Annotated in this window: 49 protein-coding genes and 1 pseudogene (2 of these 50 running past the window's edge); 15 read left to right on the top strand and 35 right to left on the bottom strand. The window is 53.8% G+C overall.

What is annotated here, in order from left to right; translation table 11 throughout:
• Window positions 1-6,646 (bottom strand): annotated as a pseudogene (locus tag ACXAET_RS01735) (SDR family oxidoreductase) (its annotated part extends 638 nt beyond the left edge of the window); the annotation flags it as partial.
• Between the two features lie 938 nt (window positions 6,647-7,584).
• Here ACXAET_RS01735 and ACXAET_RS01730 point away from each other — a divergent pair.
• Window positions 7,585-8,172, top strand: coding sequence for a 4'-phosphopantetheinyl transferase family protein (locus ACXAET_RS01730; protein WP_475180208.1), 588 nt, complete (start codon window positions 7,585-7,587; stop codon window positions 8,170-8,172).
• Window positions 8,173-8,492: 320 nt separating this feature from the next.
• Window positions 8,493-10,064 carry an SGNH/GDSL hydrolase family protein gene (locus tag ACXAET_RS01725; RefSeq protein WP_475180204.1) on the top strand — a complete coding sequence of 524 codons (1,572 nt, stop codon included), beginning with the start codon at window positions 8,493-8,495 and terminating at the stop codon, window positions 10,062-10,064.
• Window positions 10,065-10,534: 470 nt separating this feature from the next.
• On the opposite strand, the gene ACXAET_RS01720 is transcribed toward ACXAET_RS01725, so the two are convergent.
• The 6 genes from ACXAET_RS01720 to ACXAET_RS01695 form a co-directional block, all read right to left on the bottom strand.
• The gene (locus ACXAET_RS01720; RefSeq protein ID WP_475180198.1) at window positions 10,535-11,803 is read right to left on the bottom strand and encodes a DUF2254 domain-containing protein; all 1,269 of its coding nucleotides are present in this window, start codon (window positions 11,801-11,803) and stop codon (window positions 10,535-10,537) included.
• Between the two features lie 93 nt (window positions 11,804-11,896).
• On the bottom strand, window positions 11,897-12,256 hold the full coding sequence (locus ACXAET_RS01715) for a YidH family protein (protein WP_475180194.1): 360 nt from the start codon (window positions 12,254-12,256) through the stop codon (window positions 11,897-11,899).
• Between the two features lie 127 nt (window positions 12,257-12,383).
• Window positions 12,384-12,884 carry a Dps family protein gene (locus tag ACXAET_RS01710; RefSeq protein WP_475180190.1) on the bottom strand — a complete coding sequence of 167 codons (501 nt, stop codon included), beginning with the start codon at window positions 12,882-12,884 and terminating at the stop codon, window positions 12,384-12,386.
• A gap of 69 nt (window positions 12,885-12,953) precedes the next feature.
• The gene (locus ACXAET_RS01705; protein WP_475180185.1) at window positions 12,954-14,579 is read right to left on the bottom strand and encodes an acetolactate synthase large subunit; all 1,626 of its coding nucleotides are present in this window, start codon (window positions 14,577-14,579) and stop codon (window positions 12,954-12,956) included.
• 65 nt (window positions 14,580-14,644) lie between these two features.
• Entirely contained in the window at window positions 14,645-14,806 is a 162-nt protein-coding gene (locus ACXAET_RS01700) for a DUF1328 domain-containing protein (protein ID WP_475180182.1), read from the bottom strand.
• A gap of 233 nt (window positions 14,807-15,039) precedes the next feature.
• Window positions 15,040-15,891: a formate/nitrite transporter family protein gene (locus tag ACXAET_RS01695; RefSeq protein WP_475180177.1), complete on the bottom strand. Its 852-nt coding sequence runs from the start codon at window positions 15,889-15,891 to the stop codon at window positions 15,040-15,042.
• A 187-nt stretch (window positions 15,892-16,078) separates the two neighbouring features.
• On the opposite strand from ACXAET_RS01695, the gene ACXAET_RS01690 reads away from it, so the two are divergent.
• Window positions 16,079-16,270, top strand: a complete 192-nt coding sequence (locus tag ACXAET_RS01690; protein ID WP_475180170.1) for a PLD nuclease N-terminal domain-containing protein — start codon at window positions 16,079-16,081, stop codon at window positions 16,268-16,270.
• A gap of 105 nt (window positions 16,271-16,375) precedes the next feature.
• Here ACXAET_RS01690 and ACXAET_RS01685 read toward each other — a convergent pair whose 3' ends face one another.
• Entirely contained in the window at window positions 16,376-16,774 is a 399-nt protein-coding gene (locus ACXAET_RS01685) for a hypothetical protein (protein WP_475180167.1), read from the bottom strand.
• 63 nt (window positions 16,775-16,837) lie between these two features.
• Here ACXAET_RS01685 and ACXAET_RS01680 point away from each other — a divergent pair, with 63 nt between their 5' ends.
• Window positions 16,838-17,587, top strand: a complete 750-nt coding sequence (locus tag ACXAET_RS01680) for a Crp/Fnr family transcriptional regulator (protein WP_475180161.1) — start codon at window positions 16,838-16,840, stop codon at window positions 17,585-17,587.
• A 92-nt stretch (window positions 17,588-17,679) separates the two neighbouring features.
• Here the strand turns inward: ACXAET_RS01680 and ACXAET_RS01675 are convergent, their stop codons facing one another.
• From ACXAET_RS01675 to ACXAET_RS01665, 3 genes are all read right to left on the bottom strand, one after another.
• On the bottom strand, window positions 17,680-18,249 hold the full coding sequence (locus tag ACXAET_RS01675) for a PRC-barrel domain-containing protein (RefSeq protein WP_475180159.1): 570 nt from the start codon (window positions 18,247-18,249) through the stop codon (window positions 17,680-17,682).
• Between the two features lie 154 nt (window positions 18,250-18,403).
• Window positions 18,404-19,024 (bottom strand): hypothetical protein, encoded by a 621-nt coding sequence (locus ACXAET_RS01670; RefSeq protein WP_475180156.1) that lies wholly within the window; start codon window positions 19,022-19,024, stop codon window positions 18,404-18,406.
• A gap of 100 nt (window positions 19,025-19,124) precedes the next feature.
• Window positions 19,125-19,322 (bottom strand): CsbD family protein, encoded by a 198-nt coding sequence (locus tag ACXAET_RS01665; RefSeq protein ID WP_475180155.1) that lies wholly within the window; start codon window positions 19,320-19,322, stop codon window positions 19,125-19,127.
• Window positions 19,323-19,738: 416 nt separating this feature from the next.
• Between ACXAET_RS01665 and ACXAET_RS01660 the strand changes: the two genes are divergently transcribed.
• Window positions 19,739-20,740, top strand: coding sequence for an AI-2E family transporter (locus ACXAET_RS01660; RefSeq protein WP_475180150.1), 1,002 nt, complete (start codon window positions 19,739-19,741; stop codon window positions 20,738-20,740).
• On the opposite strand, the gene ACXAET_RS01655 is transcribed toward ACXAET_RS01660, so the two are convergent.
• Genes ACXAET_RS01655 through ACXAET_RS01640 form a run of 4 tightly spaced genes read right to left on the bottom strand, consistent with a single transcriptional unit; the run spans window position 20,737 to window position 24,703 of the window.
• On the bottom strand, window positions 20,737-22,233 hold the full coding sequence (locus tag ACXAET_RS01655) for a phospholipase D family protein (RefSeq protein ID WP_475180148.1): 1,497 nt from the start codon (window positions 22,231-22,233) through the stop codon (window positions 20,737-20,739). The genes ACXAET_RS01660 and ACXAET_RS01655 overlap by 4 nt on opposite strands.
• Window positions 22,211-23,971 (bottom strand): sensor histidine kinase, encoded by a 1,761-nt coding sequence (locus tag ACXAET_RS01650; RefSeq protein ID WP_475180143.1) that lies wholly within the window; start codon window positions 23,969-23,971, stop codon window positions 22,211-22,213. Before ACXAET_RS01650 ends, ACXAET_RS01655 begins: the two co-directional genes overlap by 23 nt.
• 5 nt (window positions 23,972-23,976) lie before the next feature.
• Window positions 23,977-24,522, bottom strand: coding sequence for an RNA polymerase sigma factor (locus ACXAET_RS01645; RefSeq protein WP_475180138.1), 546 nt, complete (start codon window positions 24,520-24,522; stop codon window positions 23,977-23,979).
• Window positions 24,515-24,703: a NepR family anti-sigma factor gene (locus tag ACXAET_RS01640; RefSeq protein ID WP_475180133.1), complete on the bottom strand. Its 189-nt coding sequence runs from the start codon at window positions 24,701-24,703 to the stop codon at window positions 24,515-24,517. Before ACXAET_RS01640 ends, ACXAET_RS01645 begins: the two co-directional genes overlap by 8 nt.
• Window positions 24,704-24,795: 92 nt before the next feature.
• Here ACXAET_RS01640 and ACXAET_RS01635 point away from each other — a divergent pair, with 92 nt between their 5' ends.
• The 3 genes from ACXAET_RS01635 to ACXAET_RS01625 all read left to right on the top strand — a co-directional run bounded on the left by ACXAET_RS01635 (window position 24,796) and on the right by ACXAET_RS01625 (window position 27,644).
• On the top strand, window positions 24,796-25,611 hold the full coding sequence (locus tag ACXAET_RS01635; RefSeq protein WP_475180130.1) for a response regulator: 816 nt from the start codon (window positions 24,796-24,798) through the stop codon (window positions 25,609-25,611).
• A 58-nt stretch (window positions 25,612-25,669) separates the two neighbouring features.
• Complete coding sequence (locus ACXAET_RS01630) at window positions 25,670-26,605, top strand: mechanosensitive ion channel family protein (protein ID WP_475180127.1); 936 nt, start codon at window positions 25,670-25,672, stop codon at window positions 26,603-26,605.
• Window positions 26,606-27,044: 439 nt separating this feature from the next.
• Window positions 27,045-27,644 carry a hypothetical protein gene (locus ACXAET_RS01625; protein ID WP_475180124.1) on the top strand — a complete coding sequence of 200 codons (600 nt, stop codon included), beginning with the start codon at window positions 27,045-27,047 and terminating at the stop codon, window positions 27,642-27,644.
• A 132-nt stretch (window positions 27,645-27,776) separates the two neighbouring features.
• On the opposite strand, the gene ACXAET_RS01620 is transcribed toward ACXAET_RS01625, so the two are convergent.
• The 3 genes from ACXAET_RS01620 to ACXAET_RS01610 form a co-directional block, all read right to left on the bottom strand.
• Window positions 27,777-28,172 carry a VOC family protein gene (locus tag ACXAET_RS01620; protein WP_475180120.1) on the bottom strand — a complete coding sequence of 132 codons (396 nt, stop codon included), beginning with the start codon at window positions 28,170-28,172 and terminating at the stop codon, window positions 27,777-27,779.
• Between the two features lie 489 nt (window positions 28,173-28,661).
• Window positions 28,662-30,302: an ABC transporter substrate-binding protein gene (locus ACXAET_RS01615; RefSeq protein ID WP_475180115.1), complete on the bottom strand. Its 1,641-nt coding sequence runs from the start codon at window positions 30,300-30,302 to the stop codon at window positions 28,662-28,664.
• An 881-nt stretch (window positions 30,303-31,183) separates the two neighbouring features.
• On the bottom strand, window positions 31,184-32,296 hold the full coding sequence (locus ACXAET_RS01610; RefSeq protein WP_475180110.1) for a glycosyltransferase: 1,113 nt from the start codon (window positions 32,294-32,296) through the stop codon (window positions 31,184-31,186).
• A 99-nt stretch (window positions 32,297-32,395) separates the two neighbouring features.
• Between ACXAET_RS01610 and ACXAET_RS01605 the strand changes: the two genes are divergently transcribed.
• Together ACXAET_RS01605 and ACXAET_RS01600 are read left to right on the top strand one after the other, a co-directional pair.
• Window positions 32,396-33,568, top strand: a complete 1,173-nt coding sequence (locus ACXAET_RS01605; RefSeq protein ID WP_475180106.1) for a Wzz/FepE/Etk N-terminal domain-containing protein — start codon at window positions 32,396-32,398, stop codon at window positions 33,566-33,568.
• Between the two features lie 11 nt (window positions 33,569-33,579).
• Entirely contained in the window at window positions 33,580-34,353 is a 774-nt protein-coding gene (locus ACXAET_RS01600; RefSeq protein WP_475180102.1) for a polysaccharide deacetylase family protein, read from the top strand.
• A 66-nt stretch (window positions 34,354-34,419) separates the two neighbouring features.
• On the opposite strand, the gene ACXAET_RS01595 is transcribed toward ACXAET_RS01600, so the two are convergent.
• The 9 genes from ACXAET_RS01595 to ACXAET_RS01555 all read right to left on the bottom strand — a co-directional run bounded on the left by ACXAET_RS01595 (window position 34,420) and on the right by ACXAET_RS01555 (window position 45,497).
• The gene (locus ACXAET_RS01595) at window positions 34,420-35,448 is read right to left on the bottom strand and encodes a glycosyltransferase family 2 protein (protein WP_475180097.1); all 1,029 of its coding nucleotides are present in this window, start codon (window positions 35,446-35,448) and stop codon (window positions 34,420-34,422) included.
• A gap of 6 nt (window positions 35,449-35,454) precedes the next feature.
• Window positions 35,455-36,627: a glycosyltransferase gene (locus tag ACXAET_RS01590; protein WP_475180094.1), complete on the bottom strand. Its 1,173-nt coding sequence runs from the start codon at window positions 36,625-36,627 to the stop codon at window positions 35,455-35,457.
• Window positions 36,627-37,892 carry an O-antigen ligase family protein gene (locus tag ACXAET_RS01585; protein WP_475180089.1) on the bottom strand — a complete coding sequence of 422 codons (1,266 nt, stop codon included), beginning with the start codon at window positions 37,890-37,892 and terminating at the stop codon, window positions 36,627-36,629. Before ACXAET_RS01585 ends, ACXAET_RS01590 begins: the two co-directional genes overlap by 1 nt.
• Window positions 37,885-38,535 (bottom strand): sugar transferase, encoded by a 651-nt coding sequence (locus tag ACXAET_RS01580; RefSeq protein WP_475180085.1) that lies wholly within the window; start codon window positions 38,533-38,535, stop codon window positions 37,885-37,887. Before ACXAET_RS01580 ends, ACXAET_RS01585 begins: the two co-directional genes overlap by 8 nt.
• The gene (locus tag ACXAET_RS01575) at window positions 38,535-39,716 is read right to left on the bottom strand and encodes a DegT/DnrJ/EryC1/StrS family aminotransferase (RefSeq protein ID WP_475180080.1); all 1,182 of its coding nucleotides are present in this window, start codon (window positions 39,714-39,716) and stop codon (window positions 38,535-38,537) included. Before ACXAET_RS01575 ends, ACXAET_RS01580 begins: the two co-directional genes overlap by 1 nt.
• Window positions 39,713-41,716, bottom strand: a complete 2,004-nt coding sequence (locus tag ACXAET_RS01570; RefSeq protein WP_475180077.1) for a polysaccharide biosynthesis protein — start codon at window positions 41,714-41,716, stop codon at window positions 39,713-39,715. Before ACXAET_RS01570 ends, ACXAET_RS01575 begins: the two co-directional genes overlap by 4 nt.
• Before the next feature lie 304 nt (window positions 41,717-42,020).
• Complete coding sequence (locus tag ACXAET_RS01565) at window positions 42,021-43,514, bottom strand: right-handed parallel beta-helix repeat-containing protein (protein ID WP_475180073.1); 1,494 nt, start codon at window positions 43,512-43,514, stop codon at window positions 42,021-42,023.
• Between the two features lie 648 nt (window positions 43,515-44,162).
• Complete coding sequence (locus tag ACXAET_RS01560) at window positions 44,163-45,176, bottom strand: right-handed parallel beta-helix repeat-containing protein (RefSeq protein WP_475180068.1); 1,014 nt, start codon at window positions 45,174-45,176, stop codon at window positions 44,163-44,165.
• Between the two features lie 42 nt (window positions 45,177-45,218).
• Window positions 45,219-45,497, bottom strand: a complete 279-nt coding sequence (locus tag ACXAET_RS01555; RefSeq protein ID WP_475180063.1) for a hypothetical protein — start codon at window positions 45,495-45,497, stop codon at window positions 45,219-45,221.
• A 619-nt stretch (window positions 45,498-46,116) separates the two neighbouring features.
• Between ACXAET_RS01555 and ACXAET_RS01550 the strand changes: the two genes are divergently transcribed.
• A complete protein-coding gene (locus tag ACXAET_RS01550) occupies window positions 46,117-47,598 on the top strand; it encodes a lipopolysaccharide biosynthesis protein (RefSeq protein ID WP_475180058.1) in 1,482 nt (493 codons plus the stop codon).
• Here the strand turns inward: ACXAET_RS01550 and ACXAET_RS01545 are convergent.
• The gene (locus ACXAET_RS01545) at window positions 47,595-48,710 is read right to left on the bottom strand and encodes a glycosyltransferase (RefSeq protein ID WP_475180055.1); all 1,116 of its coding nucleotides are present in this window, start codon (window positions 48,708-48,710) and stop codon (window positions 47,595-47,597) included. The two genes, ACXAET_RS01550 and ACXAET_RS01545, sit on opposite strands and share 4 nt — an antisense overlap.
• A 538-nt stretch (window positions 48,711-49,248) precedes the next feature.
• On the opposite strand from ACXAET_RS01545, the gene ACXAET_RS01540 reads away from it, so the two are divergent.
• From ACXAET_RS01540 to ACXAET_RS01525, 4 genes are all read left to right on the top strand, one after another.
• Window positions 49,249-49,953, top strand: a complete 705-nt coding sequence (locus tag ACXAET_RS01540; protein ID WP_475180050.1) for a hypothetical protein — start codon at window positions 49,249-49,251, stop codon at window positions 49,951-49,953.
• Between the two features lie 278 nt (window positions 49,954-50,231).
• Window positions 50,232-51,509: a glycosyltransferase family 4 protein gene (locus ACXAET_RS01535; protein ID WP_475180046.1), complete on the top strand. Its 1,278-nt coding sequence runs from the start codon at window positions 50,232-50,234 to the stop codon at window positions 51,507-51,509.
• A gap of 1,196 nt (window positions 51,510-52,705) precedes the next feature.
• Entirely contained in the window at window positions 52,706-53,662 is a 957-nt protein-coding gene (locus tag ACXAET_RS01530; protein ID WP_475180043.1) for a hypothetical protein, read from the top strand.
• Window positions 53,655-53,987 (top strand): STAS-like domain-containing protein, encoded by a 333-nt coding sequence (locus ACXAET_RS01525; RefSeq protein ID WP_475180040.1) that lies wholly within the window; start codon window positions 53,655-53,657, stop codon window positions 53,985-53,987. Before ACXAET_RS01530 ends, ACXAET_RS01525 begins: the two co-directional genes overlap by 8 nt.
• A gap of 718 nt (window positions 53,988-54,705) precedes the next feature.
• Here the strand turns inward: ACXAET_RS01525 and ACXAET_RS01520 are convergent.
• The 7 genes from ACXAET_RS01520 to ACXAET_RS01490 form a co-directional block, all read right to left on the bottom strand.
• Window positions 54,706-54,984 (bottom strand): hypothetical protein, encoded by a 279-nt coding sequence (locus ACXAET_RS01520; RefSeq protein ID WP_475180036.1) that lies wholly within the window; start codon window positions 54,982-54,984, stop codon window positions 54,706-54,708.
• A 38-nt stretch (window positions 54,985-55,022) separates the two neighbouring features.
• On the bottom strand, window positions 55,023-55,250 hold the full coding sequence (locus ACXAET_RS01515; protein WP_475180034.1) for a hypothetical protein: 228 nt from the start codon (window positions 55,248-55,250) through the stop codon (window positions 55,023-55,025).
• Between the two features lie 435 nt (window positions 55,251-55,685).
• On the bottom strand, window positions 55,686-56,093 hold the full coding sequence (locus ACXAET_RS01510; protein ID WP_475180032.1) for a hypothetical protein: 408 nt from the start codon (window positions 56,091-56,093) through the stop codon (window positions 55,686-55,688).
• Between the two features lie 45 nt (window positions 56,094-56,138).
• Window positions 56,139-56,300, bottom strand: coding sequence for a hypothetical protein (locus ACXAET_RS01505; RefSeq protein ID WP_475180030.1), 162 nt, complete (start codon window positions 56,298-56,300; stop codon window positions 56,139-56,141).
• A gap of 293 nt (window positions 56,301-56,593) precedes the next feature.
• Complete coding sequence (locus ACXAET_RS01500) at window positions 56,594-56,995, bottom strand: thermonuclease family protein (protein WP_475180029.1); 402 nt, start codon at window positions 56,993-56,995, stop codon at window positions 56,594-56,596.
• A gap of 10 nt (window positions 56,996-57,005) precedes the next feature.
• Entirely contained in the window at window positions 57,006-57,212 is a 207-nt protein-coding gene (locus ACXAET_RS01495) for a hypothetical protein (RefSeq protein ID WP_475180027.1), read from the bottom strand.
• Window positions 57,213-57,225: 13 nt separating this feature from the next.
• Window positions 57,226-57,671, bottom strand: partial view of a hypothetical protein gene (locus ACXAET_RS01490; protein ID WP_475180025.1) — the 3' portion only. 136 nt of this gene lie beyond the right edge of the window; only the last 446 of its 582 coding nucleotides appear in the window; its start codon lies off the right edge, out of view; it ends in the stop codon at window positions 57,226-57,228.

The following is a 57,671-nucleotide window of genomic DNA, read 5'->3' as shown; positions in this document are numbered from 1 at the left end:
GCGCACCACCTGTCGCCAGTACAACAGAACCTTTGCCCAGAATTTTCTGGTCTTTCGCACCCTCGATCAAAGAAATCGGACGCGGTTCGGCCAAAAGTTCGACACGCTTACCATCAACCCAACCAATCTCGACCGCGTCATCCCGGCGACCGGCCTCGTCATAGATGATACCAGCGATGTCTTCAGGCCCGTAAGTCTCCGCCACGTCGACTGCACGGACATGAGCCGCGGCCCATTCCTTGTCGAGCGTCTTGAGAACACCAACCGGTCCCCCAGCCGTCGGGTCCAGTATCGTGTTGTCGTCAAACCCAAATGAGCCACCCATGCGCGTTGCCACGACAATGACCGCATCAGACCGGGTCGCCAGCGCCGGACCAACCACCGACAAGATGAGATACAAGCTTTCAGTCGACGAGCGCACCTGCGCCATGAGGCGCTTGGCTTCAAGAGGCACTTCGTCAGCAGAGACCAGTGGCGCGCAATGCAAAATACCCGCAACGCTATGACCTTCGGTCGCCGACGCCACATCTTCGGGCGTCAGACCTTCAGCTGGCAAAACAATCGGCACGCCACCCGCGCCCTCTATAAGCGCGGCCAGAGCGGTGGCTACCCCCTGCCCGTCCTCGGTAATGACATAGGTCGCCCCGGATGAAACCCATGGTTTGGGGTTCACCACTGATGTGCTTGATGGCACCATGACAAAGCGGCGCGTTTGTCCGTCCGTATAGCTTGGCGCAGATACCGCGTCCTCTACCACGGCAACACTGGCAGCTTTAGGAGCATCGCCGCTTACGGCATCCACAACCTCCATAAACCGCGTTACAATCCCATCCACGCTCCGTTCGCGTGCTACCGGGCCCATCAGCTCGTGTGCCGCTTCTCCCGCTTCGGCAAGGAAGTGCAGGCGCAGACTGGCCAGAATCTCCACTCGCTTGATGGAGTCGATGCCCAGATCGGCCTCAAGGTTCATCTCGCGGCCCAGCATTTCCGGTGGATAGCCTGTGCGTTCAGATATCAATTCCAGCAGCTTTTGGGCCACCGCTTCCGGTTCAGGATTTGACGAGACTGGGTCAGCCTTCGCCTGAGCAGGTGTGGCCGCCGCTGGCGCATCGCCGCTGACGGCATCCACAACCTCCATAAACCGCGCCACAATTCCATCCACGCTCCGTTCGCGTGCTACCGGGCCCATCAGCTCGTGTGCCGCTTCACCCGCTTCGGCGAGGAAGTGCAAACGCAGGCTGGCCAGGATCTCCACCCGCTTGATGGAGTCGATGCCCAGATCGGCCTCAAGGTTCATCTCGCGGCCCAGCATTTCCGGCGGGTAGCCTGTGCGTTCAGATATCAATTCCAGCAGTTTATGGGTCACTTGTTGCGCGTCGCACGGGGTCACATCCGGCGAAGGCGTCGGGTCAGCATTCACCGCGAAATCTTCAGCCGCGCGCGGTTCTGACGGTTTCGGCTCAACAGTTGACGGCGTTGGAACTGGTGCGATCGCGATGTCGGGCCGGTTTGAGGCGGGCGCAGCCGCACCGCCCAGCAACATCTGCATGGTCAACTGGTGGCTTTCGAGCATCTGCGCCATGAGCGCATGGTGCTTGAGCATGACGTCCACCGCGGCTTCGGAACCCTGTCCGGGGGCAGACAACATCGGCCCTGTGGCAGGCTCAGGAACCGGAGCAGGCGAAACGGAAGGAGAAGGTGGTATCATCACGGTGTCGTCTTCGATCCGGGCCGCCAGTCCGATACGCGAAACCTCTTTTCCCGCTGGCCGAACAGAGGCCAGATCGACCATCCAAAGCAATCCGTTTTCTGTTTCTTCTTCTGGCTTCCAGTTCACGACATCGACGGATGTATTCGCACGATCCTTCCACAAGGCGCCAAGGTCGAGCTTCACCCCCGCAGCACTCATCGCGCCTAAAGCCGCGAGGAACTGGTGTACGCCGCTCCGCCCCTCAACATCGGTCGCGACCGCCAGATGGCTCTTGTCGCCCAGAATGCGCTTTGTGAGGCGCGACAACACTGCATTCGGCCCCACTTCAACAAACAACCGAATGCCGCTCTCGTACATTGCTTCGATACTGCCCATGAAACGAACTGGCTGCGTCAGGTGTCGGGTAAGTGTTTCGGCCACAGCCTCGGCATCTGGCGGATACGTGGCGGCCGTCTCATTGGCGAACACTGGCAGTTTCGGTGTGGTCATTGGCGTATCGGCAATGGCCCGGGCCAACTTGTCCCGCGCAGGGGCTACGAATTCAGAGTGAAATGCACAGGCGACCGGTAAACGGCGCGCAGCAATCTCTGCCGCATGCAGCGCGCTTTCAACGCGCGTCAGGTCATCTTCCGCTCCTGCCAGCACCGTCTGTCTGGGAGTGTTATAATTGGCGAATGTTACGCCAGTCAGATCAGATACGGCTTCGCGAATCTCATTCTCAGAGGCACTCACCGCGGTCATCGTTCCAAGATCGTCGCCACCTTCGCTTATCATGGCGTCACCGCGTGCATGCGCCAAAGACCACAGTTCTCGCTCACCAAAAGCGCCCGCCGCGCTCAGCGCCGACAGTTCACCAAAACTGTGACCGGCCACTGCACCCGCATCCGCTCCGAACGACCTCAAAAGTGACAGTATACCGCTTGAGATGGCTCCAATCGCCGGCTGTGCCACATCCGTACGCATCAGGCGTTTCACCTGCGCTGATTTCTCAGCCTCCGACATTGCGGGGCGAGGGTAGATCTGATCGGCAAAGCTCACATTGAGCAAGTCGCGCAAATGTTCATGTGCCGCATCCAGCGATTTGCGCATGTCCGGAAAATACATAGTCAGACCGGCGGCCATGTTGGGATATTGTGACCCCTGCCCCGGAAACAGGAACGCAATCTGATCCGTCTTCAGCGGTTCAGCTTGCGCGAAATAGGAGCCCATCGGATCAACCTCGCGCACATCGCTCGCACCTGTTTCTATCGCGCCCGCCGCAGCAACGATGCGCGTCGCGGCATCGGCGAGCGAGCTTGCCACCATGGCAAAACGGGCACCTGCACCCGCGTCAAACCGCGCCGCAAGGCTTGCTGCTACGTCGCGCAAAGCCCACGCCTCTGTCTCGAAAGCGGTGGCCGCCTTTCGCAGGTCCGTCACCAGAGCCGCTGGGTCGTCTGCCGAAAACAACAGCAATTCATGGCTCCAGTTTTGTCGCACCGGGGCCTGATGCCGTGGCAGGTACCCACCTTCATATTCTTCAAGCACGGCGTGGAAATTCGTGCCGCCAAATCCGAAAGCGCTTACGCCCGCCCGCCTTGGGTTGGTTCCGGTTTTCATCCACGGCCGGGCGTCGACATTTGGATAAAACGGACTTTCCTGGAAGTTCGCGGTCGGGTTCGGTTCGACCACATGCATGGTCGGCGGCAAGATGCGGTGGTGCAGCGCCAACGCCATCTTGGCCATCCCGGCACAGCCAGCCGCCGCCTTTGTATGGCCGATCATCGATTTGACAGACCCGATCGCGCAGAACTGTTTGTCAGCGCGCGTGGGCCCGAACACACTGGTCAGGCTCTGAACCTCGGTACGGTCACCCACAATCGTTCCCGTCCCGTGGGCTTCAACGAGGGTAACGCTTGACGGTGAAATACCCGCCCGCTCATAGGCTCTGCGCAACGTTTCCTGCTGCCCTTCCGGTCGCGGCGCCGTCAGCGACAGATCGCGCCCGTCTGACGCACCTGCCACACCGCGGAGAACGGCATAGATCCGGTCACTGGCTGCCTCGGCGGCCTCTAACGGGCGCAACACCATTGCCACCAGCCCCTCCGAGATTGCAATCCCATCCGCACTGGCATCAAACGTCCGGCACCGGCCACGGGCGGACAACGCCCGTGTCTTGGAGAAAGCAATGAAATCGAATGGGCTCATGAACGCATCGACGCCGGCAACAATCACCATGTCGGATGTCCCGGTCTCAAGCTCGCGTACACCGGTCATCACTGCCGCGAGGGAAGATCCACAAGCTGCGTCAACGGTGAAGTTCACTCCGCCCAGGTCGAACCGGTTCGCGACGCGACCCGCGATCACATTCAGTAAAACGCCTGGAAAACTATCCTCGGTCCATTGCGGCAGCCGCTCGGTAACCGCCTCGGGCACCTGTCCCAAAAGTGCCGGCAACGTTGCGCGCACCGCATATTGTTGACCCATCGGCGCTGCACCACCGCCTACGCCAATAATGACGGACGTGCGGCGCCGAAGAGCCGCGTCCGGGATTACGCCGTCTTCGAACCCGGCGTCCTCAAGCGCCTTGCGCACGAGTTCGAGCGTCAGTAACTGCAGCGGTTCGACGCTGGTCATCGAATTTGGTGGAATACCGTAGCGGATCGGATCGAAAGGCATCTCATCCACGAACCCGCCCCAGCGGGAATAGGATTTATCCGGCGCGTCCCTGTCTTCGTCAAAATACCGCCGCCAGTCCCACCTTCGCTCGGGGACTTCGGTGATTGCATCCACCTTGTCGAGGATGTTTTCCCAGAACTGAAACTGATCCTGCGCTTTCGGCAGAATGGTCGAAATGCCGGTAATCGCGACGCGTGACCCCGGGCCTTCGACGAATGCTTCCTGACCCGGCGCCTCCGGCACGGCCTCTTTCAAATAAGAGACTGCCCCATCGCAGACGTCCGCATGTAAGTCGGCAATGGTCGACGCGCTGTCGCGCAGCGACGCCAATTGTCCGATCATGTACACCCCTTGCCGTTCCTGATCGGCTTCGGGCACTTCGATGTATTTTGCTGCCCCATCGACTTTTCCGAAGTTCGGGTTACGGTCGATGCCTTTGGAGGCGACGCGAGACCTGCCGATATTAAACCGCTCAAGCGCATCCTTGATATCTTCGGCCTCGACACCTTCAGCCAGCAGTCGGGCCTTTTCGCTTTGGAATTCGTCCGCGATCGCGCTTCGGACCACACGGGTCGCATGGCCAACACCGGATTCCAGTAGCACGGTTTCACGCGCACCCAGAACGAGGTCCTGGTACCGCTGCACCACCGCGCCTGCGGCGACGGCCTCCTTTGTCAGGATGTAGGCGCTCCCCATGAGAACACCGACTTCGGCGCCCTGCGCCACCGCGTCGGCCGCAATTGTTGCAACCATCGCCGAGGTGCGTGCGTCATGAATGCCTCCTGCGAACAAGATCTGACAGTCCATTGGATCACTGCCATAGAATGCGCGCAATGTGTCCATTGCCTGCTGCCACAACACTGCACTCGACCGAGGACCTACATGACCACCACATTCCCTTCCTTCAAAGATGAAGCGCCGCGATCCCTGCTCCAGAAAGACTTTGAGTAGCCCCGGTGATGGCACATGCAGGAACGTCGGGATTCCGGACTTTTCGAGCCTCAGTGCTTGGTCCGGCCGCCCACCCGCGATCAGGGCAAAGTCCGGCGCGTTCCGCAGAATGATCTCTAACTGCTCTTCGCGCAGAGCGTCATCTACAAAGCCCAGCACGCCTACTCCCCAAGGCTTATTGCCTAGTAATGCCTTGGTTTCAGTGACAAGTTCGTTGGCCTCTTTGCCCCGCATGAGCGCAAGCGCAATAAATGGCAACCCACCGCCATCGGCAACGCAGTCAGCAAAGGCCGCGCGGTCGCTTACCCGGGTCATCGGGCCCTGAAGTATCGGAAATTCGGTACCCAGTTTCTGGGCAAAAGCGCTGTTGCGCGCCAAAGCACGCTGCGCATGCGCCGAGGCGATCTGGTCTTTGGAACGCGCCAACAGATCATTCAAAGCAGTGCCCACTCGCCCATATTTTTCAAGCATCGGCTTGGCGAAACATGCATCCTGACCCACCAACCAGACACCACCGCCAGTAGCTGGGTCCAAGAGATCTGCTACCGCTGCAGCGAGTGCGGAGGGGTTGGCATCTGCCACTTCCTTCACTGAACGTGCCGGGGCGTGATCAGGTCTCCAGAACATCCGGTACCCGGTATTGTCGACACCCGCGACGTGAAGCGTTTCGCTGCCGTCGAAAACTTTCAGCGCCCGCTGCATTTTTGCAGGCGTCAGGGCCTCATCCAGCAGCGCCAGGGGCCAATCCAATGCAACCCCCGCCGCACCAGCCAAGCGCAGCGCAGCAACCGTATCCGGTCCGACGCCACCGTGCACGATGATCGGCAAATCGGTAACCTGACGCAGCGCCTGAAGAAGGATAAACGCCGTCTCGTCTCCGCTTCGCCCTCCGGCTTCATGTCCCTTGGCCAGCCAGCCGTCTGGGGCAAGGTCGGCCTCCAAGGCAATTTGCGAACGCGAAACAATTTCGACCAGCACACGAGTTTCAGGTGCCTCGGACCTCAGCCGAGCGATCGTCCCGCCAGTGGCCTTCGCAATCTCTCCGACAATTACGATGGTGTGCGGAGCCCCGTCGCAAAACAAATCCGCATCCAGCGCGGCGTCGAGACCCTCTGATGTGAGCTTTAGCCCCCAAAACGCTGGCGCGGCCGTACGCAGATCGGTGACTGCGGTCAAAACCTCCAATCGCGTTGGATCAGCATATTCAAGGTCAAGACAGCCAACATGTTTCGCCTTGCACGCTGCATGCGGTACTTTTGATCCGAGGTAGTTTGGGATTGAGAACCCAATGATTTCAAAACTCTTGTCCGTCAAACAATCAAGCATCGGTCGTAACTCCTGGCCCGCGCTTATTCCGAACCACCTACTAAAAAATCAGCGCAAAGCTACGCGGAGATCGCGTCGTGTCGGCTTACCGCTCCAGAGAATTACTATGAGCGGACCTTGGCTCGCGTTGATAACATCCCGGAACCCCCACGGTCCGAGCCCACTCAGAAGCCCCAAAAAAACTCAAACCAGCCACGAGATCGAAACAAAATTATCGATATCAGTTTCGCAGCAACATTTTACCAATGCTCAGGTACCTTCTAACGCAACTTAATGCGTTCTGTCTAGAAAGCTGCAGATGCGAAAAGACCTCATGAAGAATTCCAAAACTGGGAAATCCAGTCTTTTCAATTCAATACGAATATGTTCGATGCAAATCGTCGGGGCAGATGCCTCCATTGTCGCGTTAAAAAACCGTCTCGATGATAGCTCTCTGTGCGTGAATGCATAGGTTTTGAGCACCCCGTGTTTACGTAGGGTAACCAAATAACCGTTTTTCGACGAATCGATTCGCGTCTCAGACTTGTCGAACCCGCCTTGTGTGGACCATCAATCAACCGGACCGGTTTCAAAGCGCCGACAATATCGTCCCAGGTTAATGACTGAATTGAGTACGCATCCTGACCTGCGCCTGTCAGCCACCAACACCGCGATGACCAGCAAGGTCCCGAAAACGGTGTTTAACGTGCTTTGCAACTCGACGGTTAAATCACATTATCAGTGACACTAAGGCCGTCTGAAAGTTGAGTCGTTGCGCGGAGTAAAAATGTCGTCGAAACCCCAAGGTCAAAGAGAGTTAACTCAAAAGAACGACAAAGAACGACCTTCGTCGATTTTCTCGTCGCGCCTTAACCGCGATGAATGAAAACAGCAGATCGAAGGCTGTTACTGACAGGCTGGGTCTCCTCAGTCGCCTCGTATCCAACGACGTAACCGTCGTGGAACGCTTCGGCGCTACAGCTTGGGCGGACTTGGATCAACGCTATGCGTCGAACGTTCAGCGGGCAGTGCGTAAGCGTCAGCGCGATCACATGGCCGGCCGGTCCTGTGCGCATGCAGCGTTGGCCCGGATCGGCCGTGATGTCCCACATCTCGGGATCTTACCTTCTGGCGCACCTGATTGGCCAAAAGGTATACGGGGCTCAATCACGCACTGCAGCGATTACGTCGCGTGTGCCGTCAGCGAAAGATCTCAAACCGAGTGGCTAGGTATTGATGCTGAACCCGCCGAACCCATACCGGCTGAGGTTGCTCAGGTAGTTGCACATGGGCATGAGCACGAGTGGATTTCCCGCGCACCTTTGAACGGACGCATTCTTTTTTGCGCCAAAGAGGCGGTGTTCAAGGCTTGGTATCCCGTACGGCAAACCTCTCTCGATTTTTCAGATGCGTCATTGGAATTTAACGCTGAAGATCAAACGTTTATTGCGCATATACACATGGACGGAAATTTACACCTGCGCGGGCGCTGGGATGTAAGCAACGGTATTATCGCTACAATCGTCGCTCAGGCAGGACCATCATGAAGGTTTTGGAAGACGAATTCGAACACGTCTCTGTTTAGCCTGTAAGCCTGTCTTTTAATTCGTGCCGCGACCAAACCACTCGGAGAGAGTTGGGACACCAGCACCCTTCGGCGTGCTTTGGGCAACAAACAAGACCGACGACTTCGAACAAGCGAAACAGAAATTACCTCCAAACTCGCGAAGCCGCGTGCCTCACTGCAAACTGGCGGTGCTCTTGATTTCTTTCCTCGGTCCTTTAGGATTTCTACAAGAACTGTGCAGTGAAGAGTGAACAGAATCGGTTCCTGCGGTCTCGGGCTTCAATCGAAACGGAGACACCAATGAGCACAAGTTTCTCGCGCATATACTATTTCGGGGACAGTCTGACGGACGTTGGTAATGCGTTCAAACTTCTGACCTCGGTTCTCAGCTCCTTCATACTTTCCGACTTGATCGAAAGGTTCGGAGGGACCGTGCCCCTCTCTCAGTTGCGAGCCCTGAGTGAGAAGATTTCGGAGCAAGTTATATTGAATAGCTTTCCCGAGTTCGGCAGTGAGCGCGCGATTACAAATGCCTTCACACACCCCGAATACACCGCCACGCTGGGCGGGTTCGAGGTTGAAAACTACGCTTTCGCGGCCGCCAAAACCATTGGCGGGGACTTTCCGGAAAACATAATCGACCTCGAGACCCAGATCGATAACTTCGAACGGAATTCGACCGCAGGCGTTCCAAATGGCTCTGCCGGTGTTATTTTGATCGGCGGCAATGACCTCAACTCCCTTGTCGATCAGGCCGAGGCGCAAGAAGGGGCCACCGTTGAAGAATTGTTTTTACTTCTGGGTTCGGAAATCGATGACATTTTGGCGGAGATCGGCCGAGCATCCGCAAGGCTTATGCAGGCGGGCGTCGAGACTGTATATCTCGCCACCCTGCCGCCAACGGGATTGTTTCCAGACTTCGACAATTTATCAATGATCACCCAGGAATTTGCTGGGTTGCTGGTCGATACCTTTAACGAGGGGCTTGCTGCGCTGGTGCAATCCCAGGCCAATGGTGGCAACGATGTTCGCGTGCTGGACTTCTTTGCAGTGACGTCCGCCCTTCTGGAAGATCCGGAGAGCTTTGGAATTGTTGCCGACAAACTCGACCTCTTGATTGACGGAAGCAGTTTTGACAGCGATCAGGTTCTTGCCTGGGATATGCTGCACCCGGCGGAAACGGTGCATCAGCTTTGGGGGGCATATTCCGAGTTCGTCTTTCGCGGGGGCAACACGGTACTGTTGGACGATGACGCGTCGGTTTTCAATTCAGGTTCCGGACCGGACGGAGTTTTCGGGCTGGGCGGCGATGATCGGATCAATGTCGGACCGGGAAACGATGTGGTCTTCGGAGGTACCGGAAAGGACATCATCAATGGTGGCATCGGAAACGATATCATCCAGGGCGGGCGTGATGACGATACCGTCGTCGGCGGCCCCGGCGACGATATTCTGGGGGGCGGTGCCGGAAATGATGTTTTGGTCGGCGGCGATGGTCGTGATGTTATCACGGACGGCCTTGGCAGCGACATCGTCTTCGGCGGTGCGTCCGACGATATCTTTGTCTTCATTGAACCCTCTCTGATCGGTGGGGATGAATCCCCTTCGAGCGATGTTTTTGTTGGAGGCAGCGGTCAGGACACCCTTTATCTCGTTCTTGATGAAGCGGCCTATTCCGAATTCGTTGCCAGTTCCGATGATCCGTCTGAACTGCTGGCGCAATTGGGCGTCACAGTGGCTGGGGTCGAATCCATTCTTGCCATCGAAGTACGTCAGTCCATTGCAACCGAACTTTCCGCATTCGATTGGTTCTTTGAAGCCGACTATTGGGGCGTGATATCCGCGCCTTCCTCTGCGGATCTGGTCGCCTAACTGCCGCTGCTACATCGCTTGCGTTTCGCCGCCTTTTCCGAGGTTAGATCTGACAAATGGGTTGGCATACGTACAGACAGAAACACTACCCCGTATTCTGTGCAAAGACCGCGTTAGTCGGAGAGAGCGGCGAACTGTTCAGCTGGAATTAATTCTAAAAGAAAGGCTGCTCTCTGGTTGGAACAGGTCGCGGATTGAAACAAGCGCGGGTGTCAATTTCTACAGGTTTCGCATCCGCCGAAAGCTGAGCATCACCCGCCCCTGTAGGTGGAATAGTATCTGCGACTTCTCTGCCCTGCCTTTTCGCCACAAGGCTCTTCAGGACTTAACCTTGGTAGTCAACGACCCACCAAAGGTAGTGCCGTTCACCGTTGATTTTCAAGAACAATCAACCTGAACCCGTCAGGTGATGCTGCTTGCCGACCATCTTCGTGACCCAAGAACCGGTACACACTCAAGAGAGACCAAGACTAAGCCTTTTGGCCTTGGCTCTGTAAGAAATGGTGTTCGAGTTGCTGCTTTTCAAATTCCAGCAAATCCGATCGAAAAGAGTGTTTCAGTGCCTTCTCAGCAAGATCACTTGCAGCAGTCGCTGCTTTTTCGTTGCGCGATTGCGACAAAGTCGACAACGCTTTCTGTACCTGTGTAGCGACCTCCAGCATTCCTGCTCCGTCGCGCGCCAAAGACATGAAAGCGGCACTGAGTAAACACGCTTCACTTGGCATATCCACAAACACCTTTGGAGCAGCTGGGGTAATTTCGGAAACTGGGTCTTCGTTAAAGTAGAACCAAAGTAGCGATTTGATCTCTTGCAGAGTTTCAATTGCCGTCCCGGCGTCGTTCACGCCCGGTGACAATGCCTTGGCTGCGATCTCTGAAAGCACCAGCAGAGCGAATTCTGCATCTTGTTCGTGCGTTCTGATGTCACCAATCGTGAAGGCAGATTCCATTCGCTTTAGTGTGTCTTCGTCTGATGTTCCCGAAACTTCGGCTAGTGTTTCACCGGCAACGACATGAGAACCCGGCCTGACCGACACGTAAACTGATCCGTTCTCTGGCGCTGCGTCCTGAAGTTGCACAGTGTCAATCAATTGAACGTAGCCTGATTGGCGCGAAAGAAGCTTTTTCGAATGAACTGGAAGAACTGTGGCCTCCGTCAGAATGGAGGCACCCAGATTAGCGCTCTTCAGGTACGTCTCCAACGTACTCCGTGCCTTCTCTTTTGCGCATTTGAGGCTGTCGTCGACGCTGCCAATCATCGTGAGGTGATCAATCCAGCGAAGCAATGACACCACGACCAACGCCACAACGACAATTGTCACAGACATTACTATGTAGGCGGATCCGGGTGGGTACACGCCGGCCTGATACAAGACTATTGATCCTAAGGAAAAAACGAACGCTCCGATGAACGTTGCAAGGACCGATTGCGTAGTCGTGTCTTCCAACAGAATGCGATGGACGCGCGGCGTCGTCGCATCTGACGCGGCCCGGTGTGCGCTGACCATGATATTCAGGGAAAACGTGGACACCGCCAGCATTGAGGTGGCCAATATAGTCAGAACAGGTATGACAGAGTCGAATTGAATTTTTCCGCCGATATCTGATTTGGTGAAGAATGAAACCGTGGGGCTAATCAGAGCCGCCGACATAGCAAGCAGGGCATACAGAACAACGCGCAGACCCATGTTCCGATAATAGCGAAGGAAGTGGAAGCGGACCCAATCAATGTGTTTCATAGTCCAAAAATCCCACGCAGTTCACGGCTATATGTGAAAGGTCGTTCAAAATAGACGGGGCTCCTCAGAACCAAGTCTTGGACCCGTCGGCCATTATACCAGCCAGAGCACAATACCGCACACGATTGAACCAAGCGAGAGCGAAGCCACAACAAGACCGAGATGAGATTTCGACGCAGGTTCCGAGCAATGAGAATCCAATCGCGCGTAAACCCGAACCGAGTTGCGCCACGCGCCCCAGAATATGATTAGGGAAAGAATTATGAACAAGGTCGAAGCGGCCTTTGCGATCCACGTCGGTTCAACTGCTCCAAACACCGCTTTTAAACCCAGCGCGATGGCGACGCTCGCCATACCCGTGCGCATCCAGCCCGCAAAAGTTCGTTCGTTTGCAAGTATGGTGCGGTCCTCGGCCCAGTCGGTTCGTTCCGCCGCAAGGTTTTGTTTGCTCATGAGATCGGCTCATTTCGTGCGTCACCAAGTTTGCCTTTTGGCAAATTTTGGCCGGGTTGTTGGGCAGTCGCCCGAACTCGGAAGTTCGAGCGAATGCAACACTCAGTTTGGTCCAAAGAAGGCTGGCTTAGTCTGTTTTGGCGATTGCTCGCAGCATCCAGGCAGCTTGTTCGTGGAATGCCGAACGTTCAGTTGCGAGGTCTTCCGTCACGACGTCTTTTCTTTGGCCCGCCAATTCAGTCAGGGCGCGAAGGCGATGTGAAACGCGTTCGTGGTCAGCGGCAAGATCTTCTACCATCGCCGCTGCAGTCATTTCAGTTTCACAATCCTTGATGACTGAGACTTCTGTAATCTCTGACATCTGTGATGGTGCCAAACGACCCAGTGCCCGAATGCGCTCGGCAATCTCATCGGCGGCGGCGAACATGTTTTCGTACTGTTCCTCGGTCAGCTTGTGGATCGAATAGAACAACGGGCCTTCTACGTTCCAGTGATACGCGTGTGTTTTGAACGTCAAGCGATAGGTGTCTGCCAAAACACTCGCCAGCCCTCTGGCCAGCGGCGCCGTGTCGCGTACTCCTGTCGACACCGGATTTTCGTTCGGAACAACATTTAATGCGTCGGTCATGACAACTCCTTTTTTCTACTGCGAACAAAACGCACAGGATGAAGTGTTGTTCCCAATTCTGACAAAAAATCATGCCAAAGTGGGAATTCCACCATCCGCAGAATAATCAACCGACACGCGCAGCAAGGTGGGAATGGCGACATCAGCCGCCGCCTGCAGAGCCGGCCCAAGTTTCTCGAAGCTGTCAATATCGTGGTACACCCAGCCAAAAGACGCAGCCAGCGCGCCCCACTCCGGATTACCAAAAGAAAAGTTCCTTTTCCCAGGCTGCTTTTCATCAATCAGGCCATAGCCATTATCTTCCCAGATTAAGACGGTAATCGGAACGCATAGACGGGCTGCGGTTTCCATTTCCTGGACATTCATCAAAAAATCACCGTCCCCGCACACGGCGATCACGCGGCCTTCGTCCATCAGACGGGCGGCCTCGATCGCTCCGGGCAGTGCCAGGCCCATCCCGGCAAGACCGTTCGGAATGATGATTTGCCCAGCTCGCCGGGCTTCAACGTTGCGGGCGATCCACAGCTTGTGCAGCCCAACGCCAGACAACAAGACGTCGCTGTCGCGCAACGTTTCTGAAATTGTCCGACAAATATCCGTTGGCGCGATGCATGCGGCATCAGTTGCGGTTGTTCCCCCGGTCAATGACATATTGATCCTTTGCTGCAGGTCTTCATACCAAGGGTTCGCAGAGCGTTCGGCGGTGGCCTTGGACAGAACGTCAATGCAGTGCGAAAGATCGCCCGTCAGCGCCGCCTTGACTGGCCAGTCTACGTCAACGGTTGACGCAACATCCGAGACTTCAAGAACCGGTTTCTCCCCGCCCAGCGAAACTTTGGCCGGCGGGTACTCAACCGGGTCAAACCCGATGGCAATGATCAGGTCACTTAGCTCGAATGCTTCAGATGCCAGTTCTTTCTCGGGCTGACCGATCGTCTGCAGGGACAACCTATGCCCTGCCGGTAGCACGCCTTTGGCCATGAAAGTCGTCAAAACCGGGGCGGAGAGGCTTTCCGCCAGAGCGCGCACATCCTCTGAAATCCCCGCCCGGATCACCCCGTGGCCAACCAGTATCACAGGCCTTTTCGCTTCGGCCAGCAAACGGACGGACCGGATAACCGCATCGGGTGCGGGCCGGACTTCGGCCGCTGGTGGGGCAACGAAAGGCTCGGCCGCGGTTGGCACCTTGGCCAGATCTTCCGGCAAAGACAGATGTACGGCTCCGGGCTTGTCTATCTTGCTGTGTCTGACGGCCTCGGCGGCGATCTGAGGGATCTCGTCTACCACCATCAATGTGCGGCTTACTTTGGTGACGGGCGCAAAGAGCGCTTCAAGATCAATAATCTGGTGACTTTCGCGGCCCAGTCTGGTGCGGCTGCCTTGCCCCGTAATGGCAATCATCGGCACATGATCAAGGGTTGCGTCGGCTACGCCTGTGACAAGGTTGGTTGCTCCGGGGCCAAGCGTCGCGATGCACAGGGCCGGGTTTCCCGTCAGACGCCCATGGACGGATGCCATGAATGCCGCAGATTGCTCATGCCGGCACAGAACAAAATCGATGCTGGACGCGTCTATCGCGGCAATCAGGTCGGTCGTTTCTTCACCCGGCACGCCGAACGCGCAGGTCACGCCGTTTGCTTCTAGACAGGCGACCAGCAATTCGGCGGCCGATTGAGTAACGGGACTATCTTTCATAGAGTTTTAAACCTTGTTCCATTAAAGCGAGTTAAGCGGATCGTCGAAGCGTACAAACAGAGTGCTCAGCTTCGCATCACCCGCATGATCAGCGAGCCGATGAACAAGACCAGAAAGATGACAAACAGGATTTGTGCGATGCCAGCCGAGGCTGAGGCAATGCCACCAAACCCAAAGATACCGGCAACAATTGCAAGCACGAAAAAGATAACTGCCCAAGACAACATGGGATTTCCTTCCATTTCTGTGAATATTGCTCTTCCAACGCATTTGGCCTGCAAAAAGTTCCCGATCTTTTTGGCGCAACTATCGTCACTCTCCAGCGTTCGACATGTGAAAGAAGTCCTGAAATGGCACGGAATACTGCAGAAAACACAAAGGAAAACGCGCGAAACGACGAAGAAGGAACCTCCTTCAGTAACGGTCTGACAGCACGGTGAGAACACCGGCACAAAACGCCTTAGCCGCGTTTTGGGCTTTCTATTTCCGGTTTGATCTGCGCGTAGGCCAACATCGTGAACACGGCCGTTCCCCCGATGATGTTCCCAGCGAGGACGGGCAAGAAAAATCCAAAAATGGCCTTACCCAAGGGTAGTTGCCCTTGCAATATAAGAATTGCCATCTCTACGGACCCGGCGACAACATGGGTAAAATCGCCAGCCGCAATCAACCAAGTGAAGATCACAATCACAAGCACTTCGTTGTTTTGCGCCGAAGGTAGCATCCAAACGATCGCCGCAATCAGGATACCTGCTGGAACCGCTCGGAGGAAGCCAATCCAGGCCCCCATGCCGGTCGCGTGGTGGCTGAGGTCATTGATGATTGCGACAAGTTCGGGTGAAAGCACCGGCGTATAGATCAAAAAAGCCGATATTGCAAAAGCCCCCAACACGTTCGCGAGCAAAACGATAACCCACAAACGGGCGGTTTTTGAGATGCATGAGAGGGTTGGGTTTATCATAGCTGGGACCACTGTCGTGATCGTGTTCTCGGTGAACAACTGCATTCGTCCCAGAATTACCAAAACAAACCCAAGCGAATAGCCTAAGTTCTCAATCAGAAATCGTCCGTTGGTATCGGGCAGATGCGCCCGCAGGATTGCCTCGCCCAATACAGAAAAGCTGATCAGTATTCCGGCGGCAATGCCAGACCAGAACAAAGCCCGGATCGGTCGGTCCAGTTCTTCCTCGCCATTTTGACGTATGGTTTCGAAGATAAGACGTGGGGATAAACCAGATGCCTCTTCGACCGCTTCGCGCTCACTCTCTTTTTCAACAAGATCCTTTTGCGTGAACTTGCTTGTCTTCGACATCCTAAACCCTCATATCAACCCCGTTACTATACGCGCACGCAAGGCCTTTTGTTCCCAGTCTTTCGGCGTTTCTAAATGCGTCAGGGGCTATTTTTCGGGTGGCTGCGGTTTCTGCGGGAACAATCTTGCGCCAGTGGCGTTTACCCAACGTAGACGCAGAGACAACCATCACGAAAGGTATATCGATATGGTAGAAGTGTATGGCATTGGCGGACTGATCGTTCTGGTATTGTCGATTTGGGCGATCGTTTCGATTATCGGCTCATCTGCGACAACCGGCGCAAAAATCCTGTGGATTCTGTTCGTCATCGTTCTGCCTCTGATTGGGTTCATCTGTTGGCTGATCTTCGGACCAAAGGCCGCGCGCAGTGCGATCTGACCATATGAAACGTGAAACACACTTTGAAAAGCAGTGCGGCCAAGACCGTGCTGCTTTTTGGGCTGGAAGGCGTGTTATTTCTCAGCTCATCTCGTTTTTTACAAGTCACGCAGGGTTAGGAGCGTCGGTTAACCTGTTGTTTCCAAAATCAATAGCCCCAATCGTACGGGCCAAGTCCGCCGCGGTAAACGGGCGCGACAGCGCGAGGCAATCAAATTTGCTCTGAACCTCGGACGTTGGGTCGAGCAATAAAAGTACGCTGCCTCGATCGATCAAAAGTTTCGCCAAAGTATCAAGATTTGCCTCGCCTCTGCGATAACTCATGACACTCAGGATAGGGGCAAAGCTTGTGTCCTGCCAAAGATGCAGACCTGCTTGCACCTCGCGGATATGGACGACGCGATTTGGGGCAACGAAGGGTATGGCGTCACCGATATCTGCCGCTTCGATAAAGTTTTCCGTAACAATCAAGACATCTGCTACGCTGCGGGAAGGAGTTTCCATCAAGTCAATCCAAATTTTTGCTTGATCCAACCGTATGTCAGTTTGGGCTTACCGCAATAAACTATGACACAGCAGCGAACTATTTCCGTAATTAAATGTACAGACTGCCCACTTCGGCGCATGGGCGTCTTTAAACCATTTTCAGACGAAGAGCTGCTGTTCATGCAGGACTTCAAGACAGGGGAGATGCAAGCTGAACCGGGGACCCAATTGTTCATCGAGGGCGCGAAATCCGCGCATTTGTTTACAGTGCTGTCCGGTATGGCGATCCGATACAAGACATTGGAAAACGGCCGCAGGCAAGTTGTTGGCTTCGTACTGCCCGGCGACCTTGTCGGGCTTCAATCCGGCGTTATGGGGGAAATGCAACATTCCGTCGAAGCGACGACAGAAATGCGGCTATGCGTTTTTAATCGATCACGTATCTACGAACTATTCCAAAATCAGCCCGACCGTGCATTTGACCTGACGTTTCTGGCCGCAGTCGAAGAGCATTTTTTGGGCGATGCCCTGACAACGGTCGGTCAGCGTGGCGCAGTAGAGAAAATTGCCTGGAGCTTGCATCGGTTCTACACACGATCCCGAGCGGTTGGCCTAGGCGAACACCTAAAGTGCCCATTGCCATTCCGGCAACAGGATCTGGCAGATGCGCTGGGGTTGTCTTTGGTACACACAAACAAAACGCTGCGCAGGCTGAAGCAGCTTGAGATGGCAGAGTGGTCAAAAGGGGAATTGCGGATTTTTGACCTAGATGGGTTGGCTAAGGTTGGTTTGGTTGACTCCACGAGAGCCGAACAAAGGCCGTTGATCTGATCCCTTTTAGACTTTTCAAAATCTATCAAAGTAACCCGCCGGCCAGGAATGCCGGCCGACGGATCAGTATGGTGCAAATACATGAAAGCTGATTATGACCCTTGGTGGGTTGGCATTTCTTTCAGCGTTTCTTTGTCTGCGTGTACAAAGGCGTACGTGGTGTTTCCGTCAACCTCACGCATCAGGGATACACGCGAGAAATCGATCAGAACATCCTTCTCGCCCACGCCGAGAAAACCGCCAACTCCAATGACCGCACCGTCAACAAATCCATCCATGTCCACGACGACTTCTTCAATCTCTCCTACCCACTCTTTTGACGCGTCATAGACGCGCATTCCGTTCAATTCTTCGGCCGGAACGGAATCATTTGCTATGGGGACATAGCCTTCGATGTCGATCGTCATCGGATCAACGGCGTCTGCCGCTTGCCCTGCCGCTCCGCTGATGTAGTCACCAGTCGTTTCGGCTGCTTGGTCGATGTCCTGCGCGGTGTTCTGGGCGGCATTCTTGATATCTTTTGCGGTGTTGGACAGCGCGTCACCCGCCGCCTCAGCCGCTTCTTCCAGGTTTTTACCGACTTTGTCGACATTCGAGCTTTCTGCAAAAGCCGGCGCCGATACCATCAGAACAATCGAAGTTGTGGTCAGAATATGTTTCATAGCTCACTCCTTTGGTCTGTTCTGACCGCTTTGTCTGCGGTCTTATCCAGTAAACGAATGACGGTAGGACTAGTTCCCAGAAAAATTGAAAATAGTTGTTTTAAAAAGAAAAAACCGCGTTTCGAGCGGGGATTGCCAGAGCTATCTCCCGCCATCAGGCCGAACGGGTCGGATCAGAATTTTCGGAGAGAACCAGGTAGTTTTCCTCATCGGGGATGTTTCGCAAATCTTCAAAGCGAAATCTTGCCACATCATTGTGGCGATCGATCAGAATAAACTGCAACGTTTTGCTGGACGGGTCGAACTCAATGTCCGCCACAGCGCCCAGCTCTCCTTTCGCGTCAAAGGCAGGGCTGCCCTTTAAAGCTCCGAACCAGCGGTACTCACTGGCAGGCGGCTCGGGCGAGTGCCGCTTTTGCAGGGCATCGTTCAATACTGCCCCCATGACCACTGGGGCAATCGCTTCGCCAAACGGTCCGACAACCAGCGGTGGAAGCCCCTCGATGTTTACAGGTAGGTTGGCTTCGGTCGGTATGCGCGGACGAAGACGATTAATTTCCTCTTGCGTATAGACGCAGCTTACTTTGTCAGGGCTGAACTGCAGTGTCTCAGCAGAGAAAGCAACCGGGTCAAACCCTCCGACACCGCTGAGGTTGATCAAAACGTATTCCAGTACCAGTTGCCCTGGCCGTACTGCTACATCGACAATTTGTCCGATGGGGTTTGTGCTGCCGCTTGCGATAAACGGCGTATCGATGACTGCAGAAATTTTCATGGTATTGAGCCTCGACGGCTAAGTGTGAAGGGGAAAGTCTCACGGGGCGGGTGGCAAAACACGTCCGCCCCGTATCGGGGTTTTGACATAGATACCGGCGCTACATATCCCTGATGATACGGTCTACGGTGTCGCGGACGTCCTCCTTCGAATCCCCATATTTCTTCTGAATAATACCCTCCAGCTTTTCACGGTCGCTTCGCGCCTGCTCGATTTCATCATCGGTTAATTCGCCGAACTTTTCGCGCAGCTTGCCTTTGAACTCGGTCCATCGCCCAAGAATTTGATCCCAATTCATCGTCTTCTCCTTTCAGTTTTTTTTCCGCACACATTCTAAACGCGCAGGATGCAAACCGGTTCCAAACAGGTCGGAAGTTTCGTCGTTCGACTATTCGGCTTCCGGCTTCATGCGGGTCTTTTCCGGGCTGGAAGGCGGATTGGAGACATGCTCGGGAACCATCCCGCCGATCAAACGTTAGGTTTGCGTGCATGTGGTCAGTCCGATGCACGTAAAAATTCGGAAATGACTGCGCCTTCGACCGCGTTCGCAAACAGATCGCTTACGTCGACTGACAATTGAATGAGGAGACGACCGGAATGGCAAACCAATTTACATCTGCCTGCCAATTTGCTCCTGCGCTTGACCTCGAGCCTGACAAGTTGCAATCCAACAATTGTGCAAACGATACGTTGCGCAGGCAGTGATCTGCACCAATGCCCGCAGCCATTCACACCTCCACAGCAATACGCGTGATGTTGGCGATCCTGACAGGGATAGCCCTGATCGCAGCCTTATATCTTGCTCGACCTATCGTGGCGCCAATCGCATTTGCTTTGGTTCTTGGCGTTGTGGTTTCACCATTTGCAGACAAACTTGAAAGGCTGGGATGCCCGCGCGTGATCTCTGCGTCGGCGTTGCTCTTTGCGACAAGCACTGTTGTTTTCGCCGCTTTCCTGTTGCTGGAGCCGCTGCTTTCAACATTGGTCGAGCAGCTGCCCGCCATCAAGCGCGAATTGCGTTCGTGGGTTGCTGCAATGTCCGAGTTCATTCGCGGGATCGAAACAATCGGACGCGAGATCGAAGAAACAGTAGGGGCCGATGGGGGAGCGGAAAAAGAGTCTGCGCTGCCCTCAGTCATGGATGCATTGTGGCTGGCGCCGAACTTCGGGTCGAAGATTCTGATCTTTATCGGCACCCTGTTCTTTTTTGTTCTTACAAAACCTGATGTCTACGCTGCAGCCGGCCGCTTTACGGAACGACTCTATCTGGCTGACCGAGCGGTCTATCGCTACTTCGCTGCAGTGACGCTGGTCAACATCGCGCTGGGAACCGTTACGGCTGCTGCCTTGGCTCTGATCGGAATCAATGATGCTGTGGTCTGGGGGCTGGCCGCCGGGCTTCTGAATTTTATCTTGTATCTGGGCCCGCTGATGATCGTATCCGGCCTTCTGATTGCGGGTCTGACGCAATTCGGCGGGGCGGCCGCGCTTGTGCCTCCGCTAATTTTTCTGGCAATCAACCTGTCAGAGGCGCAATTCGTCACACCTGCATTCGTCGGGCAAAGGCTTCAGGTGAACCCTCTGGTCGTGTTCATTGCAATCATCTTTGGACTTTGGCTATGGGGGCCTGTCGGGGCGATCATTGCGTTGCCGATCTTGCTGTGGCTCGGAGTGCTGCTGAACCCCGAAGTCATAACCCCAGCTGAAAACAGCTAAACAATGTCCTCGGTCACCCCCGGGAGTGCTTGTCGCAATTCGTGCGCAGCTTCTGGATCGTGCGGTACCAGGAAACCAGTTCGCGCTTCGGGCCTCCGCACACCGTTTGCCTCAACCTCGCGGTGCCACCAAGAAAACATCCGCTCCGGTTCAACCGCGTTGCGTGCGCCTTCTGAAAACCACCAATGATCTACCAAGGCCCGTCGCAACGTGGCCACACGCTCGCGATCTGTCACCCGCAAGGCGGCCTCAGTATCCCAGCGCAGCGATCGCCCGTTGAGGTTGGCAGAGCCGACCAGCGCATGAGAGTCATCCACCACCAGAACCTTGTTGTGAACGTGAATGATCGGAGAGCCGCTCAGAAGCCCGGCACGGTCATTTGTGCCACTTGCCACAGCCGGCTGAACCGGAGTGGCAACCGAAAGTCGGTCTTGAAACCCCTGCTGGATGACACTGAGGCACTTGGCCTGCAGATCCAGCCCATATTGAATATCCAATCCATCATGTCCGCCAAAGGCCATCTCTTCCGGCAAGGCGGGTAAAACAAGCACCAGTTTCAAGTCCTGCTTGACGCGGCCCGCCTCTGCCAAAGCCTCCGCCAGTCGGGTCGACCTGAAATACTGGGTCTCGATATGCAAAAGATGCCGCGCGGCCTGAAACGCGGCGATATGTTCGTCCTCAATCTCGTGCGCAATGGTTTTCGGAGACAATCGCCAAAACGCAAACCGGCGGGGGCTGGACAGGGTACGGCGTAGGTATGTCGCCTTCGGGTCAGGTTCTCCGGTCGCGATTTCCTGCTCAAACCGATCTATGTGGCGCGCGACCTCAATAGCTTCGGGGCCACGTACCATCACTTGCACGTCTGACCATGTATTCTTGGCAAGGCGATCATGATCCAGAGTGTCAAAGCGCCTTTCATTCATGTCCAGACCGCCCAAGTAACAGACCTCATTATCGATCACGGCGATTTTCTGATGATGCGATACCGTGTGCAGCTTGGGCAGCGCATCCGATCCAAGGCGCACTGCCTGCCGTTCCACACGCTCACGCGTCAGGTCTCGCATCTTCTGCGCCTTTTTCCGAAGAACCGCCGGCAACAACGCGGCCCAAGGCAAGGTACCCGCCTGTGCCGGATGCATCGAAACGCGAACACTTAACCGTGGCGCTAGATCAGAACCCAGGATCTCGGCCAACGCGACAGCCTGCCTTTTCGTACGCCAGCTCAGCTCGTGCAACTCGGTCGCAAAGATCGGATCAAAATCGCTGAGCACCAAATGGAACGAAACGCCTTTTCGTATGACGTGCTCGATAAGATCAAACCAGGTTTCGCCATATTGGCGCGCCTCATCGCTGCGCAGGCGCGTCATAAAATCAAAGATTCGAAAACTTGCCTTGATCTGTTGCCGGGCCTGAAGAACTGCCCGTTCAAAGGCTGGCCATGCTTGTTCTGCGGTGATCAGAACCTCAAAATCATTCTGCTGCGGCTCGGGCATCGCCGCCTCCATTATCCGCAAGCATTCTGGGCTCGCTGGAGCTTTCGACCTCGGCAACTTCGAATGTTACTTCGTATATGTACTGCGACGATGTCTCGGTCACGCTTTCGGTTCCGTCCAGTTGACTGAGGAAGGCCTGCATCAACCGCTGACCAATTCCGCCGCTGTGGAACGCATCCGCCTCGTCGTCTGAACGACCGCAGCTATTGGCTATCCGCAGATGCAAGCAGTCTCCTTCGGATCGGGTCAATAACACTGAAATTTTCGGCGGGCCTTCGTGCGGAATGCCCACGTATTTGACTGCGTTTGTCAAGGCTTCGGCCACGAGCATAGACAGCGTGACGGCCTGGTCCTGGCCCAACTCAACCGGGTCGACCTGGCACTCGACTTCGACCACCTGACCCTGGATCGGGGGGCGGTGCGCCAACTCAGCCACCAAATGTCCGATCAGCGCCTCGGTGTTAATTGTCGTCATCTGCGAGTTCTGGTTCAGGGTTTGGTGCACCATGGCCAGACCTCGAACGCGGCGCTGCAACTGGGCCAACAGACGTTGGGACTCGGGTGCTTTTGCGGTGCGCATATGCATGTTCATGATCGAAGCGATCAGTTGCAGGTTGTTTTTGACGCGATGGTGCACCTCGCGTAACAAGAGTGTTTTTTCGACAATATCGCGATCGTGCTGCGCCTCAGCTTCGCGGATCAACACGACCATGCGGTTGAACGCGGTCTGAAGCTGCTGAAACTCTTGCGGTGCGTTTTCCAAGCTTGCAATCGCGTCTCGTTCACCCAAGGCAAAGCGCCGCACAGCCGAACGCAGGCTGTCAAGATGACGGATCACCAGCCGGTGCAGACCCCAAAGCGCAACGCCCAATCCAGTCACCCACATCAGGATCGGAAAGGCAATCGTAAGGGCGGAACTTCCAGCCCCGACCGAGGCCAGTGCCACCTCTCTTGGCCAACTGCCAATCACTGCTACCTGACCGGGGATTATGACCGCTACCGCGAAGACACGCTCTTCCCCGAGTGGCGTATGCCCCAGAAAAGTTTTGCCCGAGTTGGACAGCACCAACCGGTTTTCTTCAGGGGGCGGCAGATACTGGTGCACCTGGTCAAGCCCTACATTCGACGACAGAGCCTGACCCTGAGCATCAAACAAAGCGATCACAACGTCACTGTTGTAGCTTTGTGCATCCAAAGGAATACTGGCCAGCGCGTGGGGGATTGAGATGGACAAGAACCCCAGCAGTCGTGTCCGCTCCATGACGGGCTGCGTAACAATGATCACCGATTGACCGGTTACGGCACCAGCTCGGCTGACCGAGAACGTGAGTTGGGGGTTTTCGAGAATTTCCGAGAACCCCGGCGCGGTGGACATGTCCATGATTTCGCCCGCCGTCGAACAGGCCATAATGCCATCGGGACGGATGAAACCAGCAAACACAAAATCCGGCTCACTTGTTACAAACCGCTTCATAAGATCAGAACAGGCGGAGGCATCCTCGACACGTGTCACTAACGCAGCCGTCAGCCCCGCCCCGGCCCCCACAGCCTTTTGTAGCAGCTCGCGCTCGCGGCTAGCGGCCTCGAACGTGCGGGCCAGAACCGATGAGCGCGAGTTTTCATCTGCTTCTGCGATGACCGCGCGCGTTTGAAGCACGGCAATCAGCCCCAAAGGCAGCAGTGCCAGCGTCACAAGCGCCGCAAGATAGACCGTCAGGCTGCGGGGCTTCAAGTCCATCAATGTCAGGCCGCTGGTTGCGTTTGCACGATCGCTGTCGTGACTGCATCAGTCATGTCTATGGTGTCGTCATCCTCAAGATCCATCAGCTCAGCCAGCTGGGCCCGGGCGCGATTGACGCGGCTTTTGATCGTGCCAAGGGCCACGCCGCACATTTCCGCGGCCTCTTCATAGGAAAACCCCTGCGCGCCGACCAGAACAAGCGCTTCGCGTTGTTCGTCGTTTAACTGGTCGAATGCAACTGCAAAGTCTTTCAGTGCCAGACGCCCGTCATGATCGGGCTTTTGGGACAGCTTTTCCGCCATGACGCCATCAACATCCTCGACCTCGCGCTTCCGTTTCCGGTGTAGCGAAAAATAGGTGTTTCGCACGATGGTAAACAACCACGCCCGCATGTTGGTACCCTGCTCGAACGAGTCAATATTGCTCCAGGCCTTTATTAGAGCATCCTGTACGATATCGTCCGCCGTCGCCCCATTGCGACACAGGCTCATAGCAAATGCACGCATCGGCCCGATATGATCGACAAGCTCTTCCCTCGGGTCAGTCATTCGTGCCTCCCGTGTCACCGGCCTTTGAAATACTGGTCTGACTCCGAAGTTTTTCAAGCAGGTCGACGAACCGGTCCGGGACGGGTTCACTGGCGACTTGATCGAAAGCCCGCTTAAGGTTTTCGTCGATCCTTTGTTCAATTTCTCGCCGGTCGCGGCGCGTTTGCTGTGGTTTTGTCATGGCTTCATCAAAAAGTTTATTTTTCCTGGAACCATAACGCATCACTGCGCGTTTGGTTCCCGACTGTACAAAAAAAGATGAGGATAACAAAGATGACCGAGCCGACCGGAGTTTCCGTCGCAGATCAGATTGGTCCCATTCTGCCTTTTCTGCGCCGTTACGCCCGCGCCCTGACCGGTTCGCAACAAAGTGGTGACGCTTATGCTGCCGCAACGCTGGAGGCGATCCTTGCAGACCCCGGTCAGTTCGAGCCCAACCTGTCTCCGCGGGTGGCTCTGTTCCGTGTCTTTCACGGCATATGGTCCTCCTCCGGGATGACCGTCGAAACCCATGGCGATGGTGCGAACATCCAAGCCCGGGCCCACGCCCAGCTGTCTCGACTGACGCCCAACACGCGTGAGGCGCTTTTGCTGCGCACGGTCGAAGAATTTTCTGTCAGTAACATCGCGGCGATCATGCAGATCGAGCTTGCCGAGGCCCAAAAGCTTATTGATATCGCGTATGACGAAATGGCGCGCCATACATCAGGTCGGGTTCTGATCATCGAGGACGAAGCGATCATTGCAATGGACTTGGAGTCGATGGTGACCGAGCTGGGCCACCGCGTCACCGGCGTTGCCCGCACCGAGGCTGCAGCCCTGAACCTGGCCGCGCGCGAGCCGTTCGATCTTATCCTGTCTGACATTCAACTGGCCGACAAGTCCAGCGGCATTGATGCGGTGAATGGCATTCTTGCTCAGCATGGTGGATGCCCGGTTATTTTCATCACCGCCTTCCCCGAGCGTCTTTTGACAGGCAAAGGCCCTGAACCGGCCTTCCTCATCTCGAAACCCTACACCGAGGATAAGGTCAAATCGGCAGTAAGCCAGGCCATGTTCTTTGCCTCAAGCGCGGTGATCGAGGTCTAAATCTAAACCACCGGGTCGCGGGACACGTCAACGCGAATGAAGGGATACGAGGAGCAAGATGGAAAACGAGATCGCACAGACCGCGGAAACGTTGAAAGACAGCGTGGGAGGACAACTGTCACAGGTTTTGAATACGGAACTTTATGACGGGAAGTCCCTCAGCGATCTGCTGACCCTGGAAGCCATTCTTGGCTTGGTGGCAAACACGATCGCCGCTCTTATCCTGTTGATCATTGGTCTTGTCATTTCACGCTTTGTCAGCAGAAGACTCCGAGGCATTGGAGAAAAATCCGAGCGGTTGGACGATACGCTGTTCAATTTCCTTGGCAATCTGGTGCGCTACACGATCCTCGCGTTCACCGGGTTGTTCATTTTGAATACGTTTGGGGTGCAGACAACTTCGATCATCGCCCTGATTGGTGCTGCAGGTCTGGCAATTGGTCTGGCCCTTCAGGGTACTTTATCAAACGTTGCTGCCGGGGTGATGATTATCCTGTTCCGGCCGCTCAAGATCGGCGATTTTGTCAACGTGAACGGCGTACTTGGCACAGTCAAAGACATCACACTGAACTACACTGAGATTGCGGATATGGGGAACGTCATGGTTATCGTCCCCAATTCCGAAGTCTGGGGTAACACGATCAAGAACTACTCGGTCTATGACAAGCGCCGGGCAGAATGGACCTTTGGTGTTGGTTATGGCGTCAACCTCGCGGATGCAGAACGCGTTATTCGCGACACGATCATGTCCGACAGGCGCTCGCTTACCGATCCCGAGCCATTTATCCAAGTAAACAATCTTGGCGGCAGCAGCGTCGATTTTCTTGTGCGCGTCTGGTGTGAGTCGTCCGACTACTTCCAGTATCAGGCCGATATGACACGCAAGGTGAAAGAGGCATTGGACGAGGCGAATATAAACATCCCGTTCCCAACGCGCACTCTAGTGGTGGAAAACACCACGGCTGACCCAGAAAATGCGATAGCAGCCGAATAACATCCGACGTGAGGGGTCGCATCTGGATTTGCTGGGAGTAATCAGCCCAACCCAACCGGTCCAGTTTGATCGCTCGTGTACGACTGGCCTTAAGTAGGTTTGGACTGCGGTTTCCGGTGCGGATGCAGTCAGGCAAGCTCGAGCCATTCTCAGCTATGCCAATACGGCTGTTCTCTCTCCCACGCGAACCTAAGACCAAAACCATTCGTTTTGTGCCGAACGAACAGCATTAATGCCCGACGAATGACCTCCGAATTGGTTTCAAAGTATGTGAATGCCGATCGTTTGTTCATCGGCCAAGTCGAAGAAAGTCCCCTGCCCGCCTCAAAACACGTTCTTCTGATCAGACCAACGTAGTTTTTCTTCGCCCACAATGCGGACAAGGCTGCTATTGCAATGATAAGCATCAAGAAACTTTTCGAGCCTGAGGAGAAGAAGGTTGGAAACGGATGAAATTCAAAGACCCGAGTTTACGATGCCGGACGATGAACGACGGGTCCTTCGCGAGCATTATGAAGCAGCCTCAGTCATATTGGAGTATGGTTCTGGTGGTTCCACTGTGCTTGCCGCAGAAATGACGGGAAAAACAATATACAGCGTTGAAAGCGACCGAAAGTGGGCTCAAAAGATGCGTCGGTGGTTTCGGGAGAACCCACCAAACACAGGCACCGAAGTGAATGTTCATTGGGTAAATATCGGTAAGACCAAGAAATGGGGGTTTCCAGCTGATCGCGACAAGGTCGCTCGGTATCCTCGCTATCCCCTATCCATTTGGAAAACTGAGAATTTTCGGCATCCGGATGTCGTTCTTGTCGACGGGCGTTTTCGCGTTGGCTGTGCGTTGGCAACGGCATTCAGTATCTCGCGACCCGTGACGCTTTTGTTCGATGATTATTCGCACCGCCCCCGTATGCATGCAGCAGAAGAATTCTTGGAGAAACCCAAACTTGTGGGTCGCATGGGAATTTTCAATATTGAGCCGATGCAGATACCAGCGGATCGCATGATTAGGATAATCCGTTTATTGACGAACCCTTAGCAGGTTTCGCAACACGTAAGAAAAATGCAGAACTGCAGATGTGGACCGCTTATATTTGCGTTGGATCTTCAGTTCTAGTGGGTCGGCTCTTTCGATTTTGCGACCACCTCCGGTAGATCGCGCAGCACCGTGTCAACGATGCTCATCGCTCGGCATTGTCAGGCCAATCCGGTTGCCTTCGCTGTCTTCAATTTCTGCTACAAACCCGGCGGCGCCAAGGTTCTTTTTCTGATACAGAACCGCGCCACCATTAACGGAGGCTGATGAGAGAACCGCGTCAATATCCGCGACATCAAAGTAAACAAGAGCACCAGATTTCGAAGGGCTATACACGTCCCCAGATGCCAACGCACCTGACGCTCCGGGTGCATGATCGTCTCGTGGGAACAAGGCCATATCATAGCCGTCGATAGTCTGCCTACTCAGTTCGAGATGAAACACCGTCGAATAAAAACGAATTGCCCGGTCCATGTCGTTCACCGGGATTTCGAAGTAAAATACCGGATTTGCTGGATTACTACTGTTCATTGTTGGTCATCCTATTGCCAAAGCACCGATCGGAAATTTCAAAACAACCCCCGCGGACGCGTTGGTATCGCCGAGGAACCAACGACGCCGCACCCGGATCAAGACTTGTACCCGTGGACTCTTAAGCTCCAAGCAGACTTGCCGCGTTGCCGCAGATTAAACTGCGACCCGTTCAAAAGGTCTGGTTTTGCAATATTTTAGGTGAGCAGGCGTTTTCAGTGACTTGGCTCAATACACCGTCATGCAGCTTTCCGAAGCTGTCCCTTTCATAGTGTGGGCTGAATGAGGGCTCAAAGCCCATTCGAAACGTACCCTTTTGCGAGAGCTCACTGGTGCGACAAGACTTGCGGCATCTGTTTTGCTGCGTGAAAGATGCCGCCTATCCTCGATTAGCGCTAGCAGCATCCAAAAGGATTCCTCGTAGTTTTAACATCGGCGACCTGACACAAGCAGAACCTGCGTCAGGTCGAATGCAACGGCAGCCCTAATTCAAGCAGCAAACCCTAGTTTGGCCACATGGATTTCGAAAGTCGGGTGCATCTCGGCCCCAACAACATTTTCCCTGTGATGGCGATAAATCGACCTCCAATACGGCTGGATGATCACGCCCTCGTCCTGCATGATCTTCTGCAGTTTGGCCATGACCTCGCGCCGCTGATCTGCATCGGCTATTGAAAAGGCCTCGTCTAACAGCCTGTCAAACTCTTCGTTGGCGAACGCGCTTTCGTTCCAAGGTTCTCCCGAGCGATAGGCGAGGGCAAGCACCTGTACACCCAGTGGTCGTTGCGCCCAATCAGTTGTCGAGAAGGGGTATTTCGCCCAGTCGTTCCAGAACGTCGATCCCGGCAAAACAGTGCGCTTCACATTGATGCCTGCATCGCGAAGCATTGCGGCCGCCGCGTCAGACGTATTCTTGCGCCAAGTATCGTCGATAGAGATCAGTTCATGCTCAAAATCGCCCATTCCGGCCTCGTCCATCAAAGCCTTTGCGCCTTCAGGATCAAACACAGGCGCAGGCAACTCTGCATATTCGGGATGCATTGGCGAAACATGGTGGTTTTCCGCGACGCGCCCATTATCGGAAAACCCCAATTCAAGAAGAACGGCGTTGTTGACCGCCATAGCCAGCGCCCTGCGCACACGCGCATCCGCATAAGGTTTGGTGCCGTTAATCTCGGCCACCTGGTTCGGTCGGATGACAACCGTATTGGCGGTAACGGCCTCGGACTTGGCCCACCCGATCCCGTCCATGACAAAGATGAAATCGCCGATGGATTCGTACACCATATCGACTTCGTCTGATTCTACGGCCGCTACGATCCCGGCTTGTTCTTGACCAAAATCCAGGTACTCGATCCGGTCCAAATAGGCCCCTTCGCCCCACCAGGTATGATCTGCGTTTTTTACAAGGGCAGCTTTCACTCCGACCTCGAATTCACCGGGCAGATAGGGGCCGGTACCAATGGGATTATCAAGCGGGTCGCCGTTGAAACTCTGATGAACGATCGCGGCTGGGTAGTCCGAAAAACCAGCGATCAAGGTGATATCGGGCCGACCCATCGTCAGCTGTACTGTGCTGTCGTCCACCACAGTGATCGCTCCCTCGCGGGCCTGCCCGGATTCGGCATCGACGAGAGAACCCATCCGCGAGGCCATTGAGTTGCCCTCGACCCCTGCTTCGCACCAGCGTGCTATATTAAAGGCCACGTCCTCTGCTGTGAATGGCTCTCCGTTGTTCCAGGTCACACCGGAACGCACTTTCAATGTGTACTGCGTGGCATCGTCATTTACTTCCCAGCTTTCCAGGAGCATCGGCTTTAAACTGCCGTCGATCTGATACTCGACCAGATATTCGAAATACCCACGGGTGAAATTCGACATTTGCGGCCAGTCAAAGGTACGCGGGTCCTTCAGTGCTTTGACCGAGGATTCTATGCGTAACGTACCGCCGGATTGCGCATTTGCCGCCGCTTTGGCCGGTTGCGATACTCCTAAAAGGCCGTAGGCGACAGCCGTTGTTACTCCGAGCGATGTGGCACGGGTCAGGAATTCGCGGCGCGACAAGGTGCCCGCTCTGACTTCGTCGGCATAGGCAAATGCGGCTGGATGAATAGTGTGTGTACTGGACATAAAAGCTCTCGTCTGTTGACGTCAGAAACTAGGAGTGCCTCAAACGGTGAGGTTGACAGGCAGCTCAGAGCGCGCGGTTCGCGCCCATTGGTCGCCATGGAGACTTGTCCAAAAACGACACCATATAACAAATACGACATTGCTCCCAAGCGCAAGCAGACTTCTAACCTGCGTCGATCTGTCAAGTGCACTTCGAATTCGGAACAGGCGTGCGCTGCAGTTTGGTTGCGAAATCTTGGCTGGGTGCTCTCCGACAAATTCGAACCAGCCTCAGCTACGCCATTGGAACTGTTCCTATGCTGCGCAAAGGTCGCGCCATTGGGCGAAAACGGCGGACCGCGTTATCTTGCAGGTTTCTCGGTTGGTGAAAGATCGCTCCCGGTTGAAATGGGTTCAGGAGGAGGAATCAACGACGCCGAACACTTACAGGTTTCGTACATAACTGAAAAGAAGCATTGTCCCTGCTCGTCGTCGGAACGGGAGGCGCAAATTCAAATCTGGATTGTTGAGCCGCCTGCCCTTCTAATGTTTCTTGATGGCACCAAGTAGATGATGGCCAAGAGCATGGTGGGCCGAAATCCGAACCATCGCGCAACGTGCCCAAGTGGCTTGACTAACACGGTGTAGAGCAGCGACACCAAGGTGATTGCGGTCTACTTTGGAAAACCGATTGAACTGATTTAAAGCAGAAGGATGGAAGGAAGCGAACTTCCGCAGAGTTCACGTTTGTTGAAACCAAAGCGTCTTTCGCTTCGGACTTACTGGCTACCATGTCTTTGGAGCACAGGTCGGGTACATTCCGGGTTCAAGATTGAGAAACCGCCAAGGAGTGATCTGGTGGGACCCGTCACTCACAGCACCCATCGCAACTAGCTTTCATTTTACACTGCCACTTCCAGATACCGACGCGCAGCGAAGAGGTAATCGTAAGATGCCATGGAGCATCTTGTTCGTTCTCTCGGCTGTCTCTCCAACAGTCGCTCGATTGCCTTCGCCATCGCAACGAAATCTCCGACGGGTACAAGCTCGGCTGACTCGACGCCATGTAGAATTTCACTCGGGCCACTGGGGCAGTCCGTCGAAACCACTGCCGCGCCGCAAGCTATCGCCTGCACCAACACGTTCGGCGATCCCTCGAATTTCGATGACAGCGCAAAGACGCTGCACCGGGCCATGTATCGAAAAGGGTTGGGATCAAACCCGGGCAATGCGACATCATCGTCGAGCGACAGGTCCGAGATCAGCTTGTGAAGCTCTGAACGCATTGGACCTTCCCCAAGGATCAACAGACGAACGGCCTGCGCCTTCCGCACCTCGGCAATTGCCCGAATGAGCGTGTGATAGTCCTTTTGCGCTGACAATCGACCACATGCCAAAACAACTGGTGGAGCATCGGTGGAAAACCAAGGATTGTCGACCGGCTGTCTCGATTGCGCCATCATTTCCGGAACAATTGTCGGATTTCGAATAACCGAGATCCGCTCGATAGGGAGGTCAAGAGCCTGCGCAGCATCCTCGGCAACACCATCAGAGACAGCGATAAATGCATCCGACTGCCGTAAAAACCGTCGAGCCAGAACAAGCACGATGCGGCGCTTCATGCCCCCAAGCTTTGCCTCCTCAGTGAGACGATTTCGAATGCTGGGAATGACCGCCAGTGATTTTCCGGAAAGTGAACGGGCAAGCAAGGCAACCAAACCCGCCTCTTCGAGCGCAGAATACAGGCGCTTCGGACTGCGCAGCTTCAAATATCGAACAAGCCCGGGCAAAGCGCGCATCAGACGTGGAGACTCAAGGTCGATCAGGTTCACATTTTCCGGGATTTCAGCGCGGAAGGGACCTGACGCATTGCCAACCACAAGGTCCACGTCGACGCCAATTTCTACCATGCCCCGCGCAAGGTTCACGAAGGCTCTTTCCGCACCTCCTCCGTCCAACGTCGGTAAGAAAAGGGCTACAGGACCATCGCCATGTGGGTTGTTTGTTTCATTCATAGAACAACGTTAGGCAGCTCGGCATTTCATTCATAATGTTGCAAAAAACGACATTTCGCATAACAATTGACGCAGTTTAGTTATGTAAGGAAGTAAAGAGTGTCGCAAGGTCAACGTACAAATGTTGATGATAGCGTCTCGGCTGACACGCGTGCCCGCAGTGACGGCTCGATTTTGTTGCCGATACGTCGCCACATCTGGGCGATCATCATAGTAAGCCTCCTTGGTGGCTTGGGTGCAGGGCTTCTCAACAGTGCACGGGAGCCGACTTATACGGCATCGAGCCTTCTTTTGATAAAACCCTACAGCTTGTCGATTCTGGGTTACGAGCCTGTTTCCACCGATTTGACGAGTTCTGCCGTAGTACTGGAAACACAAGCTCAGTTACTGAGATCACCGGCACATATCGCGCGTGTCGCCGAAGCGTTGCTGTCATCCGGTACATTCGACCAAAGCGTGGAAGGTCCAGCAATGGTTGAAGGCGGCGATCCGGCCACAGATGTCGCACTTTACATTGAAGAGCGGCTTAAAGTGCAGCAGGTGGCGGATTCTGAAATCCTCCGCATCTCGTTTACTTCTACCAATGCGGAACTTTCCGCTATCGTTGCCAACGCCGTGGCCACCGAGTTTCTGGATCAACAGCGCGCTGAAAAGATCGATGAAATTGCGCAGGTTCGAGACAGGCTTCAAGAGCAATTGGCCGAAGTGACGGAAGATGCTGAACAAACTCAGCGTCAGGTTAAGGAGAGGTCCGAAGGCCTTGCCTCACCGCCATCCGAAATCCGCGCGAACCTTGCCGAAGCCGAGGCAGCCTTTCGCGCTGTGCTGTCGCGCATGCCCGAGCGCGGCACAACGCAGCTATCACCCGAAAGCCTGGAAGAACTGCGCAGCCTTGTCCTTGATGCCGCCAGCGATCTTTCCTCAGCCATTGAACAGGTCGATCGGTGGGACAGCGGCAGCGCAGACGCTGCATCCGATCCCGAGCTTGAAACTTTGATGCGTGACGCCGAAGCCGCGGGTGCTGTACACAGCGAGATTTTACGGAGATTGCGAGAGATTCGTCAGTTGCAAGCGGTCGCCACGGCCGACGCGCAAGTGGTTTCGGAGGCAACTCCACCGAGTCGTCGCAGCAACCTGACGTCAGGAGTTGTCGGATTAATGGTCGGGTTTTCGCTGTTCTTGTTCATGATGTTGCTCGCAATCGTGATGGACACACTAAGCAATCCACGCTCGATACACGATGGTAAAGGTCGCAGCAAAGGTGCTGGCTGAGGGAAACTCAGATGACTGGTAAAATAATTTCATTTCTTTACCACGAGGTGTCAGATCATCCTGAAACAAGCGGATTTCAAAACCCCGGAGCACTGCCCTATCAGCATAAGGTCGAGCAATTTTTAAATGACCTGGATTTGATCATGGAAAGCTTCTCCAGATCGGAGAGCGCGAGCAGCATTCTGGACCGCAACACAAACAACAAACTGCTTCTGACCTTCGACGACGGCGGAGCATCGGCGTTATCAATAGCACGTATACTGCATGAGAGAGGACTGGTCGGTCACTTCTTTGTCACGACCTCCATGATCGGTGAAAGAAGGTTCCTTAACGCTGATCAAATCAGGGAAATCAATGATTTCGGGCATGTCATTGGAACCCACAGTCATACCCATCCATCGATATTCAGGGACCTGCCATATGATGAAAAGCTGGATGAATGGAGTCGCAGCAAGACCATCTTGGAAGACATTCTGGGCGGCGCGATTAATAGCGCCTCAGTTCCAGGAGGCGACATGGATGAAGACACCATAAAGTCAGCGGGTGAAGCTGGTATAAGATATCTCTTCACGTCCGAGCCAAACTGGCAACCCTACGAAAAATTTGGGGTCAAGGTTTTCGGAAGGGTTTGCGCCAAAAACAGTACGAGGCCCGCGCAAATACAGAAATGGGCAAAGGGCCAAGGTTTCCATAAGGCCAAGTTATCCAGATTTCTGAAGGAGCTCATAAGAACCCGGCTTAAGTTTTTCTATCTGTGGTACGTCAAACGCAGTGAGGGACGCTGAGCCCAACGCGATCTGGGGCCAGAACCCATAAAGCGGGGTGCGACACCCGCATCATGTCAAATCAGACTACCCGCTGCTTCGTTCAAAGAGCAGAGACGCCAGACCGCGGAGGTAGCCCACCCCATAGGTTACGTGCATGGAAAGAAAAACAACCGGAAGCCGAAGCGCCGCGGCCAGCCCCAGATTGCGCGTTGCACCAGCAGCGACCAGACAACCTGCAAAAAGATGAATCGCCAGCAAAGCGACACTAATACCGACCATGGGCGGCCACAGAGTCGCCGTCAGCGCGGAAATGCCAATTGCCGCTACGAAAGCGGGAGGAACTAACTGCCGCCACGTCGTGACCCGACCGAGACGCCGACCCGAAACTGGCTTATAACGACCGTAGCGGAACATCTGAAACGCCAGAGCACGCAACGTGCCTCTCGCGATGTAAGTCACCTTGATGGTCGGATCGAGCACCACATCGCCGCCCCTCTCGACAATCCGCGCATTCAGTTCGTCGTCTTCGGCATAGGGGATGTCGGTCGCGAAACCGCCCAAATCCCGAAGCACCTCGCGCCGCCAGCAGCCAAAGGGCACGGTCTCGACACGTTTTCGCCCCCCTACTCCGATCCGGAACGAGGAATTCCCAACCCCGAACGGATGCGCCATGGCATAGGCAATCGCGTCCGCCATGGGCGTCTTTGCTCCTGGGTGCGTGATGACGATGCCACCGGCATTCCATGCCCCGGTTTCCAGAAGCACATCAACACAAGACCGGGCATAGTCAGGTGGATAGACAGCATGTGCATCAAGCCGCAATATGACATCTGCATCAGTCGCGTCGATCGCACGATTGAGAGCATGGGCCGGTAGCTGATCAGGATTATCGAGTATCGAAATGCGGGGCTCACTTGCCGCAATAGCATCAAGGCGCGTGCGTGTACCGTCATCGCTCATCCCGTCCACCACCATGAGAGAGAGCCGTTCGCGCGGATAGTCAAACTCCAGGACCGAGGTAACCGCGGCGTCAATGTATTTAATCTCGTTCCGGCAAGGCATGATCGCGGCAACTGAAGGAAGCCCGTTCTCGCCACCACTTGGTTGCTTCATGTTCGGTCAGTCCCCAAGGCCCAATGCATGCCGTCTTTGACTCGGGGCGTTGAGACGCACGCGCTCATAGAGTTCAATGTAGCGGGCGACCATCGCTTCGAGCGAGTTCCCCTCTTCGATCCGCTTTCGGGCGAGACGGCCCTGAGTCAAGCGTTCGGCGGCCGACATCTCCACCATTGCCCGCATAGCATCCGCAAGCGCTTCTGGATCTCCGGGCGGGATGATCGCACCGGTATCCCCAACGATCAGTCGGCTATCGCCGACGTCGGTCGCAATACATGGCACTTCGCTTGCCATTGCCTCGCCCAATACAAGCGGGAAAGCCTCACCAAACTCTGAGGGCAGCACAAAAGCATCGAGCCCGGGCAAAAGGGCATGTATGTCGTGACGCTCGCCGAGGCAGGATACATGATCACCGATCCCCTCACGCGCAATCAAGTCGACGAGTTCCGAGTTTTGACGTTCGATCCCTGTACCTGCGAGCACGAGATGAAATGGCACCCCGGACTCGCGCAATTTGGCCGCGGCAGAGAAAAGCACCGCGTGCCCTTTCATTGGGTGCCAGCGGGCAAAAAGACCGAAAAGGGTTGCATCCCCGATGTTGCAAATCTCGTTGCTCAGCATTTCACGAGAGTTCGGCCGGGGTCGAAAGTGATCGCAGTCAGTGCCGTTCGGGATTACCAGTGTCTTGGACGCGTCAAATCCGGCCCGCTCATGCTGCTTCGCTGCGACCTCAGAAACGTAAACGATCTTTTCAGGCCAGCCAGACAGGTAACGATTGAGCTTCGCTGCCACCCGACTTATGGCCGGAAGCTGAACCGGCGGGTCGAGCGTGTTGTGGTTACTCCAGACAACCGGCGCTGGCGAACGTGCCATTATACGCAGAACCGTGGCGGCAAGGTTGCCATGATAGATCCACCCCTGGATCACGTCCGGCGCTGCTTTTCGCACCTCGCGAACCATTCTGTAGAGCGCCCGTACAGGCACCCTTTTCCGCGGGGCGCCAATCTCGATCAACTCTGCGCCGGACGCCTGCAAGCGTTCCCTTAAAGGTCCGCAAGTGGTTATTACCAGTATATCGTTTTGTATCCCAGCGGCCTGAAGCCCCTCGACGAGTTGGACGAGCACGTACTCCGCACCACCCACATCTATCCCGTCAATGACATGCAGAACACGCACTAGCCCTTGCCCTCATGCAGGACGGCCACTTGACCCATTGCCACGGCCACAAGAAGAATGACCGCTTTGTTGTCGATCACGTTATGAGAAAAAAAGCCGTACAGCCCGAACAGGCACCCAACCAGAACCAATTCTGGCGATCTGGTTTTAGCGCCAAGAGCGATAACCGATAAGACGAAGGCGACATAGATGAACACACCAACGAGGCCCACGTCGATCCAAGCGCGCAGGTACATGTTGTGTGGACCGAAACCAAACGGGGCGTTTGCTTCCAGATTGGTTAAGGTATGCCCCGCCCCATTTCCGAAAAACGGGCTTCTTGTCGCGATATCGAGGTAGTGGTTCAAGAGAAGCGATCTGTAAGGATCTTCAAGATTTCCTGTGCCTGAAAACAGAAGTTGTTCCGCACGCTCAACAACACCGGTGTTCTGAACCTGCGGCAGGGTTGTCAAAACATAGAGGATCGCAACGCTGGCCCCTAATGCCGCAACTGCGACCACAGCACCCAATACCAACCGGTCCAGCCGCCGCTCTCTCAGTTCACGCAGTGCAAAGATTGCACCATATGTCGCAAGAACGATGAAAAGAAAGAAGATGCCCATCCGAGAGAGCGTGCAAACAACCCCCGCAGAAGCAACCACGATCACACCAATATCCACCAATCGCGTGCGGGTGTAGTCGACCGATAGCGCCAAGCTGGCAGCAATGAGAAAAGCAGCCGTGTTCGAATTCAGGGCTAAACCGCCTGTGCGCCCGATGGGAGACCCCAGTGCAGTCGGCAGCAAGGTTTCGAGGATGACCGACGCACTCAGCACCAGAACAACAAGCGCAGACATCTTACGGACGGTGACTGTAACCGTAGCTTCACTGGCCAAGGCGATCCCGAACAACAAAACAGCAAACTGGAGGACCGGCAGAACAATGGTAAAGTCTACATCGCCGGCTAGTGGCACTGCGCCAGAGTAAACGGCATGTATCGCGACCCAACCCGCGAAAATCGTCAGCGGCACGGCGCAGAACCGAAGCGCGCCTTCAAAACGTTCAAATGAAGTACGAGTTTTCCCTTCGACCGCAATCGCAGTGGCAAACAAAACTGCCAGCGCGATTAAAATGAAATAGGCACTGAAAGGAAACAGCCCTCTTTCAAATAGAAAGATGTCAAGGTTCGTAGCCAGTACGCAAAAGGCCAACGTCACTGCTATTGCAATTGGTCCAACGCTTGCATCAGTTTGTTGGTTGGCAAGTCGTAAAGTTCCCTCAGCCATTCTTTGCTCTTCTCGGATAAACAGAAGTGCTCAGGAAAAGTGTCTTCAGTATCGTTTGGATGGTCAAGATGATGATCCGTAGGTCGCTGACAGGCGTCGCGTTCCGGAAATAATCCACATCTACTGCGAGTTTTTTACGCATGACACTCACGTAATTCTGGATTGGATCATCAGGTGACAGCAGCGCTTCTCCCTCTTGATAATACCAAAGGCTGCCGGGGCTCGTAAGGCCGGGCCGAAAGGCGAGCGACTCCCACTCGCTCGGGCCGTATAGCTGTTGAACGATCTCAGGGTCTTCAGGGCGCGGTCCGACTATGGCCATCTGGCCGGCAAGTACGTTGAACAGTTGCGGCAACTCATCAAGCTTCGCCGCCCTAATGAACTTGGCACCTGGTAGCAGACGTTTGTCGTTCGGTGCCGTTACCTTTGATCCAGAGTCGGCTCCGACCGGCATGGTGCGAAATTTGAACATTGTGAAGTGATCACCGCCTTTTCCAACACGCGGCGCCCGATAAAGGATATGCCCTTTGCAAGTCAGCCCAACAATGACGGCTGTCAGTATCATCAATGGGGCACATACGATAACAGCACAAACTCCAATAAGCAGATCCAGACCGCGGCGAAGATACTCGAACTTTCCCATTAGTTCGAACGTCTTTCAAAAGCGCTCTTTACTGCAGCAATGACACGCTCGACTGACGCGTCGTCCATCTTGCTGTAGATCGGAATGCTCAACATCGAATGATATGCAGCGCTGCTTACCGGAAACGCCTCCTCGGTCAGTTGGTATCGGTTCTTCCAATAAGGATGCATGTGCAGCGGTACGTAGTGGACGCTTACACCTATTCCGAGCGCGTTCATATGAGCCACCATAGAACTCCGGTCTATGCCGCAGTCAGGTGCAAGGCGGATCGGGTAGAGATGCCAAGCGTGGCAATCATGCGGTGTCCCCGCAGAGGGTAATTGAAGCGGAAGCTCTCTGAAAGCCTCGGTATAGCGCTTGGCAATGAACTCACGCCGACGATGCATCTCCGAAAGGCGGCGAAGTTGGTGCACTCCGATCGCAGCCGCGATATCGGTCATGTTGTACTTATACCCCGGGGCGACCACTTCATAGTACCATGGTCCTCCGGCCTGATACCTGTCGAATACATCGCGGTTGATCCCGTGGAGACGCATTGTCCTCGCGCGCGCCGCTATCTCCTTATTTCGAGTGACCAGCATGCCGCCCTCGCCGGTCGCGAGCGTTTTCGTTGCGTAGAAACTAAAGACGCATGCGTCGGTGTCGAGGCTACCGATCGGCTGGCCTTCGAAAGTGGTCGGAAGCGCATGTGCGGCGTCTTCCACGACAGATAGTCCATGCGACTTCGCAAAACTCAGTATGGACCGCATATCGCACGCCAAACCGCCATAATGCACAGGAATGATCGCACGCGTTCGATCCGTCACGGCATCGGCAAGCAGGGTTGGGTCAATGTTCAAAGTTACCGGATCGACATCTACGAAGACCGGGTCAGCCCCCATGTAACGGACAACTTCGGCTGTCGCCGTAAATGTATGGACCGGGACGATGACTTCATCCCCCTGTCCGATACCCAAAGCCTCGACAGCCAAATGAAGGCCCGCAGTGGCTGAGTTTACTGCGACCGCATAAACCTCGCCACCAAGGTGTTCCGCAAATTCCTTCTCAAATCGTGCTGTTGTTGGTCCCGACGTGATCCAGCCGGTTTTTAGGGTTTTAACAACCTCATCGATCTCGGCCTGCCCAATATCCGGCAGGGCGAACGGCAAATAGGGCCGCAATTCGTCAGTTTGCAAATTCAAGCTGCACCCTTGTCGCGTTGCAGAGAAAGCTGGCTGGCATATCGAGGAACACATCCTTGCAGCGCAGCCCGAATATCACTGTCACCGCCGATGCGTGTTAGCTGTTCGAGCCCGTCGATGGTTTGTGTGATCTCCTCAAGAGACTTCCCCGCAGATCGCGCCATCAAAATGAGCGGCGTAGGTCCGTCAATACACTCCTCGGTGTCGTCAAACAGAACTTCATAGAGTTTTTCGCCGGGCCTGATACCAGTGATCTTGATGTCAATATCCGTTCCGGGCCGCTTGCCATTCAGGACGATCATTTGGTGGGCAATGTCGATAATTTTTACTGGCTCGCCCATGTCCAGGACGTTGATGTTTCCACGGTCATCGCTGTCCAGGCCAAGCGCAAGTGAATGAACAACCAGCTTGCAAGCTTCTGGAATCGTCATGAAGAACCGGGTCATTTCTGGGTGGGTAACGGTAACGGGCCCACCCTCTTCGATCTGCTTTTGCAAGATCGGAATGAGTGAACCGGACGAACCGAGCACGTTTCCGAACCGCACCGTCATGAAGCGTGCGCCCGTTCGACTGCGATCCAATGCCTGACAGTGGAGTTCCGCAAGCCTCTTGGTCGCGCCCATAACGCTGGAAGGGTTCACAGCCTTGTCGGTTGAGACTTGAACCATGGCCTTGGCGCCACATGCAAGTGTAGCCCGTGCCACGTTTCGAGTGCCAATCACGTTCGACAGAACCGCCTCAACCGGGTTCGCCTCAACCATGGGGACGTGCTTCAGCGCAGCTGCATGCAACACCACATCAGGAAGTGCTTGCATGAATATGGTTTCAAGTCGTCGCGCGTCACGTATATCGCAAATGGTTGCCTGAACCTGAGCGTCCGGAAACTCCTTCTTAATCGTCTGCTCGATCTTCCATAGATTGAACTCGCAGTTGTCGATGAGAACAAGTTTTGAGCACCCGATTTCAGCGACGAGCTTGCTCAGCTCACTTCCTATGCTCCCGCCAGCGCCGGTCACGACGACGTGCTTGCCACTAATGGTTTTTACAATCGGAGCCATATCGAGATCGACTGGGGCGCGGCCAACAACGGCTTGCAGAATTCCGTGGTCCACTTCGATCCTTTCGCTTTCGACGAAAGATGCTGTCGCTATTGACGTCCGGATAGCTGAAATACGTAAGTTCTGCTTGACCGCTGCGTTAAGGATTAAGGCGAGTTCCTCCTGTGATGGATGCCGCGTCAGGATAAGCTCGTTGGGTCGACGGTCTTTACGCGCTAGCTCTTCCACAATCGCGTCAAGCCGTGAAAGATCGCCCAAAATCGGAACTTGGCGCACCGTTCGATCAACGTAGTCTGATCGGTGATCGATGATTCCAACGGGCTCGAACTTTGCCTCTGAGTTCAGTTCGAGACCTCTAAGCCAAAGATTACAATTGGCGCCGGCGTGGAATAACAGCACCCGGTTTGGACTCTGCGAGACAGTTAACAGGGGATGAGTTGCGTCGATGACGTACTGCCAGCCAAGTCTGCCGGCAAGCAGCGCGAAACTCACGAAGAACCAGTGCGCGAAAACACCAAGCAAGAATTCAAACTGACCACCAGAGCGCGCAAAGCCGATGCTCAACAACACATTGGACAGAAACACAACGACCGCGCTCGCGCACAGAATACCCGGCAAGTCCCGCACCGAGAAATACCGCCAAACCTGACATTGAAGCTTGAAGGCGAGGTAAACCGGTACGCAAAGCCCCGCGATGATGGCCAATACCAAAAGCATCTGCCGCGTGCCCAGATCCCAGTACACGGTTGGCAACAGCAAAAAGGTGAAATAAGTTGCGGCGCAAGTGACAAGCGTATCATGAACGACGACCGCTGTTACGAGTCCAGATTTTTTCCTGGCAAGCCCCCGCCGCAGCCATCGACCATAGTTTAAACCATTAGTTAATAAATTCGAAACACGGCCGTTCGCAACACGACCGTTGGCATGAAAATGAACCAACACTAGTACCCCCAAGCGCCACGCAAGATGGAGCGTCACACACAGTCAAGTGTTACTTATGATAATATCATCATATGCGCAGTACTGATAAAATTCCAATACTCTTGCCACAGGATTGCCACATTGTCGCCATAAATCTGAAAAAATACGGTTTGTTTCAACATTTTTGCACATAAAAAAACGGGAACACACCAATTTACGGTCAGATTCTCTTACTAGACGGCCTAAAAATACAGCGCGCTCAGACCGCTAAACCGGCCCGAGCACGCCAAAACAATGAACGGTCCAAAACGCGGACCAGTGTCGATCAGAACAGAAGGCCGTTGGAATACTCCCAACTCGGATCAATCTCGTCGGCACCGATGACTGTATTCGGCCCCAGGTTGGAGTCTTGGATACCGCCGCCCCAGCCGTAGCTGTCGTCATAGAAGACGGGCTGCACGTCTCCGAAGACGTTGTCATAGACTTCAATGTCTGTTGTTGGCTGTTCAAAACGGGTGTGTTCGTTGGCGATCAAGAGGCCAATTCCCGGTGCGTCCTTTCTGAAAAATTCCTCGTCGCCTGTGTGGAACAGCAGATTGTCTGTCGCCGTGACGTCCTGAGCATTGTCCAGATACACTTGCACGCTGAAATTGTCGTAGACCCTGTTTCCTTCGATCATGACATCGGAGGAGGACAATACACCGATACCTTCTCCGTAGTTCTTGAACACGATATTGTCCTCGACAAGAACATCGGTTGACACATCTACCGCGATCCCACGCGGCCAACCATAGGACAGATCCCGTTCTTCATTCATTAAGCCGGTGTCAAAGACGACATTGTCCTTAATCACATGTCCGCTGCTGTCACCTAACTTGTTCGAGCCGACCCAAATGCCACCAACTTCCGATGCATGCACGACATTGTTAGAGATGGTCACGTTGTCGGACGCCCAGACCACAAGCGCTGTTCCAGTGGAATTTGTAACTTCGAAGCCCTCAAAGTGGATATTGTCCGCTGCAAGGGTGACAAGATCGGTGTTGGGAGGGGTTCGACTGCCATCAATAACAGGACGCTCTCCCGGATAGGCGGCGATGACCAAATCGTTTCCGACACTACCACCGTTTTCGATCAGGATCGGCCCTTCATAGAGCCCACCGCGAACGAGGATAACATCTCCTGCACCAGCCATACTTGCGGCATGCTCAATGGTCGCAAAAGGATCGTCGATCGTTCCGGTCCCGTTGTCGCTGCCGCTGCTCGACACGAAGAACCTTGCTTCCGAGATGATTTCGGCCTGAGCAGTAGTATCCGGCATCGGCTCGGGCACCGGTTCTGGATCCGGCGCTGGTTCCGGTTCTGGCTCTGGTTGAGGTTCCGGTTCAAGTTCCGTTGTCGGTTCCGTCTCTGGTTCTGGCTGCGGCTCCGGTTCTGGCTCTGGCTGAGGTTGCGGCTCTGGTTCCGGCGTCGGTTCTGGTTCCGGCTCTTGATCAAGCGATTGTTCGCCATCTGGCTGCGGTTCAGGTGCAACGACGTTTTCAGGTGGCGGTGTGCTGGGCGACCCCGGATCCTCTACGACCACTTCTTCCTGCGTGTCTTCGCATTCCAATTCAGACCCAGAGTCTTGTTCATCACTCGACGAAGGATCGGAGGCTTCGTCCGTTTCGGGAACTGGCGCAGGGTCATTTGGCGTAGGGGTATCGGATGAATCCCAGTTCAGCTGCCAGAATGGACGAGAGGTATCTTCACCGCTTCGCCAATCCCACCGATGAGACGCACCACTACTGAAGAGTTCACGTAGAAACAAGAAAAGGTTCATTTGCTCTGCTCGCACATTGGTTTTTGCCTGCGTGATCGCTGTGCAGCATCCCCTGCCGTCTTTTGAAGGGTCCGAAACCGACGGTCTTTTGATTTAGCTGCACTACAATCTGGAAATCATTGTCTAGCGTGCTGCGAAAAAATTCTAGAAGACTAAGGTCGCGACGCCTGAACAAGCGGCAAACCGACAAGTTCCGGCCCATTTCCCTGCTGATTTCCGCCGATCAGTCGGTGGGGATGACCCCCGATTGGCGCTTTCCAACGCCAACATCACCTTGAAATCAGAACTTTTTCCCCTCGTAGGGAAGCCATTATGTCACAAGCTGAGCATCTAGTACTGTCTCGTTCATTCTGTTCTCAGTTCTGAGACGGTGAGGACAAACGAAAAGCCGCATTTACTGCCGTCGCTGAGCAGTCACGCATGCAAGGACCGTTAACTGCGCAGCTAAGCGGACAGCGCTTTCTCGCATTTGAAGCGATTCGATTCAGGTGATCAGTTGTGCACGCCGTACAAGCAAAGGTGATTCCGGCGGGCTGCATCGCGGTCAAACATGTTCGATGTACTAGCCAACCGTCGCGTCGGGTCCAGTCTTATTTGCCGAGCGTTGGACCAAAATCGGTGCAATACAAAGTGTCCGAGAGGCCTGTGTCACTGATTTAAGTCTTTATAGCCACCCCACCCATTTCCCGAGGCTTTGTTCCCGGAAAGGCGAGCACGCCGCACCGCGCCGTTATTATCGAATCCGCTTGCGCGATTTCCGATAGCCCGATTTCCGACAATTTGATGCAACGGCCCGGTGGTGTTACGCCCAAGTTTGAACCCAACTCCGTCACCGGCGGCCTGACGCGTTCCTGGGATCCATCCATTCCTCGATGCGGTTGAACCTTGAATCGTCACAGGAGCCTCGGCCATCCAAAGATCAAAGCCATCATCGGAGTTGTTGTAGGAACTGCAGTTCGAAATCACGTTGCCGGTAGCTCGGCTCGGAATCGACGTGACCCCTATCCCGTCTGCATTGCCGCCCGGCGTCTTTGATCGCGGGTCATAGTTGCTGTGCGCCTTACAATTCCGAAGCAGATTATTGCGCGAGTCCCCGATTACCAGAATTCCAGGTCCCTGGTGATCATAGCTTTGGACCTTATCGAGCAAGTTGTTCGAGGCATTCTCGATTTGGATACCGACGGCCCATGCCCCTGCCGAATTCTGCTTGGCACCTCTGACCGAGAAATTAATAAGCCGCCAATGGTCACCCTTTACGTTTAGACAGTAAAGCGTGCGCCCCGAAGTCTTAGCGCTACAATCAAGAATGACACCGGGACCGCTGCCGCGTAGAGTGATCGGAGCACCGGACCTCCCGCTTTTGGACAGATTGAGACCATACTGCGTGCTGCCCTGGAAGCGGTACACTCCGGGCGCAACAAGAACTGTGTCTCCCGGTCCTGCCGATGCAATGCCGCGCTGGATGGACTTCATCGGTTGCGATGACGTCCCAGAGTTTTTGTCACTACCATCTGCCGCTGAAACATGGATTACACGACCTGAAGTGTGCTGATCGTCTGTATCTCCCGCCGCACGCGCTTCTAGCTGGTCCGGACTTGACGCGCAGCCGCTCAGCAGCGCCATCGTCAACAATGATAAGAACGAAAATTTCCGACGTCTCATAAAAAGTCCCATTCTTTAAAAAACGATGCGACGTCTGGCGGGTTATCCCGACGTTTGGAGCCGTATCAGCTTGGACGGCGCGCCATGCGGCGACACCCATGGCAAAATTTGAAACCTCGGGCCACGAGTTACTGAACCCGCACCTGCGGCCCTCAAGAAAAACGCGATCTTCGTGGCGAAATTCTTCGCACGGATCACCGGAAGCAAATCGAGATTGGGCATGTTAATATCCATGCAGCGTTCAACTAGCCTGTCAGAAACCTTCGCCCGCAGCTCATCTGAACAACCGAAATCGGTCAGCGGCAGTTTGGTTTTCTTCATTTGCCGCACCTGGTCCAGACGTGTGGCGCTAAAGTCGCCAAAATAGACCCTTCATACATTATACGAATGGAAGTCATTCCGGCGTGCCTTTCATACCCGAAGCGGCCTTTACATAGAAACAAAGTCATCGTTACTGACGGAAAGAGGACCATTGGCATTTATACTATGCTCAACGGATATTAGCGGTCTACGCCCCTGCGAGCCGTCACCAAGAATTTGTACAAAATACCTTCATCCAATGCAACGATAGCAGGCAGCAGCGTCCAGCGAAACAGTCCAGATACTGTTCCACTTCGATTCAGATTGGCTGCTACCACTTCGCTAAACCGAAAAAGTTACCTAACGATGAAAAAGCACCCCATCGACTACGAAAGCAAAATGGATTTCATTCTCGCGTCAGACGGTACCAACGGTTTTCCTACCGTTTACCATGGTTAAACACCACAAGTTCAGTCGCCCTCTGGGCACGTTTCCCTTCCGCGTTAGTCCAGATTGGGGTTACGCACTCGTATAGAAATTTCTTGCCGACTAGCATTGATGTGCATCATGAGAAATGATGCCGGTGGACCCTTAATACTATTGTTTTAACGTAAAGCATCTGTGGTTAACGAGTGATCTCATGAACGAAGGCAACGAGACAGAGTCAAGCAGCGCGCCAAGCCCGTCGGGCTTGTCGACCAAGGGCCGACTTGGTTTCCTCTTTCGTGATTCAGTTTTGTATGGGGGGGCGGCGGCACTTAGCCGTCTGGCCACTTTGATCACCTTTCCCCTTCTTGCACGTCATCTCAGCACTTCTGACTACGGCATCTTTGACACGCTTCAGGTGATGGGTGCGTTCTTGACCATTCTCTTTATTTTCGGTCAGGACAGCGCCGTATCTCGCTTTTTCTTCGAGTACGACACAACTCAAGCCAAGAAACAGGTGATTTCTCAGTCTCTGGCATTTCGGGGTTTGTTGTTCGTGATTTTCGTACCGCTGCTTTGGATGGTGGGTCCAGCAGTCATTCGGCATTTCGGGTATAACGACGAAACGGAGTTCGCATTTCGCATCCTCGTCCTTCAGGTGCCCTTCATGGTGATCATCGAGTTTTCGGTGACTCTACTGCGTCTGACGTTTCGACGTTGGCGTTTTGTTTTTCTTTCACTCGCCTTCTCGTTCGTGCAAGCGGCGTTCGTGGTCTGCGCAATCCTCGTTTTTAATGCGGGCATCGGCGAACTGATGATCGCGAATTTCGCCGCCGCGCTTATCTTCGCTTCGATCGCACTTCTGCTGACGCGTGACTGGCTCACTTGGCCGTCAGGTGCGCAGTATCTTCGCGAGATGCTTCCCTACGCAGCGCCCTATGGCCTGATCAGTGCCTCGCGCGCGGTAGGACCTTTGGCAGAGCGGGCACTTGTGGGGATTTTGATTGGCACTGAGGCACTCGGTCTTTACGCCGCCGGCGCCAAGATCGCGATGCTTTTCTCTCTGTTTGCCTTCGCATTTCAGACCGCATGGAATCCCTTTGCGCTAGCAGTCTTCAAGAATTCGAATGCGGCAGAAACCTACAATGCCGTGTTGAAAAGCTTTACGCTCGCGGTGTGCCTTGCCGCACTCGCTCTTCTGATCTTAGCAGAGCCACTTCTTGTCCTTCTTGCGTCTGAAGCTTACCGGTCGGGCGTGGTCGTCATTTTCCCGCTTGTGCTGGCGCTTGCAATTGAGGCGGTCGGCTGGGTGACGGAAATCGGCGTTATTCTCGCCAAGCGTAGCGGACTAAAGCTGGTCGCCTACATTCTGGCATTCTGCGTCACACTCCTTTCTATCTTGATCCTGGCACCGATTTTCGGAATTGCTGGCTGTGCTTGGTCAGTCGTTTTGGGGAGTGTGACCAAGACGGCTTTCGTTTCACTGTTCGCCCAACGGGTTTATCCGCTACCTTGGGTCTGGTCGCCAATCTATGTATTGCTTCCCGCGACGATGGTTGTCGGAGTGCTTGCGCTTGTCCTTGACGCAGTCTGGCCGGTCATGCTTGGGTTCGCGGCTTTGCCCGTGCTTTCCTACCTGTTTGTATTTGATCCCAGCGATCGCGCCTTGCTGATTGGTCTCGTTCGCCGGTCTTAACTTGAAAGTGCGTCGTACTGCGTTTTCAGTTTCTCTTTCCAAGTTGCTATATCCGTAAAACGGTCAGCACTTGCGGTAGCACTGGCCGACATCGACCTTCGCAATTCCGGATCGGAGCACAACTCGACCAGCGCCTCGGCGAACGCTTCCGGCTGACCAGGGGGGACCAAACGGCCCTGTGATGCGCTCATATACTCCGGGACGCTTCCGACTGTTGTCGAGACCACCGGAAGCCCAGCGGCTATCGCTTCTAATAGTGAAAGAGGCAAACCCTCGGATACCGAGCTCAGGACAAAGATATCCGCCGTATTCAGCAAGGCACTCATATCTTTACGACCCCCAAGAAATTGGACTCGCTCGCTGATCTTTAAGCGTTCTGCCTGCTCTTCGAGCTCCTCACGCAACTGGCCTTCACCGCAAATCCATAACCGGGCCTGCGGCACGTGTTTGAGTGTGATGGCAAACGCTTTGAGCATTGTCGAGATATCCTTGACCGGGGCAAGCCGACCGGTGGAAATGGCAATGACCTCCCCGGGACCTGCGCCGAGTGTAGACCGGAGTGTTTCTCTAGCTGACGTACTGATGGGTATGTTGGGTTCGACAACATTATCTATGGTCGTCATTGGCTTTCCGGGAAATCTCGACGCGTTGGCTTGCGCTGCCGTTTGACCAACAAATACGACGCGGTCTACGAACCTCCTGACCGCCAGGGTTTCCATCAATCTCAAGATGTAGCCACGAACACCATTGTGCTGAACTGTGCGGACATTGTGGATCGAGGCAACTATCGGAATACCCGCCCAACGACCAACGACCGCGCCGATGATCGTGGCGTAAGTTAAGTGCAGATGAAGCGCGTCGGGTTGAAGCTTTCTCAGAGAGCGAAGAACACGAGCATAGCTTGCTGGCGTCCAAAGACGGCAATTTTCGACGACGACGACCTCAGCGCCCTTCGACACAAGACGATCATATAGGAAGTCCGAAGTCGTGCCCAACGACAATACAGTAACCGTATCGGCGCTGAGATCCTCGTTGAGCATGACGTCTAGAAGTCGTTGTGCACCACCAATTTCCAGATGATCGATAACATGCACTACGCGCTTTCCGGGCATTCCTTGATCTCCTTCAGCCGTATCGCAATGAATAGAAAGGGTCCTGCACATCTAAGCCATGACGCGGCGGGTTCATTTCCTGTTTTGGTTAACGCGTAACGATCAATAGTCTGGGTCAACATCAACGTAGCTTAAAGAATGATAGGGACTCCAAAAAAAACTTTTCACTGTTGACCCTTTGACATCATCTAAAACGTTGGCCTCTGAAAAATGATTTCTTCTCCGTAAGCGGACGAACATAATGACCGCCAACCGGATGACTTGCAGGCTGCTGTGAACATAGTTGAATGGCTCGCGTTTGGGTATGGCGGGAGGCTAAGAGACCACCCTGCCCACCTCAAAAGGATTTTGTCTGACCAGACCACCTAACCGTTTTCGACCAGTTTTACGGAAACAAAAATATCTTTTTGGCTGGAATTGACGCGACAACAGAACCAAAATCAACTCACAAAGCATGCTTTGGCTGCAACTCACTTTACCTTTTAAGCTCTGTTCATATGCTTATTTGATTTGGTGAAGTTTGGAGTGTTTGTTTCCCGTGCCGAATTTACCGACTCCGTTCCAATACCTGTTTGTGGCAGCCATAGTTATTATTCCAACTTCGTTACTGGCTGGTATTTCTCTCATTGTATCAACGTCTACAGACAGTGAGTTCGGGCGACTTGCCTTCGAGATTTTTTGGGTTGGTGAGGAGTCCAACTTTCCAACTTTCGTTAACTTTTTACTGCTTATTGTTTCGTGCGGCTTTATTGCCTTAGCGGCTGCACAGGCATTTTCCGATAGGAACCCATGGCGCTGGCACTGGCTTGGGTTTGCGTTCGTTGTTCTTCTTGCGGCATTCGACGACTCCGCTCAGGTACATGAACCAGTTGGTTCCTACCTAACAAAGGGTATTGAAGGGAGCGGGTTGTTCGCGTGGGAATGGGTCTTCTACGGTTTCGCGGTTGTTGGGATACTCGTGCTGCTTGGATTTCGCTTTGTTGTGTACGGGATGGACGCTGCTCCACGGCGATATCTCATCCTTGGTGCACTCGTCTATTTTGGCGCTGCACTTGGGCTAGAAATGGTTTCAGCTTTCATTTGGTTTCACGAAATGGACAACGGTCGGTACGTGACGCTAGTTGAGGAAACGTTTGAAATGTTCGGTGCCGCGCTCTTTGGAGCCTGCGGACTAAGGCAGTTAATGATAGTAGCCGAAGACCGTAAAGCCGAAATCCGCCAAAACTCCTTCAGCAAGACTTAGAGCAACCGAAAAGCTATCTTTGTGACTCAGGTTGTTCGACAACCGATTCCTCTGGAGCAGATCAACCAATTTCGGCTTGTTTTAGAGGTGTTTCTGAAAGGCGGTTTGTCAGGATAGTTGGACATAACGGTTCTTTTGCTATAAAAGTTCTTTTGGGATAAGTATGAGTACCCACCAATTTTTTGTGTATGTTCCCCCTCAATTTCATACACGGACTAACCCACGACGGCTTTCGAACGGCGCGATTTTGTACTGGCTCGTTCATAGGAAGGTCATTCATGGACGGTTTGGTAGGCAGTATGAAACACGCGGACATTAAAAAAACTGAGCACGAAGAGTCACAACCCCGCAAAGTGCTGATTGTTGTCGAGAATCTTCCTGTTCCTTTGGATCGCCGTGTCTGGCTTGAGGCCACGACTTTGGTGGCGCATGGCTATCAGGTGAGCGTAATCTGCCCAACAGGCCAGGGTTGGGACAAGCATTACGAAGAACTGGATGGCGTTCACATCTACCGATACCCGGAGCCACCGGAGGCTCATAGCGGACTAATCGCATATGCCCGGGAATGGGGAGGGGCTTTGTGGTACATGTTTCGTCTGGTCGAGAAAGTCTGGAAAGAACGAGGGTTTGATGTAATCCAAGGATGCAATCCCCCAGATATGGTTTTTCTTTTAACATGGCGATACCGGCGACGGGGCATTCGGTATCTCTTTGACCATCACGATGTTTGTCCAGAACTGTTTGAAGCAAAGTTCAATAAGAAGGGTACATTGTATCAGGCGATGCTGCTTCTTGAACGCCAGACGTTTCGGGCGGCAGACGTATCTATTGCGACGAATGAAAGTTTCCGAGAAATCGCTGTGCGCAGAGGCGGCATGGACAAAGGGGACGTGTTCGTAGTGCGGTCTGCTCCGAAGGTTGAGAATTTTCAGCCTGGCCCAGCAGATCCCGAAATTCGCTCAAAGGCGAAGACGCTATTGGGCTATGTCGGCGTAATTGGGCAGCAAGAAGGCATGGACCTTTTGGTGGCGGCTGCTCGTCATCTGATATGCGAATTAGGCTATAAGGATGTTCATTTTATGATCGTTGGGTTCGGGCCGCATCTACAAGAAGTACAGCAAGATGTGGCGGATTGCGGATTAGAATCCCATTTCACGTTCACCGGTGCGCTCTACAGCGACGACCTTCTGCGGGTTCTCAACAGCACTGATATCGGTGTTAGCCCAGACCCAAAGAACACAATGAACAACATCTCAACGATGAACAAGGTCATGGAATACATGACGCTGGAAAAACCGTTGGTTCAGTTTGACTTGAAAGAGGGTCGAGTATCCGCAGGTGAGGCATCACGTTATGCCAAAGCCAATGATCCGGAGGATTTTGCGGCCCAGATCGCTTGGTTGATCGAGCATCCGGACGAAGGACAAGAGATGGGTCGCAAGGGGCGCCAAAGGGTATTGAATGAGCTCAGCTGGAGCCATTCCGTACCTAATCTTTTGGCAGCCTATGACCGCGTTTTTCAGAAGATTGAGGCCCAGTCTACTTCTGGCACATAATCAGCTCGACATTTCGAGCGATCACTTTTGATTTGTCAGTTCTTGGGCGTAGCCATAAAGACCTTAATCTTGTTATTTTTTCAATTTTATAACAGATACTTAGGTTTGAAAGGCTCATGTCGCGCGGCGAAAGAAGCGTTATGGATCATCTTACAGTTTGCCCGGGTTTAGAGATGGCACTTCTGGTTGAAACGGTTTGAGACGGACAAGTGAACGGCGGAGAATTTTTGCATGTTTTGCATCCGTCTGAGCCGCTGCATCGCCTACCCGCCTCACAACAAGCTCCACTGACGGGTGCCCATTGAAAAAAGTGTTGTTTTGATAAACGAAAATTCGGATATCAGATCCGTTCTGCAAAAATTCCCTTTTTTTGCCGGTTATCAGGGAAATCCAACCCAAAGCGACCCCGCCAAAATGCGCCACTGAGACTGGGGTCTGAATTATGCTCTGAGTGTACGGCCTGCTCCGTCTCTGACTGACAGCGCACGCGCCAACGCGCGGGAATTGCGGCATAATCCGGGTCAGAAAACACAACAGAAGTGAGACAGGTATGAGTGGCGGGGAGACAGGGATTCGAACCCTGGGGACGCTCTCACGCCCAACGGTTTTCAAGGCTGGCGCGGATTGTGCGATATCAAAGCCTTGGCTTGAAAATTTCCCACGACAAAGCGCGAACAATGCCCGAACGTGGGAAACTAAACATTTATCGTGAACAATACGCAGCCGGCTCTATCTTGGCTCTGGCTTCTGGCGTTTCCAGACGACGATAGCGGCCACCCGAATACCGGCGACAGTCCAGAGCATGCCCGGCAGCGATTGAGGCCGCACCAATGTCTTCTCCGTCAACATAGCAAATACCTACCCGGCGGTCGTATGTGCGTTCCCCATTCAGTTTGCAGGTGACAGTCTTCCCACGCAGATGATCCACCATCCATTGCGTTGCAGCCACCCCGGCACTTGTACTCAGTTCCGGGCCACACGCAGCCTGCTCTATTTATTTTGCCCTTGCATTGATCGCAGGTGTCAAGGAAGTGTGTGCCCCAGCAGAAAAAAAGAAAATTGTTATGAAGCACTTATCACGGCGCGAGCAGCTAAGGCGCTCAAGACTAGCAAAAAGGCGATGGCAGTCCCGACTTAGAAGACGATTTTGGCGGGGAGCCGAAAAGTACAAACCGCTTGTTCTTAAGGCACCCAGCGTGCTCAGCTTTTCGCAAAACAGTGAGGCCACGATTGAGTTTTTTGTTGAACTGAAGTCTGCGATTTTCACCAGCAAAATCGCAAAGCGAAACGGGGTTACTGAACCTCAGCCTTTTGCGATTGACCTTTGCGCTGTTAACCGTATTTCAGTGCCCGCCGCCGTGGTTCTTGCAGCAGAGTTGCATCGCTGGTCCTTGAATAGAGACGCAGGCCTGCGAACACGAGGAATTAGGAACTGGTCTCCACGCGTTCGGGCCCTTCTATACGATCTGGGTGTCTTTGACTTGCTAGGCGTGCGAGCTAAGCGAGGCCGGGATGCAGAGCCCGATGAATTGGTTCTGTTTACTCTACAATCCGACACGAGGCGCGACGGAGTTAGCATTTCAAAGTTGCAAACATGGCTTCAAGATCTAGGTGTTGTTTTTAGTAGCAAAAAGTATGTTTTCGGCGCCTTGGATGAAGCGGTATTGAATTGCTTGGATCACGGGTATGTTGATTTAGGTGAAAAACCCAAGTTTCCTTACGCAGGTCATCGTTGGTGGGCAACAAGCTGTTATGATCCAAACAACGACTCATTAAGGTTTTTTGTGTATGATCAAGGTGTCGGGATTCCGGCTTGCGTACCAACAAACGAGGATTTTTGGCCTTCCGTTAAGACCTACTTGGCAAATATTGTGGGGGGAGCGCCAGAAGCCAACATAATTGAGAGCGCGTTTGAAGTGGGTCGTACTCGAACCCACAAAGCAGAACGTGGTAAAGGGCTCGACAAGATGCGAAACGCTATTCGGCTGGCGGGGCAAGGATACCTTCGTATCATCAGTGGAAAAGGTGATTTGTTGCTTAGTCAAGATAAAACGATGGAAAAAAATGACCATCATCTACATATAGGTGGTACATTGGTCGAGTGGAGTATTCCGCTCGACGCGTTGAAAGGAACAGGAGCTAGCAATGGTTAGAATAGCTGTCGCCAAAGACTTCAATAAGTTCCCAGGAGGCCGCTATCCGCGTCACGGTGAAGGTAACGGTCAAGATTTTAGGGAAAAATTCTTGCTCCCTCATCTAATTAAGGGTGAGAAGGTTGTTGTGGTTTTTGATGATGCTGCTGGCTTTCCTGCATCTTTCTTGGAGGAGGCATTCGGCGGGTTGATCCGCGCAGGCATGAGCCTGTCGAAGGTAAAAGAGCTACTAACAATTGAGGTCGAAGACGCTGACAGCGAAATCTATAAAGATGAAGCATGGCAGTATGTTGAAGACGAAGCAAACCGGGAGCATGCGGCCTGACCTGGTCAATTTTCTTTTCGGCGTTCATCGGTACGATAGTTGGCCCGATAATAAAAAGAGTAATAGATACTTGGTTCGGTTCCGCACTCCGTAAGGAGGTCACTCGAGATTCCGACGTTGAGTATGTTTGTAGTATTATCGACAGCCTTTTGGATGACTGTACGCGATTCTGGGGGGAATCTGCAGAATCTTTGGGTGCCGATCACCCTAAGTTAATGGCGCAGATTCGTGCGAAGCTTCACAATGTCAACGGGATGCAGAACCAACTATTCTTTGGTCAAAAAGATGCTCTGGCAAATACCAAAGAAGAGTGGAAGGAACTATTTCGTGCGGCCACGGGCGGAAATTTTGACGATACAGACCGTACCGCTGATTCAGCAAAACTTACTGTAATACTGCAAGTCGGCTGGCAAATGAGGAGAGGTGTTCGGTCGCGGAGAAACGCATTAAAGAGGTCCATTTTTTCAGGATAAAAATGGCCTTCCTAGACTAGAATCCCACGTGATTTTATCACAACCCGCCGTTCGCCATCACTTGCCTCGAAGTCGCAGCGAATGTCCGCAAGGTGTCCCTTCCCTCTGCCTTCGGAGGGCAGCGCTAGCGGTGATGTTCACGCCAAAACCCCTGTTTGTTCCAGTTTCAGCCCCTCAAATTGCAAGTTCAGAATCGGGAAACGGGGGCGAAACGGGGGCCATCCCGTTTTGTTCTAGATTCTCACTTACTTCATTTCTGGCCACTCAGGCAGATGCGGAGGCGCTGGGACCTTGTGCCGCTCAAGCCATTCCTTGATCGCGGCCCAATGGTCCTGCGGTTTCACAGTGTATCTGCGGGAATGCAAATCAGCGATGTTTATCTCAAGCTGACGCCACCACTGGATCTTGAGTTTGACGCCGTGGTGTTTCGCCCAGGCACGCAACCCAGCTTGCCAACCATCGATTGGGCGGGCTTCAAGTTCTTTGTGAAGGTCGAACGGGATTCGGTTGGGCCATGTCGTCATGCTATGGATATGCGGCAGGCTGGTGCGAGCAGCAAGCTCTATGGCAAAGGCTCCAGCCCCTTATCCTGAACCATTTTTGCAAATAACTCTTTAACCAATTTTGGGTTCACTTGCCCGCCGGTCTCTTTCATCACAATAGCCAAGACTTCTTGCGTGGACAGATTCCACCATTGATCGATCTGAACGACAGGATAGAACCCCCGAACTAGCATAGCCGTTGGTGAGACTATTGCGTAAGGCATCCGGTTTTCTTTGTTCGGTACCATCCGGCCTCCTTATTGATCGACGTTAAATTCTACATCTCGTCGGATGGATCACGCTCTAGACCATCCAAAAATCAAGTAATTCTTTTGAGAAGCTTGTTCACTAGCTGCAGGATTAGCGGCGTCAGCCCAACAAGAACTCCGCAAAGGAACACCCAAAATAGCGAGGTCAAAAAAACTTCCAGCAACTGCCGTCTCCTTATTGTGAACCCAGAGTCCAAACTCTGGGATTCTGTCTCGTCTCATCCTTGAGGTGAACAAAATAGACGGCAAACCCGAATATCAGGACGAATACAATAAAGTTGTTTGCCAGCGCCCGACTAACGCCACGCAGGTATTGCCGTCGCTTCCAAGTTCCCCTGAACTCTTCCGGTTTTCGGGATCTCGGGTTAGTATGCTCGAAGTTTTTGACCACAAGCACTCCTTTTTTTTGAATTTTTAGAACAGCAAGGCATAACCCAGAATGAGATATCCGATCGTTAGCGATGCACTTCCAGCTTTCGCTAGAATTATTGGGCCAGTGTGGACTAAAGGTAATATTTTTGCATTACTCAGTTGAGACTTGTCGTCCGAAGCGTCGTACAAAATGATAGCCCGCTGTAGTTGCATCGCTATTGATACAACCAAATAGTTGAAAACCATCGATAATATAAGGAAGAGAGACGACCAGTAGATTCCTCCTTCAACAAAATCGTCTGCATAGAGAGCTTGACCGAGTGAAAAAACCACAATCGGTGCGCCCGCAACCGTGATTTCAAATTTGAGGTGTGAAATCATAGTTTCAACAAGCTCTTTGGGTGAAACTCTGTACCATACAGGTAAAGTTTTTTCTTGCATATCATCCATGAAAAATACCTCTTATCTATGTTTTACTGGTTTTCCGTTGTCCTATCAGACGTCTTGCTCGGACCGGACCGGCGCCCAATTGGTACCGGCCGGCGACATATCGTCGAACTTCTTATCAACAACGAAAGCGGCCGGAAGTTCTTCCACGAAGCGATAAGCCCCTATTGCCGGCTCCGGGTGGTCGACCAAAAAACGATACTTTGGCATGGTCGTTTCTCCCTGTTACGTCCCTCTACCCGTTAGAGTAATCACCATCGAAGGCGGTCTTTTCCCATTCGCAATGGGGTTCTGCCATAGCTTTAGCGACAATTGGGACCTCACCATCTCTAAAGTACTTTTGCCCCCAATAGTGGATACAAATCTCATAGGGCCTGCTCGGACGATCCTTCATTAGCATGTAAACACCGCCAGCGCCCAAGGCGAGACCGATGATCAATGTCACAGTTTCTGGCTTTTCCAAAAAAACTTTATCTAGACAAGTCAGATGCTTCCCCTATTCGTCATGTACAATACCTGGCTCGCTTGATCCTAGATTGTGCTGCTGATGATTCAAAACGCGCGTAACGCCCACCAGAGTACCGAGCACAGTCAAGCGCATGGCCAGCAGCAATGACTGCCGCACCGATGTCCTGACCCTCTGCATAACAGACACCCACCCAGCGATCATATGTACGATCGCCGTTCAATTCACACTCAACCGTCTTGCCATCAAGATAACGGATCATCCAACGCTTCGCGGCCTGCCCTGACTTGGTACTCAATTCGGGTGCATCGACGCCGTTGAGGCGCACCGCTGTACCATTGAGAACTATGGTGTCCGCGTCCCGGACATAAGTGTTTGAACTGCCTTGAGGAGCGCAGGCGGCGAGGACAAGAGCGGCGGTGATTAGGGCGTGTTTCATCACATCCTTACTATGTTGACTTTAAATCGCCGGTTACAATTTCGATCCATTGGACAATAAACGCCATTGCATCTTCTTGGTTTCGTGGCACGGGCGCTCTGCCTTCGGCAATTGCGACGATCAAATCAGTCAAATAGATAGCAATATCATCAGAATCTAAGCGGTACGTTTCCGCAAGCGTCGTCACCACGATCGGTAGTTCATCCAGTATCCGCACGGGCGTCTAATCCTCATTGTTGACTTTGACAAAAAAACCACCATCCGCCGATATGGCCTTGGCAGTTGGCGACGCCGACCGTCGTGGCTGTTTCAATTAAATCTTCGACTGCAAAAATCCCACACACAAAAAAATGTAGGGCCGCAATTGCTGCACAGACGGCCAGAATGTGCGCAAGAGTTCGAAGTATCCATAACAATACGGAAGCCGTCCTTCTTTCCACATAAGGATGCGTCCAAGTGTACGAGGATAGCGCTTCAGCTTCCGCCTGAAAGTAGAGAACGAGATAGGCAAAGAGTGAAACAAAAATGGATGCCGCAACCCCCCAAGCGAACCAGACCAGAGCGTCTGAGGCGGCAAAGATATCAAGGCGAAGATCACCGTTCCCGCCTGATATCGTTGCTACAAATCCCAGCATTGCGATTACAGCGCCACCGTTTGTAATCAAAAGAGCCTTGG

The organism is Ruegeria sp. AWH4_226 (genome assembly GCF_056159225.1).
This window is presented reverse-complemented; position numbering and strand designations above follow the sequence as displayed.

Excerpts from the sequence above, each read along its gene's own strand:
- ACXAET_RS01515 (WP_475180034.1), bottom strand. The coding sequence starts at position 55,250 with ATGGTACCGAACAAAGAAAACCGGATGCCTTACGCAATAGTCTCACCA.
- ACXAET_RS01545 (WP_475180055.1), bottom strand. The coding sequence starts at position 48,710 with ATGCCCGGAAAGCGCGTAGTGCATGTTATCGATCATCTGGAAATTGGT.
- ACXAET_RS01555 (WP_475180063.1), bottom strand. The coding sequence starts at position 45,497 with ATGAAGAAAACCAAACTGCCGCTGACCGATTTCGGTTGTTCAGATGAG.
- ACXAET_RS01670 (WP_475180156.1), bottom strand. The coding sequence starts at position 19,024 with ATGAAAATTTCTGCAGTCATCGATACGCCGTTTATCGCAAGCGGCAGC.
- ACXAET_RS01525 (WP_475180040.1), top strand. The coding sequence starts at position 53,655 with ATGGTTAGAATAGCTGTCGCCAAAGACTTCAATAAGTTCCCAGGAGGC.
- ACXAET_RS01705 (WP_475180185.1), bottom strand. The coding sequence starts at position 14,579 with ATGAAAGATAGTCCCGTTACTCAATCGGCCGCCGAATTGCTGGTCGCC.
- ACXAET_RS01685 (WP_475180167.1), bottom strand. The coding sequence starts at position 16,774 with ATGGAAACTCCTTCCCGCAGCGTAGCAGATGTCTTGATTGTTACGGAA.
- ACXAET_RS01565 (WP_475180073.1), bottom strand. The coding sequence starts at position 43,514 with ATGAACCTTTTCTTGTTTCTACGTGAACTCTTCAGTAGTGGTGCGTCT.
- ACXAET_RS01700 (WP_475180182.1), bottom strand. The coding sequence starts at position 14,806 with ATGTTGTCTTGGGCAGTTATCTTTTTCGTGCTTGCAATTGTTGCCGGT.
- ACXAET_RS01615 (WP_475180115.1), bottom strand. The coding sequence starts at position 30,302 with ATGTCCAGTACACACACTATTCATCCAGCCGCATTTGCCTATGCCGAC.
- ACXAET_RS01715 (WP_475180194.1), bottom strand. The coding sequence starts at position 12,256 with ATGAGCAAACAAAACCTTGCGGCGGAACGAACCGACTGGGCCGAGGAC.
- ACXAET_RS01720 (WP_475180198.1), bottom strand. The coding sequence starts at position 11,803 with ATGAAACACATTGATTGGGTCCGCTTCCACTTCCTTCGCTATTATCGG.
- ACXAET_RS01510 (WP_475180032.1), bottom strand. The coding sequence starts at position 56,093 with ATGGATGATATGCAAGAAAAAACTTTACCTGTATGGTACAGAGTTTCA.
- ACXAET_RS01500 (WP_475180029.1), bottom strand. The coding sequence starts at position 56,995 with ATGAAACACGCCCTAATCACCGCCGCTCTTGTCCTCGCCGCCTGCGCT.
- ACXAET_RS01560 (WP_475180068.1), bottom strand. The coding sequence starts at position 45,176 with ATGAGACGTCGGAAATTTTCGTTCTTATCATTGTTGACGATGGCGCTG.
- ACXAET_RS01550 (WP_475180058.1), top strand. The coding sequence starts at position 46,117 with ATGAACGAAGGCAACGAGACAGAGTCAAGCAGCGCGCCAAGCCCGTCG.
- ACXAET_RS01645 (WP_475180138.1), bottom strand. The coding sequence starts at position 24,522 with ATGACTGACCCGAGGGAAGAGCTTGTCGATCATATCGGGCCGATGCGT.
- ACXAET_RS01600 (WP_475180102.1), top strand. The coding sequence starts at position 33,580 with ATGACTGGTAAAATAATTTCATTTCTTTACCACGAGGTGTCAGATCAT.
- ACXAET_RS01505 (WP_475180030.1), bottom strand. The coding sequence starts at position 56,300 with ATGCCAAAGTATCGTTTTTTGGTCGACCACCCGGAGCCGGCAATAGGG.
- ACXAET_RS01725 (WP_475180204.1), top strand. The coding sequence starts at position 8,493 with ATGAGCACAAGTTTCTCGCGCATATACTATTTCGGGGACAGTCTGACG.
- ACXAET_RS01620 (WP_475180120.1), bottom strand. The coding sequence starts at position 28,172 with ATGAACAGTAGTAATCCAGCAAATCCGGTATTTTACTTCGAAATCCCG.
- ACXAET_RS01520 (WP_475180036.1), bottom strand. The coding sequence starts at position 54,984 with ATGACGACATGGCCCAACCGAATCCCGTTCGACCTTCACAAAGAACTT.
- ACXAET_RS01650 (WP_475180143.1), bottom strand. The coding sequence starts at position 23,971 with ATGGACTTGAAGCCCCGCAGCCTGACGGTCTATCTTGCGGCGCTTGTG.
- ACXAET_RS01695 (WP_475180177.1), bottom strand. The coding sequence starts at position 15,891 with ATGTCGAAGACAAGCAAGTTCACGCAAAAGGATCTTGTTGAAAAAGAG.
- ACXAET_RS01665 (WP_475180155.1), bottom strand. The coding sequence starts at position 19,322 with ATGAATTGGGATCAAATTCTTGGGCGATGGACCGAGTTCAAAGGCAAG.
- ACXAET_RS01610 (WP_475180110.1), bottom strand. The coding sequence starts at position 32,296 with ATGAATGAAACAAACAACCCACATGGCGATGGTCCTGTAGCCCTTTTC.
- ACXAET_RS01690 (WP_475180170.1), top strand. The coding sequence starts at position 16,079 with ATGGTAGAAGTGTATGGCATTGGCGGACTGATCGTTCTGGTATTGTCG.
- ACXAET_RS01640 (WP_475180133.1), bottom strand. The coding sequence starts at position 24,703 with ATGACAAAACCACAGCAAACGCGCCGCGACCGGCGAGAAATTGAACAA.
- ACXAET_RS01660 (WP_475180150.1), top strand. The coding sequence starts at position 19,739 with ATGCCCGCAGCCATTCACACCTCCACAGCAATACGCGTGATGTTGGCG.
- ACXAET_RS01635 (WP_475180130.1), top strand. The coding sequence starts at position 24,796 with ATGACCGAGCCGACCGGAGTTTCCGTCGCAGATCAGATTGGTCCCATT.
- ACXAET_RS01655 (WP_475180148.1), bottom strand. The coding sequence starts at position 22,233 with ATGCCCGAGCCGCAGCAGAATGATTTTGAGGTTCTGATCACCGCAGAA.
- ACXAET_RS01535 (WP_475180046.1), top strand. The coding sequence starts at position 50,232 with ATGGACGGTTTGGTAGGCAGTATGAAACACGCGGACATTAAAAAAACT.
- ACXAET_RS01675 (WP_475180159.1), bottom strand. The coding sequence starts at position 18,249 with ATGAAACATATTCTGACCACAACTTCGATTGTTCTGATGGTATCGGCG.
- ACXAET_RS01585 (WP_475180089.1), bottom strand. The coding sequence starts at position 37,892 with ATGGCTGAGGGAACTTTACGACTTGCCAACCAACAAACTGATGCAAGC.
- ACXAET_RS01580 (WP_475180085.1), bottom strand. The coding sequence starts at position 38,535 with ATGGGAAAGTTCGAGTATCTTCGCCGCGGTCTGGATCTGCTTATTGGA.
- ACXAET_RS01595 (WP_475180097.1), bottom strand. The coding sequence starts at position 35,448 with ATGAAGCAACCAAGTGGTGGCGAGAACGGGCTTCCTTCAGTTGCCGCG.
- ACXAET_RS01710 (WP_475180190.1), bottom strand. The coding sequence starts at position 12,884 with ATGACCGACGCATTAAATGTTGTTCCGAACGAAAATCCGGTGTCGACA.
- ACXAET_RS01680 (WP_475180161.1), top strand. The coding sequence starts at position 16,838 with ATGACACAGCAGCGAACTATTTCCGTAATTAAATGTACAGACTGCCCA.
- ACXAET_RS01630 (WP_475180127.1), top strand. The coding sequence starts at position 25,670 with ATGGAAAACGAGATCGCACAGACCGCGGAAACGTTGAAAGACAGCGTG.